This is a genomic window from Roseovarius aquimarinus (assembly GCF_043661195.1).
In the GTDB taxonomy this organism is placed as follows: Bacteria; Pseudomonadota; Alphaproteobacteria; order Rhodobacterales; family Rhodobacteraceae; genus Roseovarius; species Roseovarius aquimarinus.
Genome location: NZ_JBIHMM010000001.1, coordinates 949,182 through 1,004,009 on the forward strand (window position 1 = coordinate 949,182; position 54,828 = coordinate 1,004,009).

54 protein-coding genes and 1 tRNA gene (2 of these 55 running past the window's edge) are annotated in these 54,828 nt (G+C 67.2%); 19 read left to right on the forward strand and 36 right to left on the reverse strand.

The window, feature by feature from the left end:
* The 12 genes from nuoG to ACGRVM_RS04530 form a co-directional block, all read right to left on the reverse strand.
* Positions 1 to 668, reverse strand: partial view of an NADH-quinone oxidoreductase subunit NuoG gene (gene nuoG, locus ACGRVM_RS04475; RefSeq protein WP_377168277.1) — the 5' end (the start) only. Its footprint begins 1,345 nt before the window's first position; the window shows 668 of its 2,013 coding nt (coding positions 1–668); the start codon lies at positions 666 to 668; the stop codon falls past the left edge of the window.
* A gap of 5 nt (positions 669 to 673) precedes the next feature.
* On the reverse strand, positions 674 to 1,075 hold the full coding sequence (locus ACGRVM_RS04480) for a DUF5333 domain-containing protein (RefSeq protein ID WP_377168275.1): 402 nt from the start codon (positions 1,073 to 1,075) through the stop codon (positions 674 to 676).
* Between the two features lie 124 nt (positions 1,076 to 1,199).
* Entirely contained in the window at positions 1,200 to 1,541 is a 342-nt protein-coding gene (locus tag ACGRVM_RS04485; protein ID WP_377168273.1) for a hypothetical protein, read from the reverse strand.
* A 28-nt stretch (positions 1,542 to 1,569) separates the two neighbouring features.
* Entirely contained in the window at positions 1,570 to 2,877 is a 1,308-nt protein-coding gene (gene nuoF / locus ACGRVM_RS04490) for an NADH-quinone oxidoreductase subunit NuoF (RefSeq protein ID WP_377168271.1), read from the reverse strand.
* Positions 2,878 to 2,884: 7 nt separating this feature from the next.
* The gene (locus ACGRVM_RS04495; RefSeq protein ID WP_377168269.1) at positions 2,885 to 3,106 is read right to left on the reverse strand and encodes a DUF5337 domain-containing protein; all 222 of its coding nucleotides are present in this window, start codon (positions 3,104 to 3,106) and stop codon (positions 2,885 to 2,887) included.
* Between the two features lie 12 nt (positions 3,107 to 3,118).
* Complete coding sequence (locus ACGRVM_RS04500; RefSeq protein ID WP_377168267.1) at positions 3,119 to 4,024, reverse strand: endonuclease; 906 nt, start codon at positions 4,022 to 4,024, stop codon at positions 3,119 to 3,121.
* 39 nt (positions 4,025 to 4,063) lie between these two features.
* Positions 4,064 to 5,383, reverse strand: a complete 1,320-nt coding sequence (locus tag ACGRVM_RS04505; protein ID WP_377168265.1) for an NADH-quinone oxidoreductase subunit E — start codon at positions 5,381 to 5,383, stop codon at positions 4,064 to 4,066.
* Between the two features lie 70 nt (positions 5,384 to 5,453).
* On the reverse strand, positions 5,454 to 6,698 hold the full coding sequence (locus tag ACGRVM_RS04510) for an NADH-quinone oxidoreductase subunit D (protein ID WP_377168263.1): 1,245 nt from the start codon (positions 6,696 to 6,698) through the stop codon (positions 5,454 to 5,456).
* Entirely contained in the window at positions 6,695 to 7,312 is a 618-nt protein-coding gene (locus tag ACGRVM_RS04515; RefSeq protein ID WP_377168261.1) for an NADH-quinone oxidoreductase subunit C, read from the reverse strand. Before ACGRVM_RS04515 ends, ACGRVM_RS04510 begins: the two co-directional genes overlap by 4 nt.
* A 29-nt stretch (positions 7,313 to 7,341) precedes the next feature.
* Positions 7,342 to 7,968, reverse strand: a complete 627-nt coding sequence (locus ACGRVM_RS04520) for a NuoB/complex I 20 kDa subunit family protein (protein WP_377168259.1) — start codon at positions 7,966 to 7,968, stop codon at positions 7,342 to 7,344.
* Positions 7,959 to 8,324, reverse strand: a complete 366-nt coding sequence (locus ACGRVM_RS04525; protein WP_377168257.1) for an NADH-quinone oxidoreductase subunit A — start codon at positions 8,322 to 8,324, stop codon at positions 7,959 to 7,961. The genes ACGRVM_RS04520 and ACGRVM_RS04525 overlap by 10 nt, the downstream gene beginning before the upstream one ends.
* Positions 8,325 to 8,575: 251 nt before the next feature.
* On the reverse strand, positions 8,576 to 9,226 hold the full coding sequence (locus ACGRVM_RS04530) for a glutathione S-transferase family protein (RefSeq protein ID WP_377168255.1): 651 nt from the start codon (positions 9,224 to 9,226) through the stop codon (positions 8,576 to 8,578).
* Positions 9,227 to 9,508: 282 nt separating this feature from the next.
* Between ACGRVM_RS04530 and ACGRVM_RS04535 the strand changes: the two genes are divergently transcribed.
* Positions 9,509 to 10,129 (forward strand): OmpW/AlkL family protein, encoded by a 621-nt coding sequence (locus ACGRVM_RS04535; protein ID WP_377168253.1) that lies wholly within the window; start codon positions 9,509 to 9,511, stop codon positions 10,127 to 10,129.
* A gap of 12 nt (positions 10,130 to 10,141) precedes the next feature.
* Here the strand turns inward: ACGRVM_RS04535 and ACGRVM_RS04540 are convergent, their stop codons facing one another.
* On the reverse strand, positions 10,142 to 10,441 hold the full coding sequence (locus ACGRVM_RS04540; RefSeq protein WP_377168251.1) for a hypothetical protein: 300 nt from the start codon (positions 10,439 to 10,441) through the stop codon (positions 10,142 to 10,144).
* Positions 10,442 to 10,553: 112 nt separating this feature from the next.
* On the opposite strand from ACGRVM_RS04540, the gene ACGRVM_RS04545 reads away from it, so the two are divergent.
* Both ACGRVM_RS04545 and ACGRVM_RS04550 read left to right on the forward strand, forming a co-directional pair.
* On the forward strand, positions 10,554 to 11,027 hold the full coding sequence (locus ACGRVM_RS04545; protein ID WP_377168249.1) for a pyridoxamine 5'-phosphate oxidase family protein: 474 nt from the start codon (positions 10,554 to 10,556) through the stop codon (positions 11,025 to 11,027).
* A complete protein-coding gene (locus ACGRVM_RS04550) occupies positions 11,027 to 11,494 on the forward strand; it encodes a CreA family protein (protein ID WP_377168247.1) in 468 nt (155 codons plus the stop codon). Before ACGRVM_RS04545 ends, ACGRVM_RS04550 begins: the two co-directional genes overlap by 1 nt.
* On the opposite strand, the gene ACGRVM_RS04555 is transcribed toward ACGRVM_RS04550, so the two are convergent.
* Positions 11,491 to 12,699 (reverse strand): DegT/DnrJ/EryC1/StrS family aminotransferase, encoded by a 1,209-nt coding sequence (locus ACGRVM_RS04555; RefSeq protein ID WP_377168245.1) that lies wholly within the window; start codon positions 12,697 to 12,699, stop codon positions 11,491 to 11,493. The two genes, ACGRVM_RS04550 and ACGRVM_RS04555, sit on opposite strands and share 4 nt — an antisense overlap.
* Complete coding sequence (locus ACGRVM_RS04560; protein ID WP_377168243.1) at positions 12,696 to 13,358, reverse strand: HAD-IIIA family hydrolase; 663 nt, start codon at positions 13,356 to 13,358, stop codon at positions 12,696 to 12,698. Before ACGRVM_RS04560 ends, ACGRVM_RS04555 begins: the two co-directional genes overlap by 4 nt.
* A gap of 156 nt (positions 13,359 to 13,514) precedes the next feature.
* On the opposite strand from ACGRVM_RS04560, the gene glmU reads away from it, so the two are divergent.
* Both glmU and glmS read left to right on the forward strand, forming a co-directional pair.
* Positions 13,515 to 14,870 (forward strand): bifunctional UDP-N-acetylglucosamine diphosphorylase/glucosamine-1-phosphate N-acetyltransferase GlmU, encoded by a 1,356-nt coding sequence (glmU, locus tag ACGRVM_RS04565; RefSeq protein ID WP_377168241.1) that lies wholly within the window; start codon positions 13,515 to 13,517, stop codon positions 14,868 to 14,870.
* Positions 14,870 to 16,693: a glutamine--fructose-6-phosphate transaminase (isomerizing) gene (gene glmS, locus ACGRVM_RS04570; protein WP_377168239.1), complete on the forward strand. Its 1,824-nt coding sequence runs from the start codon at positions 14,870 to 14,872 to the stop codon at positions 16,691 to 16,693. Before glmU ends, glmS begins: the two co-directional genes overlap by 1 nt.
* Before the next feature lie 12 nt (positions 16,694 to 16,705).
* Here the strand turns inward: glmS and ACGRVM_RS04575 are convergent, their stop codons facing one another.
* Positions 16,706 to 17,185, reverse strand: coding sequence for a hypothetical protein (locus tag ACGRVM_RS04575; protein WP_377168237.1), 480 nt, complete (start codon positions 17,183 to 17,185; stop codon positions 16,706 to 16,708).
* A 114-nt stretch (positions 17,186 to 17,299) separates the two neighbouring features.
* Here ACGRVM_RS04575 and moaA point away from each other — a divergent pair, with 114 nt between their 5' ends.
* From moaA to ACGRVM_RS04590, 3 genes are read left to right on the forward strand one after another with little or no spacing between them, the layout of a single operon-like run.
* Positions 17,300 to 18,307, forward strand: a complete 1,008-nt coding sequence (gene moaA, locus ACGRVM_RS04580; RefSeq protein WP_377168235.1) for a GTP 3',8-cyclase MoaA — start codon at positions 17,300 to 17,302, stop codon at positions 18,305 to 18,307.
* A gap of 4 nt (positions 18,308 to 18,311) precedes the next feature.
* Positions 18,312 to 19,601: a 3-deoxy-D-manno-octulosonic acid transferase gene (locus ACGRVM_RS04585; protein ID WP_377168233.1), complete on the forward strand. Its 1,290-nt coding sequence runs from the start codon at positions 18,312 to 18,314 to the stop codon at positions 19,599 to 19,601.
* 30 nt (positions 19,602 to 19,631) lie between these two features.
* Entirely contained in the window at positions 19,632 to 20,672 is a 1,041-nt protein-coding gene (locus tag ACGRVM_RS04590; protein WP_377168231.1) for a glycosyltransferase family 4 protein, read from the forward strand.
* Here the strand turns inward: ACGRVM_RS04590 and ACGRVM_RS04595 are convergent.
* Positions 20,669 to 21,829 carry a M20 aminoacylase family protein gene (locus ACGRVM_RS04595; RefSeq protein WP_377168229.1) on the reverse strand — a complete coding sequence of 387 codons (1,161 nt, stop codon included), beginning with the start codon at positions 21,827 to 21,829 and terminating at the stop codon, positions 20,669 to 20,671. The two genes, ACGRVM_RS04590 and ACGRVM_RS04595, sit on opposite strands and share 4 nt — an antisense overlap.
* A gap of 66 nt (positions 21,830 to 21,895) precedes the next feature.
* Positions 21,896 to 23,461, reverse strand: coding sequence for a nickel ABC transporter ATP-binding protein NikE (gene nikE, locus ACGRVM_RS04600; RefSeq protein WP_377168227.1), 1,566 nt, complete (start codon positions 23,459 to 23,461; stop codon positions 21,896 to 21,898).
* Between the two features lie 201 nt (positions 23,462 to 23,662).
* Between nikE and ACGRVM_RS04605 the strand changes: the two genes are divergently transcribed.
* The 4 genes from ACGRVM_RS04605 (at position 23,663) to ACGRVM_RS04620 (ending at position 27,982) form a co-directional block, all read left to right on the forward strand.
* Entirely contained in the window at positions 23,663 to 25,372 is a 1,710-nt protein-coding gene (locus ACGRVM_RS04605; RefSeq protein ID WP_377168225.1) for a peptide ABC transporter substrate-binding protein, read from the forward strand.
* A gap of 95 nt (positions 25,373 to 25,467) precedes the next feature.
* Positions 25,468 to 26,496, forward strand: coding sequence for an ABC transporter permease (locus tag ACGRVM_RS04610; protein ID WP_377168223.1), 1,029 nt, complete (start codon positions 25,468 to 25,470; stop codon positions 26,494 to 26,496).
* The gene (locus tag ACGRVM_RS04615) at positions 26,489 to 27,349 is read left to right on the forward strand and encodes an ABC transporter permease (protein ID WP_377168221.1); all 861 of its coding nucleotides are present in this window, start codon (positions 26,489 to 26,491) and stop codon (positions 27,347 to 27,349) included. Before ACGRVM_RS04610 ends, ACGRVM_RS04615 begins: the two co-directional genes overlap by 8 nt.
* A 33-nt stretch (positions 27,350 to 27,382) precedes the next feature.
* On the forward strand, positions 27,383 to 27,982 hold the full coding sequence (locus ACGRVM_RS04620; protein ID WP_377168219.1) for a flavin reductase family protein: 600 nt from the start codon (positions 27,383 to 27,385) through the stop codon (positions 27,980 to 27,982).
* Here the strand turns inward: ACGRVM_RS04620 and ACGRVM_RS04625 are convergent.
* The 3 genes from ACGRVM_RS04625 to ACGRVM_RS04635 form a co-directional block, all read right to left on the reverse strand.
* The gene (locus ACGRVM_RS04625; RefSeq protein ID WP_377168217.1) at positions 27,953 to 29,413 is read right to left on the reverse strand and encodes a UdgX family uracil-DNA binding protein; all 1,461 of its coding nucleotides are present in this window, start codon (positions 29,411 to 29,413) and stop codon (positions 27,953 to 27,955) included. The two genes, ACGRVM_RS04620 and ACGRVM_RS04625, sit on opposite strands and share 30 nt — an antisense overlap.
* Positions 29,413 to 30,645, reverse strand: a complete 1,233-nt coding sequence (locus tag ACGRVM_RS04630; protein WP_377168215.1) for a putative DNA modification/repair radical SAM protein — start codon at positions 30,643 to 30,645, stop codon at positions 29,413 to 29,415. Before ACGRVM_RS04630 ends, ACGRVM_RS04625 begins: the two co-directional genes overlap by 1 nt.
* 99 nt (positions 30,646 to 30,744) lie before the next feature.
* Positions 30,745 to 32,022, reverse strand: a complete 1,278-nt coding sequence (locus tag ACGRVM_RS04635) for a 4-aminobutyrate--2-oxoglutarate transaminase (protein WP_377168213.1) — start codon at positions 32,020 to 32,022, stop codon at positions 30,745 to 30,747.
* A gap of 163 nt (positions 32,023 to 32,185) precedes the next feature.
* On the opposite strand from ACGRVM_RS04635, the gene ACGRVM_RS04640 reads away from it, so the two are divergent.
* Positions 32,186 to 32,749: a cupin domain-containing protein gene (locus tag ACGRVM_RS04640; protein ID WP_377168211.1), complete on the forward strand. Its 564-nt coding sequence runs from the start codon at positions 32,186 to 32,188 to the stop codon at positions 32,747 to 32,749.
* A gap of 57 nt (positions 32,750 to 32,806) precedes the next feature.
* Here ACGRVM_RS04640 and ACGRVM_RS04645 read toward each other — a convergent pair whose 3' ends face one another.
* The 7 genes from ACGRVM_RS04645 to proS all read right to left on the reverse strand — a co-directional run bounded on the left by ACGRVM_RS04645 (position 32,807) and on the right by proS (position 40,648).
* Complete coding sequence (locus ACGRVM_RS04645; protein WP_377168209.1) at positions 32,807 to 35,098, reverse strand: glycosyl hydrolase family 28-related protein; 2,292 nt, start codon at positions 35,096 to 35,098, stop codon at positions 32,807 to 32,809.
* A 150-nt stretch (positions 35,099 to 35,248) separates the two neighbouring features.
* Positions 35,249 to 35,656 (reverse strand): DUF4864 domain-containing protein, encoded by a 408-nt coding sequence (locus ACGRVM_RS04650; protein ID WP_377168207.1) that lies wholly within the window; start codon positions 35,654 to 35,656, stop codon positions 35,249 to 35,251.
* A gap of 63 nt (positions 35,657 to 35,719) precedes the next feature.
* Positions 35,720 to 36,703, reverse strand: a complete 984-nt coding sequence (locus tag ACGRVM_RS04655; protein WP_377168205.1) for an Ldh family oxidoreductase — start codon at positions 36,701 to 36,703, stop codon at positions 35,720 to 35,722.
* Between the two features lie 65 nt (positions 36,704 to 36,768).
* Positions 36,769 to 37,452, reverse strand: a complete 684-nt coding sequence (locus tag ACGRVM_RS04660; protein WP_377168203.1) for an ABC transporter ATP-binding protein — start codon at positions 37,450 to 37,452, stop codon at positions 36,769 to 36,771.
* Entirely contained in the window at positions 37,445 to 38,695 is a 1,251-nt protein-coding gene (locus ACGRVM_RS04665; protein WP_377169992.1) for a lipoprotein-releasing ABC transporter permease subunit, read from the reverse strand. Before ACGRVM_RS04665 ends, ACGRVM_RS04660 begins: the two co-directional genes overlap by 8 nt.
* 92 nt (positions 38,696 to 38,787) lie before the next feature.
* Positions 38,788 to 39,291: a DUF2937 family protein gene (locus tag ACGRVM_RS04670; RefSeq protein WP_377168201.1), complete on the reverse strand. Its 504-nt coding sequence runs from the start codon at positions 39,289 to 39,291 to the stop codon at positions 38,788 to 38,790.
* A gap of 1 nt (position 39,292) precedes the next feature.
* Entirely contained in the window at positions 39,293 to 40,648 is a 1,356-nt protein-coding gene (gene proS / locus ACGRVM_RS04675) for a proline--tRNA ligase (RefSeq protein ID WP_377168199.1), read from the reverse strand.
* A 161-nt stretch (positions 40,649 to 40,809) separates the two neighbouring features.
* Between proS and ACGRVM_RS04680 the strand changes: the two genes are divergently transcribed.
* From ACGRVM_RS04680 to ACGRVM_RS04695, 4 genes are all read left to right on the forward strand, one after another.
* Positions 40,810 to 41,877: an AI-2E family transporter gene (locus ACGRVM_RS04680; RefSeq protein WP_377168197.1), complete on the forward strand. Its 1,068-nt coding sequence runs from the start codon at positions 40,810 to 40,812 to the stop codon at positions 41,875 to 41,877.
* On the forward strand, positions 41,877 to 42,572 hold the full coding sequence (locus tag ACGRVM_RS04685; RefSeq protein WP_377168195.1) for a P-loop NTPase family protein: 696 nt from the start codon (positions 41,877 to 41,879) through the stop codon (positions 42,570 to 42,572). Before ACGRVM_RS04680 ends, ACGRVM_RS04685 begins: the two co-directional genes overlap by 1 nt.
* Positions 42,573 to 42,652: 80 nt before the next feature.
* A complete protein-coding gene (locus tag ACGRVM_RS04690) occupies positions 42,653 to 44,827 on the forward strand; it encodes an RNA degradosome polyphosphate kinase (protein WP_377168193.1) in 2,175 nt (724 codons plus the stop codon).
* Between the two features lie 84 nt (positions 44,828 to 44,911).
* Complete coding sequence (locus ACGRVM_RS04695; RefSeq protein ID WP_377168191.1) at positions 44,912 to 46,495, forward strand: Ppx/GppA family phosphatase; 1,584 nt, start codon at positions 44,912 to 44,914, stop codon at positions 46,493 to 46,495.
* Here ACGRVM_RS04695 and ACGRVM_RS04700 read toward each other — a convergent pair.
* From ACGRVM_RS04700 to ACGRVM_RS04715, 4 genes are all read right to left on the reverse strand, one after another.
* Complete coding sequence (locus tag ACGRVM_RS04700) at positions 46,492 to 46,854, reverse strand: hypothetical protein (protein ID WP_377168189.1); 363 nt, start codon at positions 46,852 to 46,854, stop codon at positions 46,492 to 46,494. The genes ACGRVM_RS04695 and ACGRVM_RS04700 overlap by 4 nt on opposite strands.
* 62 nt (positions 46,855 to 46,916) lie before the next feature.
* The gene (locus tag ACGRVM_RS04705; RefSeq protein WP_377168186.1) at positions 46,917 to 47,597 is read right to left on the reverse strand and encodes a TerB family tellurite resistance protein; all 681 of its coding nucleotides are present in this window, start codon (positions 47,595 to 47,597) and stop codon (positions 46,917 to 46,919) included.
* A 68-nt stretch (positions 47,598 to 47,665) separates the two neighbouring features.
* Complete coding sequence (locus ACGRVM_RS04710; protein WP_377168184.1) at positions 47,666 to 48,154, reverse strand: GNAT family N-acetyltransferase; 489 nt, start codon at positions 48,152 to 48,154, stop codon at positions 47,666 to 47,668.
* Positions 48,151 to 48,762: a VOC family protein gene (locus ACGRVM_RS04715; protein ID WP_377168182.1), complete on the reverse strand. Its 612-nt coding sequence runs from the start codon at positions 48,760 to 48,762 to the stop codon at positions 48,151 to 48,153. Before ACGRVM_RS04715 ends, ACGRVM_RS04710 begins: the two co-directional genes overlap by 4 nt.
* Positions 48,763 to 48,949: 187 nt before the next feature.
* Here ACGRVM_RS04715 and ACGRVM_RS04720 point away from each other — a divergent pair.
* A tRNA-Met gene (locus ACGRVM_RS04720) sits at positions 48,950 to 49,025 on the forward strand.
* A gap of 165 nt (positions 49,026 to 49,190) precedes the next feature.
* Here the strand turns inward: ACGRVM_RS04720 and scpA are convergent.
* Positions 49,191 to 51,323, reverse strand: coding sequence for a methylmalonyl-CoA mutase (gene scpA / locus ACGRVM_RS04725; protein ID WP_377168180.1), 2,133 nt, complete (start codon positions 51,321 to 51,323; stop codon positions 49,191 to 49,193).
* Positions 51,277 to 52,230 carry a hypothetical protein gene (locus ACGRVM_RS04730; protein ID WP_377168178.1) on the reverse strand — a complete coding sequence of 318 codons (954 nt, stop codon included), beginning with the start codon at positions 52,228 to 52,230 and terminating at the stop codon, positions 51,277 to 51,279. The genes scpA and ACGRVM_RS04730 overlap by 47 nt, the downstream gene beginning before the upstream one ends.
* A 176-nt stretch (positions 52,231 to 52,406) precedes the next feature.
* On the opposite strand from ACGRVM_RS04730, the gene ACGRVM_RS04735 reads away from it, so the two are divergent.
* Positions 52,407 to 52,868 carry a DUF4174 domain-containing protein gene (locus tag ACGRVM_RS04735; RefSeq protein ID WP_377168176.1) on the forward strand — a complete coding sequence of 154 codons (462 nt, stop codon included), beginning with the start codon at positions 52,407 to 52,409 and terminating at the stop codon, positions 52,866 to 52,868.
* Between the two features lie 28 nt (positions 52,869 to 52,896).
* Here ACGRVM_RS04735 and ACGRVM_RS04740 read toward each other — a convergent pair whose 3' ends face one another.
* Complete coding sequence (locus ACGRVM_RS04740) at positions 52,897 to 53,385, reverse strand: hypothetical protein (protein WP_377168174.1); 489 nt, start codon at positions 53,383 to 53,385, stop codon at positions 52,897 to 52,899.
* Positions 53,386 to 53,421: 36 nt separating this feature from the next.
* Positions 53,422 to 54,828, reverse strand: the 3' portion of a protein-coding gene (locus ACGRVM_RS04745; RefSeq protein WP_377168172.1) for an acetyl-CoA carboxylase biotin carboxylase subunit. The gene runs 594 nt beyond the window's last position; 1,407 of the gene's 2,001 nt are visible here — the last part of the coding sequence; its start codon lies beyond the right edge, outside the window; its stop codon occupies positions 53,422 to 53,424.

The following is a 54,828-nucleotide window of genomic DNA, read 5'->3' on the forward strand; positions in this document are numbered from 1 at the left end:
CGGGCGGTGAAGGCGTAGGGCTTGGAAACCAGCGCGCCGACGGGGCACAGATCGATGATGTTGCCCTGAAGATTGCTGTCCAGCGTCTCGCCCAGATAGGACGTGATCTCGGCATCCTCGCCCCGGCCCGTCTGGCCCATCTGGGAGATGCCCGCGACCTCGGTCGTGAAGCGTACGCAGCGGGTGCAGGAGATGCAGCGCGTCATATGCGTCTCGACCAGCGGGCCGAGATCGAGATCCTCGGTCGCGCGCTTGGGCTCGCGGTAGCGTGAGAAATCGACGCCGTAGGCCATCGCCTGATCCTGGAGATCACACTCGCCGCCCTGATCGCAGATCGGGCAATCGAGCGGGTGGTTGATGAGCAGGAACTCCATCACTCCCTCGCGGGCCTTCTTCACCATGGGCGAGTTGGTGCGCACCATCGGCGGCTCGCCGTCCTTGCCGGGGCGCAGATCGCGCACCTGCATGGCACAGCTCGCCGCCGGCTTGGGCGGACCGCCGACGACCTCCACAAGGCACATGCGGCAGTTGCCGGCGATCGAAAGGCGCTCGTGATAGCAAAAGCGCGGAATCTCCACGCCCGCCTCTTCACAGGCCTGAATGAGGGTCATCGCCCCATCCACCTCGATCTCGGTTCCGTCGATGTTCACTTTGCGAAGGTTCGTCATGGTGTTCACTTTGCTTTCAGGAATGAGCCGATGCGGCTGCGGTTCTTGATTTCTTCCTGCCCCAGACGGCACAGGCTCGCGGCGTCCAGATTGCTGGCGCCCTTGGATTTGAAATAGGCGTTGCGACGCTCGCGCATCTTGGCCTGCTCCGCGTCGCTGTTCACATAGGCGTCGATCTCGGCATCGGAGTAGCCGCGCTTGCGCGCCATGTCCTCGAGCTGGTTGGCATAGCTGCGCGCGGCCCAGAACTTGCCCGAGATATCGGCGCATTCGCGGCGAATCTTGTCGGCGGCGGCGACGGCCAAAAGGCCCGCGTTGATGTCTTTCTCGTCGGCCAGATCGGCGCGGGCAGCCGAGGCCCCTCCGGCAAGTCCGAGGGCGAGAGCGGTGGTCAACAGGATGCGCATGGCGATACTCCTTTCATGCGGATGGGGGCGCGTGCAACGGCACGTGCCTTCCCGCGTGATGTGAGGATCAGGGCGGCCGTTATGCAATAACATGCGCAGAGCGCCGCCGATATCGCCGCATAGCCTACCATAAGACGCAGCTTCCCCGCAGGACCAGACGCCCGTTGTCGATCACCGACGCGTTCGCATCGGGATCGTATCCGGGCTGCCAGTTCACCGTGCTGTCGCCGAAGGTTTCGACGCAATAGCGCGTGGCCTCGAACCGGCCCGCCTCGCGCGCGCCCTCGATGCCCTGCCCCGGATCGCGCACCGTGACGACGAAGGTCTCGCGCCGGTCTCCGACCTTCTTGAGATCCGCCGGATAGTAGTTGCCGTTGAAGCGCACACGCTCGCCCGGCTTGCCGCACGCCGACAGGACGAGCGCCGCGGCACAGACTGCGAGGATCACGGGTTTTGCGGTCATCATGCTACTCCACCTTCGGCGCCAGCGCCGCTCACTCCGCCGCCACGGGGGTCGTCGCGGGGCGCGAGGTCGTCCCGCGCTTGTGGCTGATGCGGTCCTCGATCTCGTCGCGGAAGTTGCGGATGAGGCCCTGGATCGGCCAGGCCGCCGCATCGCCGAGCGCGCAGATCGTGTGGCCCTCGACCTGCTTGGTCACGTCGAGCAGCATGTCGATCTCCTCGGGCTCGGCATCGCCGCGCACGAGGCGGTCCATCACGCGCATCATCCAGCCCGTGCCTTCGCGGCAGGGCGTGCACTGCCCGCAGCTTTCGTGCTTGTAGAATTTCGACAGCCGCCAGATCGCCTTGATGATGTCGGTGGACTGGTCCATCACGATGACCGCCGCCGTGCCGAGGCCGCTGCGCTGCTCGCGCAGATAGTCGAAATCCATGATCGCATCGCGCATGTGCTCGCCGCGGATGCAGGGCACGGACGAGCCGCCGGGGATCACCGCCTTGAGATTGTCCCAGCCGCCGCGAATGCCGCCGCAATGCGTCTCGATCAGCTCCTCGAAACTGATGCTCATCGCCTCTTCGACGACGCAGGGGTTGTTCACATGGCCCGAGATCGCGAAGAGCTTGGTGCCCGCGTTATTCTCGCGCCCGAAGCTCTTGAACCAGTCGGCGCCGCGCCTCAGGATCGTCGGGACGACAGCGATGCTCTCGACGTTGTTCACCGTGGTCGGGCAGCCGTAGAGACCCGCGCCCGCCGGGAAGGGCGGCTTCATCCGGGGCATGCCCTTCTTGCCCTCGAGCGATTCGAGCAGCGCGGTTTCCTCACCGCAGATATAGGCGCCGGCGCCGTGCACGAGGTAGATGTCGAAATCGAAGCCGGACTTGCAGGCGTTCCTGCCGACGAGGCCCGCGTCATAGGCTTCGTCGATGGCGACCTGAAGCGCCTCTTTCTCGCGGATATATTCGCCGCGGATGTAGATGTAGCACGCATGCGCCTGCATCGCGTAGCTGGCGATGAGACAGCCCTCGATCAGCGTGTGCGGATCGTGGCGCATGATCTCGCGGTCCTTGCAGGTGCCCGGCTCGGATTCGTCGGCATTGACCACGAGATAGGAGGGGCGGCCATCCGATTCCTTCGGCATGAAGGACCATTTGAGGCCCGTGGGGAAGCCCGCGCCGCCGCGCCCGCGCAGCCCGCTCGCCTTCATCTGCTCGACGATCCAGTCACGGCCGTTTTGCAGGATCTTGGCCGTGCCATCCCAATGGCCGCGTGCCTGCGCGCCTTTCAGCGTGCGGTCATGCATCCCGTAGAGGTTGGTGAAGATACGGTCCTGGTCTTTCAGCATTGCGCCGTTACCCCTGATTGTCCTGACGCGCGCGCCAGATATTGTAGATCATCCAGACGGCCCAGAGAAATCCTCCGAGGGCCATCAGATCGAACAAGGCCAGCTCGCGCTGGGTCAGTCCGAATTCGCTGCCGATCATGGTCGCAGCCACCCATAGAACGGCCGTGACCGCGATCACGATCGCGGCGCGGCGGCCTGCGCTGGCCTGATCGGCACCCTTCTCGCTCATACCCGCGCCATATCAGTAGACGCCGCCCTTGGAGGCACGCGCCGAGAATTCCGTCGTCCCGCCGCTGGCGAGGGTTTTGGCCTGCCCTCTCCAGTCGTCGCGGCTCGCCCGGCCCTTGAAGCCGGGCACATTGCCGTCCACCCAAGCCACTTCCGCATCGCTCCACTTGGCGATCTGGTCGTAGTGATAAAAGCCCATGTCGTTCAGCATCGTCTCGAGCTTGGGGCCGACGCCCTTGATCCATTTCAGATCGTCGGCGCCGCCCGCGCGCGGCGCGCTCAGCGTCTCGGGCTTCTCGCCCGCGCCGGTGGCGGCGGGCGTGTCCTTCGCCTTTGCCGCCGGTTTGGACTTGGCCGCCGGCTTCGCCTTGGCGGCGGGCTTGGGCTTGGGCGCGGGCTCGGCTTTGGCCGGCTTGCTCGCGGGGACCGAGGCCGCAGCGGCGGACGCGGACGCCGCCGGGGCCGCCGTCGCGGCCACGCCATCGGTGGGCGCCTTGGTGCTCGTGGGCGATGCTCCGCCGCTTTCGGCTTCGGGGCGGGCGCGGCGCGCTTCGGAGGCGACGGGATGGGCCTGCGGGGCGGGCTTCTCATCGGCCTCGTCCCCGACATAGGGCGGCGTCGCGGCGGCGGCGGAGGCCGCCGAGGCGTGCGGGCCGCCCGGCAGGGGCGCTGCAGGATCACCCGACACCAGGCTCGAATTGGGCTGTTGCGACGCCATCGGGCGTTGCGCGCCGCTGGTGCAGACGAGCTGCGGCAGAACGAAGCCGAGGATCAGGAAGGCGAGCACGCCGAAGAGCAGACCCCACAGAAGCGACCACTCCGCCGCGCCGATCAGCACGACGGCGAGCAGAAGGCCGAGGCCCACGGCGACATACCAGCAGGTGCTGGCGCATTTTCTGGCAGAATCGTCAGTCGTCATCGTCTCGTCCCCCTTGGCGTCGGGCGCGCACGTCTAGGATCAGTCGTAAACGTCGCCCTTCTTCACTCGGCTGGCGAAGGCGGTCTCACCGCCCGAGGCCAGCGTCTTGGCCTGTCCGGCCCAATCGTCGCGCGTGGCGCGACCCTTGAAGCCCTCGAGATGCTCGTCCACCCATGCGGTCTCGTCGGGTGTCCAAGCGGCGATTTGGTCGAAATGATAGAAGCCGAGGCTGTGCAGCAACTCTTCGAGCTTCGGCCCGACGCCCTTGATCATCTTGAGATCGTCGGCGCCGCCCGCGCGGGGCTTTTTCAGCGTCTCGGGCTTCTTGCCGGGCGCCGGTGCATCGGGTGTGCCCGCCCCCGCCTTGGCCTTGCCCTTGGCGGCGGGCTTGCCGTCCGGCGTGCCGGCCGTGTCGCCCTTGACCTGCGGCGCTTTCGAGGTCGCGCCCGAGGTCTTGGCCGTGCCGCCCTTCTTGCCTTTCGGCTCGCCCTTCGGCGCGTCCGCGACGGTGCCCTCGTCCGGCTTGGCCTTCGACTTGGCGGCATCGCCTTCCGCGGCTTTCTTGGGATCGATGCGCCCGGTCTCCTTCACGATGTCGAGCGGCGCATCCAGCACCTTGACGTTCGGCTTGGCGGGCTGGTGCATCGCGCCCTTGTCGCGCCACGGCGCCAGCAGAGGCACTTCGGTGCCGTCGATGCGCTTGACCGTGTCGCCCAGATCGGTCGCGAGCTGCGCCGAGGCGTTGTATTTCTTGTGCCCGCTGTCAAATTCCTTGAGCGAGGTGAGGCCGCTCGCCGGCTCGGAGGCGAAGCGCCCGTTCTGCGGACCCGGCACCGGCACCTTGCCGGCGGCCAGCTCGTCGATGATCTCGCCCAGCCGCGCGGCGGTCAGATCCTCGTAATAATCTTTGCCGATCTGGGCCATCGGCGCATTGGCGCAGGCGCCGAGGCACTCGACCTCTTCCCAGCTGAACTTGCCGTCCGCGCTCAGCGTATGGGGCTTGTCCGCGATCTTCTCGCGGCAGACGGCGACGAGATCCTCGGCGCCGCAGATCATGCAGGACGTGGTGCCGCAGACCTGAATATTCGCAACACTGCCAACGGGATGCAGCTGGAACATGAAGTAGAACGAGGCCACCTCGACCGCGCGCATATAGGCCATGCCCAGCATGTCGGCCACGCCCTCGATCGCGGGACGGGTCAGCCAGCCTTCCTGTTCCTGTGCACGCCACAGGAGCGGGATGATCGCCGAGGCCTGACGCCCGTCGGGATACTTGGTGATCTGCGCCTCGGCCCAGGCCTGGTTCTCGGGCGTGAAGGCGAAGCTCTCGGGCTGTTCGTGGTGGAGGCGGCGTAGCATCAGGCGCTCTTCTCTTTCAAACGTGTCGTGTCATGGGCGGCTGCGATCGCACCCGCAAGGCTCGGGGCGATCACCTGTCGATCTCCCCGAAGACCACGTCCATCGTGCCGATGATCGCGGCCACGTCGGCCAGTTGGTGGCCGCTGGCGAGATAGTCCATCGCCTGCAGATGGAGGTAACCCGGCGCCCGCAGCTTGGCGCGGTAGGGCCGGTTGGTGCCGTCCGAGACCATGTAGACGCCGAATTCGCCCTTGGGCGCCTCGACGGCGGCATAGACCTCGCCCTCGGGGACGTGGAAGCCCTCGGTATAGAGCTTGAAGTGATGGATGAGCGCCTCCATCGACGTCTTCATGTCGCTGCGCTTGGGTGGCGTGATCTTGCCGCGGGCGAGGATATCGCCGCGCCCTTCGGGCGCGCGCAGCTTCTCGATGGCCTGGAGAATGATACTGGTCGACTGGCGCATCTCCTCCATGCGGACGAGGTAGCGGTCGTAGCAATCGCCGTTGTTGCCCACGGGGATCTGGAAGTCGAACTCGTCATAGCACTCGTAGGGCTGCGCGCGGCGCAGATCCCACGCCATGCCCGAGCCGCGCACCATGACGCCGGAAAAGCCCCAGTCAAGCGCGTCCTTCTCGGTCACCTTGCCGATATCGGCATTGCGCTGCTTGAAGATGCGGTTCTCGGTCAGAAGCCCGTCGATATCGCCCAGAACCTTGGGGAAGTGCTTGGCCCATGCCTCGATGTCGTCCAGAAGATCGCCGGGCAGGTCCTGATGCACGCCGCCGGGCCGGAAATAGGCCGCATGGAGACGCGCGCCACAGGCCCGCTCGTAGAAGATCATCAGCTTCTCGCGCTCCTCGAACCCCCAGAGCGGCGGGGTCAGCGCGCCGACGTCCATCGCCTGCGTGGTCACGTTCAGCAGGTGGCTGAGGATGCGGCCGATCTCGGAATAAAGGACGCGGATGAGGCTCGCGCGGCGCGGCACCTCGATGCCGCAGAGCCGCTCGATGGCAAGGCACCAGGCATGCTCCTGGTTCATCGGCGCCACATAGTCGAGCCGGTCGAGATAGGGCAGGTTCTGAAGGTAGGTCCGGCTTTCCATCAGCTTCTCGGTGCCGCGATGCAACAGGCCGATATGCGGATCGCACCGCTCGACGATCTCGCCGTCGAGCTCGAGCACGAGGCGCAGAACGCCATGCGCCGCAGGGTGTTGCGGGCCGAAGTTGATGTTGAAATTGCGAATCTGCTGCTCGCCCGACTCGAAGTCGCGCGATCCGTCATCGTAGGTGTTGGTGCGGATATCGCCGTCCATCATTTCGCCCCCTCTTTCTTCTCGGTCTTCTCGTCTCCGGGCAGGACGTATTCCGCCCCTTCCCATGGCGACATGAAGTCGAACTGGCGGTATTCCTGAACGAGGCTCACCGGCTCGTAGACGACGCGCTTCTGGTTCTCGTCATAGCGCACCTCGGTATAGCCCGTGGTCGGGAAATCCTTGCGCAGCGGATGCCCGCGAAAGCCGTAATCGGTAAGGATGCGGCGCAGGTCCGGATGGCCCGAGAAGAGGATGCCGAACATGTCGAACACCTCGCGCTCGAACCAGTTGGCCGAGGGGTGGATATCGGTGATCGAGGGCACCATGTCGTCCATCCGCGTCGCCACGCGCAGCCGGATGCGCTGGTTCTGATACATGCTGAGGAAGTGATAGACCACGTCGAACCGCTTGGCGCGCGCGGGATAGTCCACGGCGGTGATATCGACCAGCGTCGAGAAGCGGCAGGTGCTGTCGGTCTTGAGGAACTCGACCAGCCCCTTGATGCTGCTCAGGGCCACGTCCACGGTCAGCTCGCCGCGATCGACGGACCAGCCGAGAACGCAATCCTTGCGCTTCATCTCGATATGGCTACCCAGTTCCTTGAGGGCTTCGGTCATGTCTTTCCCCTTGAGGTCGTAGCGCCGGCTCAGCGGACGATGGTGCCGGTGCGGCGGATCTTGCGCTGAAGCTGGAGGATGCCGTAGAGCAGCGCCTCGGCGGTCGGCGGGCAACCCGGCACATAGATGTCGACGGGCACAATCCGGTCGCAGCCGCGGACCACCGAGTAGCTGTAATGGTAGTAGCCGCCGCCATTGGCGCAACTGCCCATCGAGATGACGTAGCGCGGCTCGGGCATCTGGTCATAGACCTTGCGCAGGGCGGGCGCCATCTTGTTGGTCAGCGTGCCGGCGACGATCATCACATCCGACTGGCGCGGGGAGGCGCGGGGCGCGACCCCGAAGCGCTCGGCATCGTAGCGCGGCATGGAGGTGTGCATCATCTCGACGGCGCAGCAGGCAAGGCCGAAAGTCATCCAGTGGAGCGAGCCGGTGCGCGCCCAGTTGATGAGATCCTCGGAGGCGGTCAGCAGATAGCCCTTGTCCTGAAGCTCGCGGTTGAGGTCCTGCACGGCAGTGCCGGTGGTGTAGCCCTCGGCATGCGCCTCGAGCGGCGCCTCGGCGGAGGGGCCGCTCTTGACGCGGGGCGACTGGTAGCCCTGCCCCTGCGTTTCGGTGACGAATGCCTTGTCCTGGGTCTGGTCCTTCACTCCCATTCCAGGGCTCCTTTCTTCCATTCATAGGCGAAGCCGATCGTGAGCACGCCGAGGAACACCATCATCGACCAGAAGGCCGTCATCGAGATGTCCTGGAACGCCACGGCCCAGGGAAAGAGCATCGCGATTTCCAGATCGAAGATGATGAAGAGGATCGAGACGAGGTAGAACCGCACGTCGAATTTCATGCGCGCGTCGTCGAAGGCGTTGAAGCCGCACTCGTAGGCACTGACCTTTTCCGGGTCCGGATTGCGGCCCGCGAGGATCAGGGATGCGAGGATCAGGATGCCCCCGAGGCCGATGGCGATGGCCAGAAAGATCAAAATGGGAAGGTATTCCCTCAACATCTCTTCCAAGAGCGGCTCCTTTCTGCGGGCCCGCACGGCGAGCGGGCGCCAAAGTGGCGTGTCAGGCTTTGGCCCGGTTTACTCCCGCCCCCGATGGGGGTCAACGGGTCGCGGCCAGATTAGGGCGCATCGCCGCAGGTGGAGTGTGGTCGCAGGCCTCCCGACGTCCTCGGCGTGGCTCCCGTGCAGGCCACGACCTATGGCGCTGCGCGAAATTTCAAGGTTTGTGAGCGACGCCTCGAGGCCTTCCCGAGCGGATTTCACTCGTAAAACTCCCGCTCGAACATGCGGCTGGCGCTCGGCCCGGGCAGCGCGTCGAGATAGCTTTGCCGCTCGGTGATCCGCGCGAACCAGGCGCGAAGCTCGGGGTAGTCGTCGGTGCGCGCGAAATGGCGGGCCATGTAGACCGCCTGCCCCACGCAGATATCGGCCGCCGAATAGCCGCCGGTCAGCAGATAGTCGCGGTTCTCGACCGGCGTGCTCAGACGCGCCTCGATGGCGGCATAGCATTGCTCGATCCGTGCCGTCTCTACCCGCTTCGTCGCCGCGCTCGCCTCATCGCCCAGCACGATATGCTGGAGCACGAGACTCGAGACATGCTGGGTGAGCGTCTCGGCGAAATGCACCCAGACGAGCCACGCCATGCGGTCCATCGCCCCTTCGAGCCGGCCCATGCCCCGCTCGGGGAAGCGCTCGCAAAGATAGATCACCATCGCGCCGCTCTCGAACATCCGCTCTCCCTCGATCTCGAGCGCGGGCACGCGTCCGGCGGGCGAGCGCGTGAGGAATTCCTCCGTCCCGAGCGAGCCGTCGAAGGGCATCTCGACCAGACGGTGCTCCACCTCGAGCTCGTTGAGCAGCCACAGCACCCGCATGGAGCGGCTTTGGGGCACATGATAAAGCGTGATCATCGATAAATCCTCGTCCGTTATCTCGGCCAGAGCGGGGCAGACGCCCGAGCCTAGCCTTTCGCTTGCCGGATCATAACCCCGCGCGGCCGGATCGGATGCACCCCGCCCCCGGCTTTTTCTCGCCTGGAACATCCACGGCACAATCACTTGGTAAGCGCGGCGGCAGCCATGCGCCCTGCGCATAGCCGCCATTCACATTTTCGCGAGGCGTGTTGACTTGCATCAAACCGGCCATTGCGCAGCGAGGCTAAGAGGAGACCGGAACTTGCAAGGAGAAGAGCCATGACATCCCGGACCACCATCGCCGCAGCCGCTGCCGCCGCGCTCATGGGCACGCTCGCCGCGCCCGCCATCGCCCAGTCCAAGGGCGACATGACCGTCGGTATCGGCGTGCACAACGTCAACCCGCAGGGCAGCTCGACCACAGCCGCCGGCGAAATCAGCGTAGGCGACAACACCCGCCCGACCCTGACATTCGAATATTTCGTCGCCGACAAGATCGGCATCGAGGTGCTGGCCGCATGGCCCTTCGAGCATGACATCAGCCTCGCCGGCGCCGGCAAGATCGGCAAAACGAAGCATCTGCCCCCGGTCATCTCGGTTCAGTATCACTTCGTGAACAACAGCACCGTGACGCCCTTCGTCGGCCTCGGCCTCAACTACACGACCTTCTTCGACGACGTGGCGACCGGCGCGCTGGCCGGAGCGCGCCTCGATCTCGACGACAGCTGGGGCCTCGCAGCCCATGCCGGTCTCGACTTCAAGGTGTCCGAGCGCAGCTCCCTGCGGCTCGACATGCGCTACATGGATATCGGCACGGATGTGAAGGTGAACGGCGCCAAGATCGGCAAGGTGGATATCGATCCGCTCGTCATCGGCGCGGCCTACGTCTACAAGTTCTGACAGCGGGCGGGGTCAGCCCCGCCCTTCGACATGCGCGACCGCGCCGAAGCGGTCGATGTAATAGACGACCGCTGCGCGCCCTTCCGGCGCGCAGCGCACCACCAGCCAGAGTGCATCGGCCGTGGCGAGACGCGCGGTGCAATCCGTCGCCTCCGCCCCCTCGCCCTCTTCCTCGACATATTGCAGCGCGATGCGCGTGATCACCTCGGTCTCGTCCGAGCGCAGCGCCGCCTTGCGCCCCATCGACAGCCCGATCACCACCGTCGCCGCGACAAGGCCGACGAGCGGCAGGAATATCGCCCAGCGCGGCATGTCACTCCTTTCGCGCAAATGGCGTCGCGCTTCGTATCCCGGCGGGGAACTGCGCGCGCCCGTTCCTCGTTAAGGCCGCGACACCGATCACCGCAACGAAAAGGGGACCGACATGACCGACCAAGACCTCAAGAGCACTTTCTGGGACCGCATCACCGACGTCAATGTCGGCATGCTTTCGGCGGACGGGACCGATCCGCGCCCGATGGCCCACCATGCCCGCCGCGACGACGGCGCGCTGTGGTTCCTCACGCCCGCCCAGACCGATATCGGTGAGGATGCTGCCGCTGGCAAATCCGCCCGCTACGAAGTGGTCGGCGGCGACGCCAATCTCTACGCCGTGGTGGACGGCACGCTCAGCATCGAATCGGATCGCGCCAAGCTCGACGAGATCTGGTCGCCGATGGACGCCGCGTGGTTCGAGGACGGCAAGGACGACCCGGACGTGCGACTTGTGCGATTCACGCCGAAATCCGCGGAAATCTGGGCCAATGACGGCAGCGCCAAGGCCTTCTACGAGATAGCGAAGTCGGCGATGACCGACGATGTCGCCAACCCCGGCGGCCACGGCAAGATCAGCTTCTGATGGGCCGTATCGCGCACATCGCGGGGGTCGCCTTTCTGGCGGCCCCCTTCGCATGTCCAGCGGGTGCCGAGGAGATCGGCAAGATCGGGGTGGACTGGGCCGGAAACGACATCGTGATCGAGGCCATCGCCGATCCCGAGGTCGAGGGCGTCACCTGCCATCTGGCCTATTTCGAGCGCGGCATCATCGACAGGCTCGCCAATGGCAACTGGTTCGAGGATCCGTCGAACAGCGCCATCGAATGCCAGCGCACCGGCCCTGTCACGCTGGGCGATATCGACCGCAGCCGGGATGGCGAGGACGTCTTCCGCGCCAGCCGCTCGATCGTCTTCAAGACATTGCGGGTCAAGCGCATCTATGACGAGGCAAACCGGGCGCTCGTCTATGTCGCGCATGGGCGCGAGTTGACGCAAGGCTCGGCCAAGGTATCGATTTCGACCGTCCCGCTGATCGACGGCGAAGGCTAGCGCGCCGCCTGCCCCAGACCTTGCCACACGGCTCCCACCTCGGCACGGATGATGCGCGCGATGAGGGCGCAATCCGCCTCGGAGAAGGTGAGCGGAAGGCGCATGTCGAGGATCGAGGCGAGGATGCGGTCGCTTTTCGGCAAAGGCGCGCTCGGCGCATAATGCCAACTGTCGTAGCGGCTCGTGAAGCCTTCGGGCTCGGCCCCGCCGAACCACTTGAGCACGACGCCCCGCCCCGCGCACCGCGCGATCACATCGCGGATCGCGGAGGTGGGCCAATCGCCGAGCAGAAACTGGATCGAGGAGCCGACGAAGCGCTCCTCCTCGGGCCGCTCGATCACCGTGAGGCCGGGCGTGCCGCGCAGTCCCGCCTCGACGACGCGGTAGCGCGCGGTCCATGCAGCGCATTGCGCGTCCAGCTTGCGAAGCTGCGGGCGCAGGATCGCGGCGCGCAGATTGTCCATGCGCCCCGAAATGTTGGGCGTAAGATATTTCGCGCGCTCGAACGCCGCCTCGGGCGGGCGCGTGCCGTGCCGGCCGTAGAGCATGTAGGAGCCCGAAAGCAGGATCGCGCGGGCCGCGATATCGTCGTCATCGGTGACGAGGAACCCGCCCTCGCCCGCGTTCATGTGCTTGTAGGTCTGCACCGAATAGCACCCGATCAGCCCGTCGCGCCCCGACATCTGGCCCCGCCACGCGGCGCCCATCGTATGCGCGCAATCCTCGATCACGGTCACGCCCGCCGCATCGCAGATCGCCATGAGCCGGTCCATGTCCGCCAGATGGCCGCGCATATGGCTCAGCATCAGAACGCGCGCTTCGCCCGCCTTCGCCTCGAGATCGTCGAGATCGATGGTCAGCGCCTCGGTCACGCCCACGAAAACCGGCTGCGCGCCGACGCCCGCGATGGCCCCCGGGACGGGCGCGAGCGTGAAGGCATTGGTCAGCACCTTGTCGCCCGGCCCGATCCCGACCGCGCGCAGCGCCGCGCCCATCGCATAGCCGCCCGACGCGACGGCCAGCGCGTATTTCGCACCGGTATAGGCCGCGAACTCACGCTCAAGCGCCGAGACCTCGCCATCCTCGGTGTTGTAGCGATGCAGCCGCCCCGAGCGCATCACGTCGATGGCGGCCTCTATTGCGTCCTCGGGAATCGGCTCCTGCTGGGTGAAGCTGCCGGTAAAGATTTCGGCGCCATCGCTCATGCCAGCAGCCGTCCCGCTATGCCGTGCAACTCACCGTATTCGTCCATGAGCGCATCGGGCTCGAGCGCGGCCATGTCCGCGCCGTTCGGCCCGAACGTGACAAGGACCGAGGGCACGCCCGCCGCGCGGGCGGTCTTATGATCGGTGATCGTGTCGCCCACCATCAGCGCGCGGGCCGGATCGCCCCCCGCACGGCGCGCGGCCTCGCGCAGCGGCTCGGGATCGGGCTTGCGCACCGGCATCGTGTCGGCACCGATCAGCGCGCCGAACATGTCGTAAACGCCCATCCGTTTCAGCAGATGCCGCGCGAGATATTCGGGCTTGTTCGTGCAGACGGCCACCTTGTAGCCCGACGTCGCCAGCGCCGCGACCGCGTCGAGCGCGCCGGGGTAGAAGAAGGTATGCGTGTCGATCTCGGCCTCGTAGGCGTCGAGAAGGACCGGATAATAGCGATCCACCAGAGCCGCATCCGCAGGCCGCCCGAGCCGGGTGAGGCCCAGCGTCAGCATCGCGCGCCCGCCGGTCAGCGCGGTGCCCGCATCCGCTTCGGTGAGCTGATCGCCCAATCCCATATGCCGAAAGCAGGCATTCGCGGCGGCGATCAGATCGCCGCTCGTGTCGGCCAGCGTTCCGTCGAGATCGAAAATGATGCTGCGCATCCTTGCCCCTTCCTTCTGTCGGCGGTCAGGCGTCTTTCCGCCCGGCATTGTCACAATCGGCAACCTAGATTGATCGTCGTTCTCTTGCACCCGCGCATGAGGCAGATAAAACGGCGCGGCAGGTGATACAAAGAAAATATTCGAGGGACCCCATCCATGAGCATCGCCCTGATCGTGCTGGCCGCCGGAAAGGGCACGCGCATGAAGTCGGACCTGCCGAAGGTGCTGCACCCCATTGCGGGCGCGCCGATGCTGATCCACGCGCTCCGCGCGGGCGCCGCGCTCGAGCCGGCGCGCGTCGCCGTCGTCACCGGCCACGGCGCCGAGGCGGTCGAGGCGGCGGCGCTCGAGCATGACGAAGAGATCGCCTGCGTGCGGCAGGTCGAACAGCTCGGCACTGCCCATGCCGTCGCCCAGGCGCGCGGCGCGCTGGCCGATCATGCGGGCGACGCGCTGGTCCTTTACGGCGACACGCCCTTCATCCGCCCCGAGACGCTGGAGCGCATGGTCGCCGCGCGCCAAAGCCATGACGTGGTCGTGCTGGGCTTCGAGGCCGCCGATCCGGGCCGCTACGGCCGTCTCGTGATGACGGGAGAGGATCTGGACAAGATCGTCGAATTCAAGGATGCGACGCCTGAAGAGCAGGCCATAACCTTTTGTAATTCCGGCGTCATCGCGGCGGACGGCGACACGCTCTTCGATCTCATCGACGCCGTGGGCAACGACAACGCGGCGCGGGAGTACTATCTCACCGACATCATCGGCATCGCCCGCTCCCGCGGCCTCTCGGCCACCGCCATCGCCTGCGACGAGGCCGAGACGCTGGGCGTCAATTCGCGCGCCGAGCTGGCCGCCGCCGAGGCGCTCTTTCAGGCGCGGATGCGCGCCGATGCCTTCGAGGAGGGCGTGATGCTCCAGGCGCCCGAAACGGTGCATTTCGCCTTCGATACGGTGATCGGCCCCGATACGCTGGTCGAGCCGAACGTGGTCTTCGGGCCGGGCGTGACGGTGGAGAACGGCGCGCATATCCGCGCCTTCAGCCATCTCGAGGGCTGCCATGTCGCCTCAGGCGCGGTCGTCGGGCCCTATGCGCGGCTGCGCCCCGGCACGGAACTCGGCGAAGACGTGCGCGTCGGCAATTTCGTCGAGATCAAGAACGCGGTGCTCGAGACCGGAGCCAAGGTGAATCACCTTACCTATATCGGCGACGCCGATCTGGGCGAGGCGTGCAATATCGGCGCGGGAACGGTGACCTGCAATTACGACGGCGTGATGAAGCACCGCACCACCATCGGCGCGGGCGCGTTCATCGGCTCGGGCACGATGCTCGTGGCGCCCGTCACGGTCGGCGACGGCGCGCTGATCGGCTCGGGCTCGGTCATCACGCAGGACGTCCCGGCGGAGGCGCTGGCGCTCGCCCGCGCGCGGCAGGAAACGAAGCCGGGCCATGCCAAGCGGCTCTTCGACATGCTGCGGAGAAAGAAATCGAACATGAACAAGGGCTCTCATTAATGTGCGGAATCGTCGGTATCCTGGGCAAGCACGAAGCGGCCCCCACCCTCGTCGAGGCGCTCAAGCGGCTCGAATATCGCGGCTATGACAGCGCGGGCATCGCCACGGTCAACGACGGCACGCTCGACCGGCGCCGCGCGGTGGGCAAGCTGGTCAACCTCAGCGATCTTCTGGTGCACGAGCCGCTGGCGGGCAAATCGGGCATCGGCCACACCCGCTGGGCCACGCATGGCGCGCCGACGCTGGGCAACACCCACCCGCACCGCGCGGGCCGCGTCGCCGTCGTGCATAACGGCATCATCGAGAATTACCGCGAGCTGCGCGCCGAGCTGGCCAAGGCCGGCATCGCGTATCAGACCGAAACCGATACCGAGACCGTCGCGCTTCTGGCCCAGCATCACCTCGATCAGGGCGCGACGCCCGAGGAGGCCGTGCGCTGCACGCTCGGGCGGCTCGAAGGCGCCTACGCGCTCGCGTTCCTCTTCGACGGCGAGCCCGATCTGATGATCGGCGCGCGCAAGGGCAGCCCGCTGGCCATCGGCCATGGCGAGGGCGAGGTCTTTCTCGGCTCGGACGCGATCGCGCTGGCGCCCATGACGGACCGGATCACCTATCTCGAGGAGGGCGATTGCGCCGTGCTCACGCGCAGCTCGATCCGCATCACCGACGCTGAAGGCCAGCCGGTGGAGCGGCAGGCCCGCACCATCCGTATCGACGCGACCCGCGTCGACAAGGCCGGTCACAAGCATTTCATGTCGAAAGAAATCGCCGAGCAGCCGACCGTGGTGAGCGAAACGCTGGCCGCCTACATCGCGAATGACGCGGGCGGCATCAACCTGCCGGGCGACGGCTTTGATTTCACCAAAGTGAACCGCATCGTCATGGCCTCCTGCGGCACTGCCTACTATGCCTGCCTCACCGCGAAATACTGGTTCGAGCAGCTCGCCGAGCTGCCCGTCGAGGTCGATTTCGCCTCCGAATTCCGCTATCGCACCCCGCCTGTGACAGATGGAACCGCCGCGATCTTCGTCAGCCAATCGGGCGAGACGGCTGACACGCTGGCCGCGCTGCGCTATTGCGCGGGCCGCGCGAGCGCGATCCTGTCGGTCACCAACGTCCCCGAAAGCTCGATCGCCCGCGAGAGCGATCTGAACCTGCCCATCTTCGCGGGCGCCGAGATCGGAGTCGCCTCCACCAAGGCCTTCACCTGCCAGCTGACGGTCCTCCTTCTGCTCGCGCTCAAGGCCGCCCATGCGCGCGGCAAGATGAGCGACGACACCTTGCGCGCGAAGCTCGCGGCGCTACGCGGCCTGCCCGCGATCATGAATCAGGCCATGGCCATCGAGGACGGTGTGCGCGGCATCGCGCAGCGTCTCGCCAAATCCCGCGACGCGCTCTTCCTGGGGCGCGGCGTGATGTTCCCCCTCGCCCTCGAAGGCGCTCTGAAACTAAAGGAAATCAGCTATATACATGCCGAAGCTTATGCCTCGGGCGAGCTGAAGCATGGCCCCATCGCGCTCATCGATGAGGCGATGCCGGTCGTCGTCATGGCGCCGAAGGATGCGCTGTTCGACAAGACCGTCTCGAACATGCAGGAGGTGATGGCGCGCGGCGGCAAGGTGATTCTCGTGACTGATGCGGCGGGCGCCGAGGAGGCGTCCGAAGGGGTCTGGCACACGATCATCCTGCCCGATATCGACAACGAGATCGCGCCGATCCTCTATGCGCTGCCGGTCCAGTATCTCGCCTATCACACGGCCGTCGCCAAGGGCACGGATGTGGACCAGCCGCGCAACCTCGCCAAGTCGGTGACGGTCGAATAGCGCCGAGGCGCGTCAGTCGAGCGCGAAGACCCGCAATTCGGGCAGCCCGGTCAGGGGCGCCTCGAGCACGCGGATCGCGGCGAGCGAGATGCGGCTCCCGGCCCCCGCCTCGGCGTCGAGCGGGATGAGATCGAGCTTCACCGACTTGCCGTTCGCGGCGTAGCTCACGCGCCCCGCGCGGCGCGTCTCGACGAGCGGCGTCTTGAGCCAGAAGCCCGGCTCGCCGGGCGCGCCGAGGCTGGCGATGGTCGTGCCGAGATCGCGACCGTCCGCGCTTGGCGCGGCGGCGGCGGCCTTGTCGGCCGCGCTGGTCGTGTCGAACTCCTCGGCGGTGCGGGCACTGGCGGGCGGGCGCACCGCCGCGCCTGCCTCAGGCGCGGGCGCGGGCTTAGCCACCGGCTCGGGCTTGGGCTTGGCCGGGCGCAGCCACTCGGGCGCAGCGGCGCATCCGGCCAGCAGGGCGAGGGCTGCGAGGGGCGGAAGGTGTCTCATGCGCGGCAGCCTATGCCGCGCCGCGCGCCCGTTCAATCCCTGCCCGTGTGCGGGTGGCGGAGCGGCGCCATATCGCACTTGCCCCGCTGCGCCCCGCAGCATACCTTGAGCCGCATGACAGCACCTCTCATCGACCCGTTTCTTCGCAAGATCGACTATCTGCGCGTCTCCGTGACGGATCGCTGCGATTTCCGCTGCGTCTATTGCATGTCCGAGAACATGACGTTCCTGCCGAAGAAGGAGCTTCTGACGCTGGAGGAGCTCGATCGGATGTGCAGCACCTTCATCGGCATGGGCGTGCAGAAGCTGCGCATAACCGGTGGCGAGCCGCTGGTGCGGCGGGGCATCATGACCTTCTTCGACGCCATGTCGCGCCATCTCGAAAGCGGCGCGCTGCGCGAGCTCACTCTGACCACCAACGGCTCGCAGCTCGAGCGCTTCGCGGACGATCTTCATGCCGCGGGTGTGCGGCGCATCAACATCTCGCTCGATACGGCGGATGAGAAGAAATTCGCGGACATCACCCGCTGGGGCCGCCTGCCGCAGGTGCTGCGCGGGATCGACGCGGCGCAGCGCGCGGGGATGCGGGTCAAGATCAACGCGGTCGCGCTCAAGGGCTTCAACGAGGACGAGCTTTTCAGCCTGACCGAGTGGTGCGCGAGCCGCGACATGGACCTGACATGGATCGAGGTCATGCCGATGGGCGATATCGGCAACGAGGACCGGCTGGACCAATATTGGCCGCTCAAGGACCTGCGCGCCCGTCTGGCCGAGCGCTACACCGTGACGGACCTGCCCGAGCGGACGGGCGGCCCCGCCCGGTACGTGCGGCTGGAAGAGACGGGACAGAAGATCGGCTTCATCACGCCGCTCACGCATAATTTCTGCGAAAGCTGCAACCGCGTGCGGCTCACCTGCACCGGGCAGCTCTACATGTGCCTAGGGCAGGAGGACATGGCCGATCTGCGCCCTGCGCTGCGCAACCATCCGTCGGATACCGCCCCGCTCGAGGAGGCGATCCGCGCGGCCATCGCGCGCAAGCCCAAGGGCCATGATTTCGACTATTCCCGCCAGACCGTCGAGGGGCAAATGCCCCGCCACATGAGCCACACGGGCGGCTGAGAGCATGCCCCGCGCGTCCGGTCCGGCCACGCCGCTCCTGCGGGCCTATTCGCTCGGCACGCGCCTGCTGATGCCCCTCGCCTTCCGACGCAGCGCGCGCAAGCTGGCGGAGCACGGCATGGAGGCGCCCCGCATCGCCGAGCGGATGGGCCATGCCAGCCTGCCCCGCCCCGCCGGCACGCTCGTCTGGTTTCACGGCGCGAGCGTCGGCGAGAGCCTCTCGGTGCTGCGCCTCATCGAGACGCTGGGCGCCGCGCGGCCCGATCTCGACTTTGTCATCACCTCCGGGACGGCGACATCCGCGCGCATCCTGGCGCAGCGCATGCCGCCGCGCTGCCGCCATCAGTTCGCCCCGCTCGACAGCCCCGCCGCCGCGGCGCGCTTTCTCGATCACTGGCGCCCCGATGCGGGCGTTTTCATCGAGAGCGAGCTTTGGCCGAACCTTCTGCAAGCCGCCGCCGCGCGCGATATCCCGCTGGCCCTCCTCAACGCGCGGATCTCGGATCGCTCGGCGCGCGGCTGGACACGGATCGCGCGCACGGCGCGGTATCTGCTGAGCCTCTTCGCGATGGTGCATTGCCAGGATACGCGCACCGCCCAGCATCTGCGGGCGCTCGGCTGCGGCATCGCGGAGGCGGGCGCCAATCTCAAGGCGATGGCGGGCGCGCTGCCATATGACGATGCCGCGCTCGAGGCGCTCGAGAGCGATCTGGGCGGACGGCCCCTCTGGGTGATGGCCTCGACCCATCCCGGCGAGGAGGAAATCGCCCTCCGCGCCCATGCGGCCGTTCTCGAGCGGCTGCCGGACGCGCTCATGGTGCTCGTGCCGCGCCACCCCGAGCGCGCGGACGAGATCGCGCGCATGATCGACGCGCACGGATTGGGCCACACGCAGCGCAGCCGGGGCGCTGGGATCGGCGTCGCGCCCGTCTATCTCGCCGACACGCTGGGCGAGATGGGGCTCTGGTATCGGCTGGCGCCGCTGGTCTGCGTGGGCGGCAGTTTCGTTCCGGTGGGCGGGCACAATCCGTTCGAGGTGGCCCATGGCGGCGCGGCGGTGCTCCACGGCCCGCTCTACGCCAATTTCGCGGCCGGATACGCCAGCATGGACGACGCGGGCGCCGCGCGCGAGGTGGCGGATGCGGAGGCGCTCGGGCGGGCCCTCGGCGATCTTCTGGCCACGCCGCAGGACCTCAGCGCAATGCGGCGGAATGCGCGCGCCTTCGCCGCCGAACAGCAAGGCAGCCTCGAGGATCTGGCCACGGCCCTTTGCGCGGCGCTGGACCTGCGGTAGGACGACAGCAGCCTTTTACCGGAGCGCACCGTGACCGAGCTGATCGTCACCAATTTCAACCGCAATTTCACGGGCGTCTCCGCCACGGCGGCGGGCGTGATCCGCGCGCAGGTGCCGCGCTACGATCTGGCGCTGGCGGGCCGGCCCCTGCCCGGCTGCCCCACCCCCATCAGCGTCTCGGAGGCGCGCCGCCTCACCCGCCGCGCGCCCGAGGGCCGCGATGTCGCGATCTGGCATGTGCGCCGCAATACCGAAATGCGCGCCGCGCTCTGGGCGCGCGATGTGCTGCGCCTGCCGATCCGCATCGTCTTTACCTCCGCCGCGCAGCGCCGGCATTCGGCCCTGCCGCGCTGGCTCATCTCGCGCATGGACGCGGTGATCGCCACGACCGAGGCGGCGGCGGGGTTCGTTCCGCATGTGCGCGCCGTCGTCCCGCACGGCGTCGATTGCGCCGTCTTCACCCCCGCCGAAGACCGCGCCGCGGCGTGGCGCGCAACGGGCTATCCCGGTGCGCGGGGCATCGCCACGATCGGGCGCATCCGCCCCGAGAAGGGCACCGACCGCTTTGTCGAGGCGATGCTGCGCCTGCTGCCGAACAAGCCGGATGTCACCGCGCTCGTGCTGGGCCGCGCGGGGCGCGGCGACGGCGCGTTTCTCGATGGGTTGAAGGCGCGGATAGCCGATGCGGGGCTCGGCGGGCGCATCCTATTTCCGGGCGAGATCGCACCCGATGCGCTGCCCGCGCTGATGCGCGGCCTCTCGGCGGTGGTGCAGATGCCGGTCTATGAAGGCTACGGCATGGCCCCGCTCGAAGGGATGGCGAGCGGTGTGCCCTTCGTTGCGACCGATGCGGGCTATTACCGCGATTTCAGCGACGATGCCCGCGCGGGCCTGATCGTCGCAGGCCCCGCCGAGGCGGCGGAGGCGCTCGACGCGCTTCTGGGCGATCCCGCGCGCCACGCCGCGATGGGCGATGCCGCGCGCCGCGCCGCAGAGACGCGCTTCAGCATCGAGGGCGAGGCGGACGGGATCGGCGCGGTCTATGACATGATCTGGCGCGGCGCGCGTTAGGCGGGCATGCGCCGCTCGACGATACCGGCCCACCAGCTGCACCCGGCGGGAATGATCTCGTCGTTGAAATCGTAATCCGAATTATGCACCGCCGCCGTCGGCCCGTTGCCGACAAGGATATAGGCGCCCGGGCGCTCCTCGAGCATGTAGGCGAAATCCTCGCCCCCCATGACCAGCGGCGCCTCGGCGCAATCGCCCGTGATCTCGCGCGCCACCTCCGCGGCGAAATCGGTCTGGGCGGGGTGATTGACCATCACCGGATAGCCCGCGCGGAAATCGAGCGCGACCTCGCCGCCCATCGCGCCGCCGAGATGGGCGCAGATCTCCCGGATGCGCGTTTCGGCAAGGGCGCGCATCTCGGGATTGAGGCTGCGCACCGTGCCTTTCACATGCACCGAGCCGGGAATGACGTTGAGCGCCTTGGTGGACGACTCGATCGAGGTGACCGAGACGACGAGCTGCTCGGTCGGATCGGCGTTGCGGCTGGCCACGGTCTGGAGCATCGTGACGAGCTGCGCCGACATGACGATTGGATCGACCCCCTCATGCGGCTTGGCGGCGTGGCTGCCGCGCCCGGTCAGCGTGATCTCGAACTCGTCCGTCGACGCGAAGAAGCCGCCGGGCCGGATCGCGAAGCTGCCAGCGGGCACGCCGGGCCAATTGTGCATGCCGTAGACTTCCTGAATGCCGAACCGCTCCATCAGCCCGTCCTCGCACATCACGGCGGCGCCGCCGCCGCCCTCTTCGGCGGGCTGGAAGATGACGATGGCCGTGCCGTCGAAATTGCGCGTCTCGGCCAGATATTGCGCGGCGCCGAGCAGCATGGCCGTATGCCCGTCATGCCCGCAGGCATGCATCGCGCCCGGCACGGTGCTGGCGTAAGGCGCGCCGGTCGTCTCGACGATCGGAAGCGCGTCCATATCGGCGCGCAGCCCCACAACCTTGCCCGAAGCACTCGCGCGGCCCTTGATGACACCCACGACGCCCGTGCGGCCCAGCCCGGTCACCACCTCGTCGCAGCCGAAATCGCGCAGCTTCTGTTCGACCAGCGCGCTGGTGCGATGCGTGTCGAACATGAGTTCGGGATGCGCATGGATGTCGCGGCGCCATGCGGTGATTTCGGCATGGGTCTCGGCGAAACGGTTCGTGATGGGCATGGGTGTCTCCTTGCGCGGGCAGGCAGCCGCGCAAGGATGAACCGCAAGGCGGGCGCCGTAAAGAGGCTAAACGCGCTCGGGCGGCGCGACATGGGCGCCCAGCAGCGCGGCGCTCGCCGGATGGCTTGGTGCCGCGAGCAGCGCGCGCGTCGGCGCCTCCTCGACGATGCGGCCCGCCTCCATCACGGCGATGCGATGCGCCGCCGCGCGGGCCACACGGATATCATGCGTGATCATCAAGAGCGCGAGGCCCCGCGTGGCCTGAAGGCGCCGCAAAAGCGCGAGGATCCCCGCCGCCTGCACGCTGTCGAGCGCCGAAAGCCCCTCGTCCACCACCAGGATATCCGGCCCGAGCGCCAGCGCCCGCGCGATCGCCGCCCGCTGGCGCTGCCCGCCCGAAACCTCGCGCGGCAGGCGGTCCATCAGATCGGCGGGAAGGCCCACCTGCGCAAAAAGCTCCGCGATCACATCGCGCCCCGCCGCGCGGCCATAGTTGCGCAAGGGATCGCCCACCTGACGGCCGAGGCTCCGGCGCGGATCGAGCGAGGTTACGGGGTCCTGAAACACCATCTGGATGCGGGCGCGCAGCGCGCGCATCTGCCGCCCGCCGGCTCGCGCCATATCGACGCCGTCCAGCAGAACACGGCCTTCGGCGGCGCGCTCGAGCCCCAGCGCCGCGCGTGCCAGCGTCGATTTGCCACTGCCCGACGCGCCCACCAGCGCGAGGGTCTCGCCACGGCCCAGCACCAAATCGGTCCCGGAAACCGCCAGCGGCCCCGCGCCGTAACGCACGCTCAGCCCGTCGATGCGTAAAAGGGGCGCGGCCTTTCCGGGTCCATCCGGCGCGGTGTCGAGCGCCGTGGCCGCGATCAACGCGCGTGTCGCCGGATGGCGCGGCGCATCGAGGATATCGCGCACGGCGCCCTCCTCGACGATGCGCCCCGCCTCCATCACCGCGGCCCGCCCCCCGAGGCGCCGCACCACGTCCATGTCATGCGTGACGCAGATCAGCGCCATGCCCGTCTCGCGCCGCAACTCGTCCAGCAGATCGAGAATGCCGGCCCGCAGCGGCGCATCGAGCGCGCTCACCGGCTCGTCCGCGATCAGGAGGCGCGGGGACGCGGCCAGCGCGGCCGCAATCGACGCGCGCTGTCGCATCCCGCCCGAGAGTTGGTGCGGATAGGCATCGAAGGCGGCAGCCGCGTCGGGAAACCCTATGCGGCCAAGCAGGTCCAGTACCCGCGCCCGCGCCGCGCGCGCGTCCAGCCCAAGATGGAGGCGCATCGGCTCGGTGATCTGCGCGCCGATGCGCATCACCGGATCGAGGGCCGTCGCGGGATCCTGAAAGACCATGCCGATCTCGCGCCCGCAAAGCGCCCTCAAGTCGCGCGGCGGTAGGGAGAGCAGGTCCACCGGCCCGCCCGCGCCGCCATGCCAGAGCGCGCGGCCAGCAATGTCGGCCTTAGGCAAGAGGCCGAGGAGCGATGAGACGAGCGCCGTCTTGCCCGCGCCCGATGCGCCGATCAGGCTCAGCGACTCGCCCGGCCCGAGGCGGATGCTCGCGCCGTCCACCGCACGCGCAACCGCGCCGCGATGGAGAACCGAAAGATCGCTGAGGTCGAGAAGTGACACCCGTGTCCTTTCCTTGCCGCCGAGATTTTCCCTTTGCCGCGCACCCGGCAGCAACCATTCGCGTCATACGCGCAAGCCCTCTCGATTTTCCACTATCTTTCGAGAAAATCCCGTATCCGCCCTGTTCCCCTCCGATCTAATGATAGTAAACATTTGATTAGGCGGTGCGATCCGCGTCGCTACTTGGGGAAGGATGACGCGATGATCGCGAAGCTTGCCGCATCGGTAGGCCTGGTTTTCTGCGCGGCCACGCTCGGCGCCGCCGGCATGGCGGAGGCTGAGGAGCGCGGCAGGGACGGCATGGTGCGGCTGCTGTACTGGCAGGCGCCATCGACGCTCAACCCCTATCTTTCCGGCGGCATCAAGGATGTGGAGGCCGCTTCGCTCATGCTCGAGCCGCTGGCGCGTCTGTCGCCCGAAGGCGAGATGATCCCCTGGCTCGCCGCCGAAATCCCGAGCTACGAGAATGGCGGCGTCTCCGAAGACATGCGCAGTATCCGCTGGGAGTTGAAGCCGGGCCTCGTGTGGTCGGACGGCAGCCCCGTCACCTCCGCCGATATCGCCTTCACGCATGCCTATTGCACCGCGCCCGGCAGCGGATGCGCGCAGGCCGCGAAATTCCGCGATATCGACCGGATCGAGACCCCGGACGCGGCGACGGCGATCCTCCATTTCACCGAGGCCAAGCCCTATCCCTATGCCGCTTTCGTCGGCCCGCAGACGCCGATCCTGCAGGCCGCGCAATTCGCCGATTGCATGGGCCCGAAAGCGCCCGGGTGCACCGCGCAGAATTTCGCGCCCATCGGCACGGGGCCCTTCAAGGTCACAGAGTTCCGCCCCGGCGATGCGGCGCGCCTCGTCGCCAACGACGCCTTCCGCGCCCCGGGCCAGCCCGCCTTCGCCGAGGTGCTGCTGAAAGGCGGGGGCGATGCGATGGCGGCCGGGCGCGCCGTGCTCGAGACGGGCGAGTTCGACTACGCCTGGAACCTTCAGCTTTCGCCCGAAATCCTGGGACGCATGGAAGCGAGCGGGCGCGGTCAGGTCGTCGCCGCCTTTTCGACGCTGGTCGAGCGGCTGGCCTTCAACCTGCGCGAGCCCGAGGCCGCTCCGAGCGATGCCGCGCCCGCCCCCAATGCCGCGCTCGCCGATGTTTCGGTGCGGCGCGCGCTGACCCTCGCGCTCGACCGGGGTCTCATGGCCGAGATCGGCTACGGCAAGACGGGCCGCGTCGCCTGCAACATCCTTCCCGGCCCGCCGCTCTATGCGTCCGATGCGAACGAAGGCTGCGCACAGCAGGATATCGAAGGTGCGCGCGCGCTCCTCGACGGCTCGGGCTGGATCGACGCGGATGGCGACGGCGTGCGCGAGCGCGGCGATACGGAGCTCGAATTCGTGTTCCAGACCTCGACCAATGCGGTGCGGCAGGATTTTCAGGCGCTCGCCAAGGAATGGTGGGGCCAGATCGGCGCGAAGACCGAGCTGCGCGCCGTCGATGCCTCGGTCTTCTTCGGCAATGATGCGGCCAGCCCCGACACGCTCCAGAAGTTCAACGCCGATATCCAGATGTATGCCGGCGCCTCTGACAGCCCCGATCCAGAGGCCTATCTGTCCGGCTGGTCCTGCGACAGCGCCCCCACCGCCGAAAACGGCTGGAGCGGGCAGAACGTCGGCGCGTGGTGCGATCCGGCCTATGACGCGCTGCTCGAGCGGCTGAGCGGCACGGCGGGCGCGATGGATCGCGCGGCGCTGGCGCGCACGCTGAACGACATGCTGGTGCAGCAATATGTGGTCGTGCCGCTGGTCGATCGCGGGCGCGTCTCGGCCCATGCCAATTCGCTGGGGGGCGTGCGCATCAACGCCTGGGACAGCGAGCTGTGGAACATCGCCGAATGGCACCGCCTGCCCGAGTGAGAGCCGCATTGCGCCCCCGGCGCCGCACGGCCTAGTCTGACGGTCAAGGCCGCCCTTGCGGCGGCGCTCACCTACGCCCGAGGCCCGCGACCAACATGCGATCCCGCACCCTCGCCCGCATCGCCATCGCCCTGCCGACGCTACTCGTGATCTGGGCGGCGATCTTCGCGCTGCTCGAGGCGGCGCCGGGCGATCCCATGGCCGAGCTGCCCGCGACGATCCCCGCCGAGGTGCGGGAGGCCATGCGCGAGGCGCTGGGGCTGGGCCAAGCGGCGCCCCTGCGCTTCGCCCTCTGGCTCGAGCAGATGCTCCTGATCGAGCCGGCGGTCGCGATCGACGCCCTGCTCGGCACCAGCCTCGCCGCAGGCGAGGCGCGCATCCTAAGCTGGCAGACGCGTGGGCCGGTGATGGCGTTGATCGCGCAGCGCCTGCCGCAGACATTGGCGGTCATGGGCGGCGCCTACCTGATCGGAACGCTCGCCGCGATCTGGCTGGGGGTCGCATCGGCCCGCCGGCGCCGCGGCGCGCTCGACCGGGCGGGCGCCGTGGTGGCTTCCCTGGGCTATGCGCTGCCGCCCTTCTTCACGGCGGCGGTGCTCATCTATGTCTTCGGCATCTCGCTCGGTTGGACGCCCACGGTCTACGACACGACGCTCGATGTGACGGATTGGGCGAGCTTCGGCGCGCAGATGCGGCAGATGATCCTGCCCATCGCGGTGCTGAGCCTTCAGACGACCGCGCAGATCACACGCTACATGCGCGCGGCGATGCTGGACACGCTCGAGCGCGATCACATCCGCGCTGCCCGCGCCCACGGCCTGCCCGAGCGGCGCGTGATCTGGCACCGCGCGCTCCGCAATTCGCTCGTGCCGGTCGTGCCGGTCATCGCGCTCGGCGCGCCGCAGATCTTCGCCGGCGCGATCATCACCGAAGCGATCTTCGGCGTGAACGGCGTCGGACAGCTTCTGGTCACCTCCCTGCGCCAGGCCGATCTGCCGACGGTGCAGACCATCGCCGCCCTCGCCGCGCTCGCCATCGTTCTGGCCAACCTCGCCTCGGACATCGTGCTGGGCTGGATCGACCCGCGCCTCGCCGCCCCGGAGACGGCGCCGCGCAATGCGTGATCGGGGCACATACGCGGGCGGGGGCCTGATGGGCGCCATCGTGCTTTTCGTGCTGGCGGGGCCGCTCCTCTGGCCGCTCGGCCCAAGCGAGATGGACCTCGCCGCCCGCAATGCAGGCGCGAGCCTCGCGCATCCGCTCGGAACCGATCAGCTCGGGCGCGACATGCTGGCCCGGCTCATGGCGGGCGGGCGGCTATCGCTGGCGACGGGATTTGCGGCGATGGCGGTGGCGCTGTTGGTCGGCGCGGGCGTCGGCATCGCGGCGGGCCTGTCGCGCAGGCTCGACGCGCCGCTCATGCGGCTCACGGACCTCTTCCTGTCGCTGCCGGTCCTGCCGCTATTGCTCATAGCGGCCACGCTCTTTCGCGCGCCGCTCGCCGCGCGGTTCGGCGCTGAGGCGGGGCTCTTCATCCTCGTCGCCGGGTTGATCGGGCTGACCTCCTGGATGGCGCCCGCGCGCATCCTGCGCGGCGAGGTGCGCGGCCTGTCGCAAAGCGACATGATCCGCGCGGCGCGCAGCACCGGCACGCGCCTGCCGCAGATGATCGGGCGGCATATCCTGCCCGCCATCGCGGGCAGTCTCGGCGTCGCGGCCGCGCTCGGCGTCGCGTCGGCGATCTTGATGGAGAGCGCGCTCAGCTTTCTCGGCCTCGGTTTTCCCTCCGATATCGCAAGCTGGGGCCGCCTTCTGCATGAGGGCACGCCGCATCTCGGCAGCCATCCGGGCCGCGCGCTCTGGCCCGGCGCGCTCATCAGCGCGGTGGCGCTGGCGGCGACGCTGATGGGGGACGGGCTGCGCGATATGGCCAGCGGCGGGCGGCGCGCGGCTCGACAAGCGCGGCACATGGTCTAAGGTCCGCGCAACGCAACCCCCGAGGAGACAGGCATGCATTACGGCAGCGAGCGGCCCGAGATACTCAAGCACAACCCGCTGAAGGCGATCATCACCCCCCGCCCCATCGGCTGGATCGGAACGCTCGATCCCGGAGGGCTGCCGAACCTCGCCCCCTACTCCTTCTTCAACGCCATCGGCTCGGACCCCGATATGGTCATGTTCTCGAGCGAGGGGGCCAAGCATTCCGCCATGTATGCGCGCGAGCAGGGCGAGTTCACTTTCTCGCTCGCCACCGAAGCGCTGAAGGACGAGATGAACAAAAGCTCCGCGCCCGAGCCTTCGGGCGTCAGCGAGTTCGAGACGGCGGGGCTGGAGCAGGGCCGCCCGCAGATTATCCGCACGCCCTTCGTTGCGGCGAGCCCCGCAGCACTCGAATGCGTGACGCTCGACGTGATCCAGTTGCGCGACCGGCACGGCACGTTGCTCGACCGCTACATGGTGCTGGGTGAGGTGGTGCAGACGCATATCCGCGAGGAATTCATCGTGAACGGGCGGTTCGACACGGTGGGTGCGCGGCCCATCGCAAGGATGGGCTACCGCGACTACACGACCGTCACCGCCTCATGGGAGCTGGGCCGCCCCAGTGATTGAGGCGCCCGCGATGGCGGCGGCCTGCGCCAGATCGCTGCGGAAATCGGCCGTGGCGCGGGCGCGCGCCGCGTCGTCCTGAAGGCGCAGAAGGTAGGACGGGTGCAGCGTCAGCAGAACGTCATGGCCCGCAAGCCCCCGCTCGATCCGCCCGCGCCGCGCCGTGATACCCGCGCCCGAGCCGGTGAGCGCGAGCGCCGCCGTCGCCCCCATCGCAAGGATGAGCCGGGGCTGCGTTCGCGCGATCTCGGCATCGAGCCACCATTTGCAGCGCTCGACCTCGCCCGCATCGGGGCGCTGGTGGATGCGCCGCCGCCCGCGCGGGATATGCTTGAAATGCTTGACCGCGTTGGTCAGATACGCCGCGCCGCGATCGAGGCCCGCCTCTTCGGCGACGCGGGTGAAGAGCTGCCCCGCAGGTCCGACGAAGGGCCGCCCGGCCAAATCCTCCTGATCGCCCGGCTGCTCGCCCACGATCATCAGACGCGCGCGTTCGGGCCCCTCGCCGCACACGGCTTGCGTCGCATTGCAATGAAGCGGGCAGCGCGTGCAGGCGCGAATTTCGGCTTCGAGCCCCGCGCCGGTATCGACCCACGCGGATTTATGCGCGGCAAGCTGCGCCTGCGCACGGGCGGCGCGGATCGGTGGCAGCGTCGGCGCGGCCTCGGCCATCGCGCGGGCGCGGGCCGGGGCACTGTTGATCAGCTCAGGGATCGCCGCCGCCTCGGGCAGGTTTTTCCAATATTTGCGCGGCATTTCCGACGTCATCGCGCTGATCTTGAGCCGCGCCGGGTTGAAGATGTTGCGAAAATAGGTGAGCCAAAGCTCCTCGCTCGCATCCTCGGGCAGTTTCGGCGCGGGCTGCCCCGGCTCGAGCCGCACCGATGCGCCGTCATAGACGGCCGTCACATCGGGCGTGACGATCCGCCAGTCCATATCGGCGAAACGGTCGCGGAAAAAGGCGGTGTTCATCTCGAGCGTGTAATGCGTCGGCTCGAACCAGGCGGCGAAGCTGCGGCGATTTGAACGCGCATCTCCGATTTCCCGAAAACGCACGAAGGCGCGCATCTTGTGGCGGCAGCGATGCACCGCCTTTTCCATGGCGCGCAGCTTGGCAAGCTCGGGATCGGCGCGGTCTGACATGAGATGCGGCGCGCCCCGCAGCCGCCAGAGGAAGGCGTAGAGCCGCGCAAATCGCTGCGGATCGCTGTGGAAACATACCGAATTCGCCATCGCGACGAAGCTGCGCGGCACGGTGATCGCCTCGCCGCCCCTAGGGGCCTGAGCCTCGCCGCCGAAAAGATCGGGCGCATCCCCCTGCCCTTCGGCGTTCCAGAGCACATCCCGCGGCGGCACGCCCTCGGCCAGAAGGCCGCGCGCCGCATCGCGCCATATCCCGGCGGCCCCGATCAGCGGCACCGTGACCTGCCGCATCAGAAAAGGCTCATCTGCTCGGGCGGGGGCGCGAAACGCGCGCGCAGACCGGCGCTGTCGGTCAGGGCCCCCGGCGTCCAGCCGCCCGCCGTCACGAAGGCCCCCGCCTTCTTCATCGACGCGCCCATGCGCGCGATATCCTCGTAGCGAAGATGGCGATAGCGCCGCGTCGTCAGGATCCGGTTCACCGTCTTGACGCCGAAGCCCGGCACACGCAGCAGCAATTCGCGGCTGGCGCGGTTCACGTCGAGCGGGAAAAGCCCGCGATGCTGAAGCGCCCAGGCGAGCTTGGGGTCAATGGCGAGATCGAGGTTGCCGTCCGGCGTGACCGACGTGATCTCGTCCACATCGAACCCGTAGAAGCGCAGGAGCCAGTCGGCCTGATAGAGGCGATGCTCGCGCTGAAGGGGCGGGCTGATGAGCGGCAGCTTGGCGGAGCTGTCGGGGATGGGCGAGAAGGCGGAATAGTAGACGCGGCGCAGGCCGTACCCCGAATAAAGCCGAGTGGATTGCCCGAGAATGGTCGCATCGGTCGAGCCGTCGGCACCGATGATCACTTGCGTCGATTGCCCGGCGGGCGCGAATTTCGGCGGGCGCTTTCCGGTGTGGCTGCGATCCTTTGCCGCCTCGCGCCGCTGGCGCACATCGGCCATGGCGCGGCGGATCTGGCCGGGGTTCTTCTCGGGCGCATAGGTTTGGACCGCGGCATCGGTCGGCAGCTCGACATTGATCGAGAGGCGATCCGACAGAAGACCCGCTTCGGCGATCAGCTCGGGCGCGGCGTCGGGGATGGTCTTGAGATGGATGTAGCCCTTGAAATGCTCCTCATGACGCAGCTTGCGGGCGATCTGCACCATGTCGGACATGGTCGCATCGGGCGAGCGGATGACACCCGAAGACAGGAACAGCCCTTCGATATAGTTGCGGCGATAGAACTCAACGGTCAGCTTGACGACCTCATCGACGGAAAACCGCGCGCGCGGCACGTTCGAGGACACGCGGTTGATGCAATAGCTGCAATCATAGATGCAGAAATTGGTCATCAGGATCTTGAGCAGGCTGATGCAGCGCCCATCGGGCGCATAGCTGTGGCAGATCCCGGCGCCCGTGTTCGAGCCGAGCCCGCCGCCCCGCGCATTGCGCTTGGTGCCGCCGGACGACGCGCAGGAGGCGTCGTATTTGGCGGCGTCCGACAGGATCGCGAGCTTTTCGTCGAGGGTTTGGCGAGTCATGCGTTCTTTATATGTTCTCCCCGCCTCTCCGGCAAGTGCGGCAAAACGAAAGGGGCGCGCCTGTGGCACGCCCCCCGCATCTTTTCGGATGAATTCCGCTCAGGCCGCGCGGGCCGCCGCAATCGATTCCTCGAGAATGTCCATCGCCTCGGCAAAGACCTCGTCCTGGATGGTGATCGGCGCGAGAAAGCGGATCACGTTGCCATAGACGCCGCAGGTCAGCAGGATCAGGCCGCGCTTGAGCGCTTCCATACGGATGCGGTTCGTCATGTCGGGATTGGGCGCGCTGCCATCGGGCAGGTTGAACTCCGCCGCGACCATGAAGCCGGGGCCGCGCACATCCACCATCTCGGGCGTGGTCGAGCGGATCGACTCAAGGCGCTGCTTGAGCCGGGAGCCGAGCTCGTTCGCGCGGTTGCAGAGGTCTTCCTCCTCGATCACATCGAGCACGGCGTTCGACGCCGCGATGCCGAGCGGGTTGCCGCCATAGGTGCCGCCCAGACCGCCCGGATGCGCCGCATCCATGATCTCGGCGCGGCCCGTGAGCGCGGCCAGCGGCAGACCGCCCGCAAGGCCCTTGGCCATCGTGGTGATGTCCGCGGCGATGCCGTAGCCTTCCATTGCGAAGAGATTGCCGGTGCGCGCGAAGCCGGTCTGCACCTCGTCCGCGATCATGACGATGCCATGCTCGTCGCAGAGCTTGCGCAGACCGCGCATCAGCTCGGCGGGCGCCGGGTAGAAGCCGCCCTCGCCCTGCACCGGCTCGATGATGATGGCCGCGACGCGCTCGGGGTCGAGATCGGCCTTGAAGAGCTTCTGGATCGACGCCATCGCGTCCTCGGTCGAGACACCATGCAGGTCGATCGGGAACGGGATGTGAAAGACGTCAGGCATCATCGCGCCGAAGCCCTTCTTGTAGGGCGCAACCTTGCCGGTCAGCGACATGCCCATGAAGGTCCGGCCGTGGAAGGCGCCGCCGAAGGCGATCACGGCCGAGCGGCCGGTATGGATGCGCGCGACCTTGATCGCGTTCTCGACGGCCTCGGCGCCGGTCGTGACGAAGACGGTCTTCTTCTCGAAGTCGCCCGGCACCTTCTCGTTCAGACGCTCGGCGAGGCGAATGTAGCTCTCGTAGGGGAGCACCTGATGGCAGGTATGCGTGAACTTCGCGGCCTGGTCGGCCACGGCCTGCATGACCTTGGGGTGGCAATGGCCGGTATTGACCACGGCGATGCCGGCGGCGAAATCGATGTAGCGGTTGCCCTCGACATCCCAGACTTCGGCGTTCTTGGCATTGTCGGCATAGACCTGGGTCATCATGCCCACGCCCTGCGAAATGGCGCCGGTGCGGCGTTTTGCGATATCGGCGTTCAACATGACGCATCCTTTCGAGAAAATGTGACGGATCCGATGCGGATTCGCGCAATCGGGCTCGGCCCTGTGGATACGCCGTTTTCGCACCGCTCAAAAGTCTGTTTCTTGTGCGAAGCAAGTCATTGATTTATATGTCAGCAATGTAAAACTGTTCAGGACAGCAAACATGGCGGACCCGCGCGGCGATCTGGAACTCGGCCCGAGGCTCAAGGCGGTGCGCGCGCAAGCGGGGCTGTCGCAGCGGGCGCTGGCGAAAAAGACGGGCGTGCCCAACTCGACCATCTCCTTGATCGAGGCGGGCAAGATGAACCCTTCGGTGTCGGCGCTCAAACGCATTCTCGAAGGTATCCCAATCGCGCTGTCGGAATTCTTCGCCTATCAGCCCGAGGCCGAGCGCAAGGTCTTCTACGCCGCCGAGGAGTTGACCGAGATCGGCAAGAACGGCGTCTCGCTGCGCCAGATCGGCACCACGCTCTATGGCCGCGCGATGATGATCCTCTCCGAGACCTACGAGATCGGCGCCGATACCGGGCGCACCATGATCGGCCACGAGGCCGAGGAAGGCGGCATCGTCGTCAAGGGCCGCGTCGAGGTGACGGTGGGCGATCAGCGCAAGGTATTGGGGCCGGGCGACGCCTATTATTTCGACAGCCGCAATCCCCACCGCTTCCGCCAGGTCGGCCCCGAGCCTTGCCAGATCATCAGCGCCTGCACCCCACCGACGTTCTGATGGAAAAAAGGGCAGGCCCGCGGGCCTGCCCTTGTCGCTCACCGCATCGGCGCGGTCTCAGAACGGATCGTCGATCCGCATCGTCAGCGTCACGGTTCCGCGCACCGGCTGGCCGAATTGCAGGCGCACCCAGTTGCTCTCGGGCCCCTGCTTGGCCTCGTAATAGGGCGCGACATGGACGATCGCGCCGCTCGCGTTGCGCAAGGGACCGGCGGGGATGACCGATGTCACCGTCTGCGCGAAGGCGCCGAAGGGCAGGCTCTCGCCCGCTTCGATCGTCCATGTCGCCTGCGCCGATGGCTGCTCGAACTCGACGAGAAGCGGGCTGGAGACCGGATGCTCGATATTGCCGAAGGTGTTGTCGGCGAAGGCGATGTTCTTGATCCGGTTGTAGTCGAGATCGGCGAAGGTCGTGTCGATCCGCTCGATCCGCTCGATGGGATCGTCGATGATGCGGAAGGAGTTGCCGCTCACATTCACTCCATTGAGGAAATGGCCCGCGCCATGCGGCTTGACCACCAGGAAGGTGAACCAGGGCGCGACGTTGCCGGCCAGGAACACGTTGTCGACCATGTTGAGCGCGCTGAAGGAGAATTCGCTCGAGAATGCGGGCGCGCTGTCATGCTCGTTGCTCCATTCGATGAAGCAATTGTCGACATAGTTCGAATTCACCGTGGTGCGGCAATTCGTGCGCGTCAGGATGAGGCCTGCGGTGCGCGTGCCGTCGTTCGATTCGTCGCCCTGAAACCAGTGATTGCCCGAGACGATGTTGCTCGATCCCGCCAGAAGCGCGAAATGGCGAAAGCGCACCACGCGGTTGTCGCGCAGCTTGACGTCGTTGGCATTGGCGTTGATCGCGATGGCCTTGCGATCCGCGACAAGCGCGTCGCCTTCGTCCGACAGGAACTGACAGCGATCCACGATCATGCCCTGATCGCCGACCGCGAGGCTCGAAATGCCGCGATCCTTGGGCCGTGTGAAGAAACAGTCGCGGAAGTGAAACCCGGTGCCCGCTTGGGGCAGCATCACGCAACTGCAATCTCCGCCCGCCTGAAACTCGATATTCGACAGGCTGAACTTGCTGAGCTTCTCGAACCCGCTGAAATCGAGCATGTATTTGAAGCGCCGGAAGGTGAAGACCTGCGTGCCCGCCGCGTCGTAGAGCTGCTGGCTCAGCCGCACGGTCTGCGCCGCCACATCGACGCCCGAGACATAGACCTCGCGCCCCACGCCATTGCCTTCGACGACCGCCCCGACCGGGATGCTTGCCACATTGACCACGCCGGTCAGGCGCAGACTGTCGCTGGGCGAATAGGTCGCGCGCGACGTGATTACCTCGTCCATCCACGCCGCGCGGTCGAGCGCCGAGAATTGTCCGTTCTTGATGAGGCGGCGCTGGGAATAGCTCTTCTTGTCGGGCACGGCGGCGGCCATGTCGATCGGACCCGACAGCGAGATGATGCGCCCCTGCATGTCGAGCGACTCGTGCCCCACATTGTTCAGAAGCGCCTGAAATGCCTTGCGGAACCCCTCTTCCTCGTCGCCGAAGGCGTCGATATAGGCCGGCAGGTTGTAGTTGCGGGTGAGCGACAGGATATGCTCGCGCGCCATCGTGACCGTCCCGTCGAAGCGCACCGAGGATTGCATCGTCACGCTGCCGCCCAGCCGGTAGGTGCCGTCCGGCACAAGAACGTCGCGCCCCGCGGCGGCGGCATCGGCGGCCTCGAAGGCGGGGGCGTCGTCATGCACGCCGTCGCCGAGCGCGCCGAAATCGCGCACATCGACGACGTCGATCAGATCGCGCAGGAAGATCGAGGTGACGTCCTCGATCACCAGATCGTCGATGCGCACGATGCCGCCGTTGCCGCCGGTCAGATCGAGGCCGAAATGGCCGTAGGCGGCCTCCGGCCCCCATGCCATGTCGACGCCGGGCCTCTGGCCGGTGCCGACGATGGCGCTGACTTCGGTCACGCGCCCGTATTGCGCGAGGGCCTTGCCGGGGCCGATTGCGGTGACGCCGGTCAGTTCTGCACCGCCCGCGCGGCTCGGGCGCCCGGCGATGCGCACCGTCGGCAGGTTGCCCGAGAGGGCCTTGATGCGCGCGGTGATCCGCAGATAGCAGCCCGGCAGGATCGGCGTCTGGCCCGTGAAGCGCAGCCGCTGAACCGCCTGCGCCTTCTGCAGCTCGAGCGCGGGGCCGAAATCCTGATCGGCGGGCACGAAGGCCGCGCCCGGCGCGTTCAGATAGGTGTCCGAGCCCGGCGTGCCGTCCCCGCTCGACCAGACGCCCAGGCCGTCCGCAAAGCTGGGCGGCATGAAGACGATGCCCTCGGTAACTGCCTTGTTCATGATGCTAATCCCTTCCGCATCCGGGATGCCGCGCGGGCGCGCGGCGGCGGATGTCACTATTGAGGCCAAGCCGGGCGCGCCCGGTCGGCTCAGGGGATTAGCGAGCAGAGGTTAACGGCCTCTGGGGGCACCGTGACGATGGCGCGGCGTTCAGGCGGTGCCCTCGGTGGCGCGCCGGATCGTCACACCGTTGATCTTCCAGCCGTTTTCGCCTTCCTGCATCTGATATTCGAGGATGTGCAGCGCGCCTTCCAGATCGCGCACCATCACGTCCTGATAAAGACGCCCGCCCCGCTCCTCGAGTGCGAGAAAACGCAGATTGTCCGGGCGCCAGACCATCGGATAGCCGCCCTTGACCATCGCGCCGAAATTGCGCGCATTGCCGAACATGCCCTGGATCGTGGGGCTGGCATAGGTGAATGCCGTGTCGAAATCATCGGCCTCGAACGCCTCGATCTGCGCTTCGATGACGGCGCGGATCGGCTCTTCCTGTGCACGGGCGGGCGGGGCCAGAGCGAGTGCGGCGGCGGCGCAGAGCGCCATGAGAAAATGCTTCATGATCGTACCTCCCTATGAAAGGCACGATACGCCGCCAGTCACATCAGGCAAATCACACGCGCGTCAGGCCTGCCCGGCCAGCGCCCGAAGCTGCGACCAGAGCGCGTCCGGCACCTCGACGCTCGTCGCCTCCCGGCGGCCCTGCCCCGGCATGCGCGCACCCTCGTTGGCGGCAACGCCCTCGGCCACGCGGGCCAGGCGCGCGGCGAAATGCTCTGACATGCCCGGATCGATCAGCAGGTAGAACTGGCCCAGATCATGGGGCGCGCCCTCGGGCGCTTTCAGCGGCTTGACGTCCTGACTGGCGAGCCCGCCGGTCAGACCCGCCGCCAGCAGCTCCGCCATGAGCCCGAAACCCCACCCCTTGTAGCCGCCCATGCTGACGAGCGAGCCGCCGAGCGCGGCCTCGGGGTCGGTCGTGGGGTTGCCATCCTTGTCGACGGCCCAGCCCTCGGGGATCGCCTCGCCCGCCGCCTTGGCCATCGTGATCTTGCCGAGCGCGACGGTCGTGGTCGACTGGTCGAACTGCATGGCGATACCGCCCTCCCCGTCCGGCACCGAGAAGGCGATCGGGTTGGTGCCGATGACGCGCGTGCTGCCGCCCGGCGGCGCGACGATGGGCGTCGCATTCGTGAGGCCCAGCCCGATCAGCCCGGCGCGCGCGATCTGCCCGGTGAAATAGCCGAGCGATGTGCAGGTATGCGCATGGCAGACGGCCAGCGAGGCGGTGCCGTTCTCGCGGCAGGCCGCGATGGCTTCGGGCAACGCTTTCTCGAAGGCCGCCTGCGCGAAGCCGAAACGCGCATCGACGCGGACCGAGCCGGGGCGCGGGCGCGTGACGCCCGGCACCGCCCCACCCTTGACCCGCCCGGTCTCGAGCTGCTGGCAATAGCTTTCGAGGTAATAGAGCCCGCAGATCCGGTTGCCTGTCGCCTCCGCTTCGCGGATGGCATCGGCCACGCTGGCGGCGATCCACTCTTCGGCGCCGTGGCGCATGAGGGCGGTCTTGGAGAGGGCTTCGATTTCGCGGGTCTCGATGACGGGCATGGCAGGCTCCTTGGATTGTGCCGCCTTTTGCGCCGCCAGCCTGCCCGCGTCAATCGCGCAGACGCCTAGCCGGGCACGAGGCGTCCATGCTCGAGCCTGAGGACACGGTCCATCCGCGCCGCAAGCTCCAGATTATGCGTCGCGATCAGCGCCGAGAGACCCGTCTCGCGCACCAGCCCCAGAAGCGCGGCGAAGACCTGATCCGAGGTCGCGGGATCGAGGTTCCCGGTCGGCTCGTCCGCCAGAAGAAGGCGCGGCTTGTTCGCCAGCGCCCGGCAGAAGGCGACGCGCTGCTGCTCGCCGCCCGACATGGCGGAGGGGCGATGCGACGCGCGCGCGCCGATGCCGACATGATCGAGCAATTCCTGCGCGCGGGCATTCGCCTCGGCGCGCGGAACACCGTCGGCAAGTTGCGGCAGGACGATGTTTTCGAGCGCCGAAAACTCCGGCAGCAGGTGATGGAACTGGTAGACGAAGCCCACGTCGCGCCGCCGCGCGATGGTGCGCCGCCGGTCGCCGAGGCCGGTCATTACCTCGCCGCCGATCGACACCTCGCCCGCATCGGCCGTGTCGAGAAGGCCTGCGATATGCAGCAGCGTCGACTTGCCCGCGCCCGACGGCGCGACCAGCGCCGCGATCTCGCCGCGCGCCAGATCGAGATCGGCGCCCCGCAGCACCGCGATTTCAGCCTCCGTGCCGCGGTTGTAGATCTTCTCGATGCCCTTGAGGCGCAGCACGGGATCACTCATAGCGCAATGCCTCCACCGGGTTCATCCGCGCGGCGCGGCGCGCGGGAAAGATGGTCACGATGAACGACAGCGACAGCGACAGCGCGACCGCCGACATCACGTCCTCGAATTGCAGCTTGGCCGGCAGGTAATAGATGCCGCGCACCGACGGATCCCAGATCTCGCCCCCCATCGCCCAATTCACGAAGGCGAAGAGCGGATCGATATAGATGGCGAAGAGGCAGCCGAGGATCACGCCCATCGCCGTGCCGATGATCCCCGTGAAGGCCCCGCAGATGAAGAAGACCCGCAGCACCGCGCCCTCGGTCAGGCCCATCGTGCGCAGGATGCCGATATCGCGGCCCTTGTTCTTGACCAGCATGATGAGACCGCTCGTGATGTTCATCGCCGCGATCAGCACGAGAATCGACAGGATGATGAACATCACGTTGTCCTCAACCTCGAGCGCGCGCAGGAACCCGCCCGACTGGTCCTTCCACGTCCAGAGGAGCGCGCGCTCGCCCGCCGCCTGCATCAGCGGCACGGCCAGATCGCCCACATTCTCCGGGTCCTCGACCATCACCTCGAGCTCGTCCGCCGCGCCCTCGCGGTTGAAGTAGGATTGCGCCTCCTCGAAAGGCATGTAGACGCGCGTGCGGTCGATGTCCCAGCGCCCGGCGGTGAAGATATATGCCACGTGATAGGCATTGACGCGCGGCGTGGTGCCGAAGGCGGTCTTGACCCCGCCCGGCGAGATGATCTTGACCCGGTCGCCCACGCCCACGCCCAATTCGCGCGCCACGCCCGAGCCGATGGCGATCCCCTCGCCGAAGCGCTCGATATCGCCCTGCCCCGTTTCGGGATCGGCGATGCGCGGAATGCCCTTCAGATCCTCGAGGCTGATGCCGAAAACCTCGACGCCCGCGTTCCGGTCGCGCGCGTTGGCCATGACCTGACCCTTGACGAGGGGCGCCACGCGCGTCACGCCCGGCACCGCGCGCACGCGCTCGGCCATGGCGGGGTACTCCTCGATCATCCGGTCTATCCGGCCCGAGACCGCATCGACCTCGCCCGCGTCATAGACGGTGACATGCGCGTTCGAGCCGAGGATCGTATCGACGAATTCCGCGCGGAAGCCCGCGCGGACAGCCAGTGTCGCGATGAGTGCCAGCACCGCGAGCGTGATGCCGATCAGCGAAATCCATGTCATCACGCTCACGCCGCCCTCGGCGCGTTTGGCGCGCAGATAGCGCCACGCGATCATCCATTCATAGGGGGCGAAAGGGGCGGTCTTGCCAGCCAATGGACGTCCTCCGGGTCAAATCCGCCGCAACTTGCGCCGGGGGCCGCACCGCGTCAAGCCGCGCGGGCCCGGCGCCGGCGAAAGGGCGCGCGCAACAGCGCGAGAAACGCGCCGCTGACCGCCATGCCCGCCGCGAACCCCGTGCCAGCGAAGATGCCGCCCGCCGGCGTGAGCGGCAATGCCGGCTCGAATGCCTCCCATGCCGCCCCGGCGATTTCGGGATCGGCGAAACTGCGCATCCGGTAGGCACGGGTGAACGGCCCCGCATCCCGGAGCACCCTCAGATCGGCCGAAAGGCGCTCGTGCCGGACGATCACACGGCCCATCGTCTCGGCCCGCTTGGCTCCCATCGCGCTTCCCTCGGCCAGATCTTCCAGCGCGGCGGCGCGGCCCAGGCCCAGCGCGGCGGCATCGGCATCGAACTCGGCCACGAAGCGGCTCAGCTCGTCCACCGCGCCGCCCAATCGCTGCACGTATTGCTGCGAGAACTCCGGAAACTGCGACAGCCCCGCCGCTCCGGCGATCCCGCCCGCCAGCGTCAGGGCCCGCCCCAGCATGTCAGAGCGGCGAGGTCACGCGGTGATCCGCATAGATCTGCGCCAGACGCTCGAGCGCCGCCTCGGGCGGCATCTCCTCGCTCTCGCCGGTGCGGCGGCTGGTCAGCTCGACCACGCCGTTCTTGAGGCCGCGCGGCCCGACCGTGATGCGCCACGGCAAACCGATGAGGTCCATCGTCGCGAACTTGCCGCCCGCCCGCTCGTCGCGGTCGTCGTAAAGCGGATCGAGGCCCAGCGCGACCATGCCCTGATAGAGCGCGTCGCAGGCCGCATCCGCCTCGGCATCGCCCTGCTTGAGGTTCACGATCCCGGCGTGGAAGGGCGTCACGCCCTCGGGCCAGATGATGCCCTTGTCGTCATGGCTCGCCTCGATGATCGCGCCGACGAGGCGGCTCACGCCGATGCCGTGGCTGCCCATATGGACCGGCACGGATCTGCCGTCCGGCCCCTGCACATTGGCGCCCATGGCGTCGGAATACTTGGTGCCGAAATAGAAGATCTGCCCCACTTCGATCCCGCGCGCGGTGCGGCGGCGTTCCTCGGGGATGGCATTGAAGAGCGCCTCGTCATGCGTCTCGTCGGTGCGCGCATAGCGGCTGGTGAATTCCTCGAGCACCGCGCGGCAGGCCTCGTGGCTGTCGTAATCCACCTCGCGATCGCCGAATTTCAGATCGGTGATCTCGCTGTCATAGAAAACCTCGCTCTCGCCGGTCTCGGCCAGCACGAGGAATTCATGCGTGTCATCGCCGCCGATCGGCCCCGAATCCGCGCGCATCGGGATCGCCTGAAGGCCCATCCGTTCGTAGGTGCGCAAGTAGCTGACCAGATGGCGGTTGTAGGAATGCAGCGCATCCTCGCGCGTCAGATCGAAGTTGTAGCCGTCCTTCATGTAGAACTCGCGGCCGCGCATCACGCCGAAGCGCGGACGGATCTCGTCGCGGAACTTCCACTGGATGTGATAGAGCGTCAGCGGCAGGTCCTTGTAGCTGCCCACATGGCTGCGGAAGATGTCGGTGACCATCTCCTCGTTGGTCGGCCCGTAGAGCAGATCGCGCCCCTGCCGATCCTTGATCCTCAGCATTTCCGGCCCGTAAGCATCATAGCGCCCGCTTTCGGTCCAGAGGTCCGCCGATTGCAGCGTCGGCATCAGCATCGGGATATGGCCCGCGCGCACCTGCTCCTCGTGCACGATGTTCTCGAGCTTGCGCAGCACCTTGAAGCCCATCGGCAGCCAGGAATAGATCCCCGCCCCGGCCTGCTTGATCATGCCCGCGCGCAGCATCAGGCGGTGCGAGACGATTTGCGCCTCGGAAGGCGTCTCTTTCAGAACGGGCAGGAAATAGCGGGACAGGCGCATGAAGGGTCCTCTCGGAGGGTGCAATGATCTTGCCCCCGTTTACGGCCCAGCGCGCGCGCGGGCAAGCGCAGCCTGCGGCCCCTGCCCGGGCCGGGCGCAATCACGCCCTTGAAAGCGCCCGCCGCTTGGGCGACATAGAGACGGTATCCAGAAAGGACATCATGGCCCTGCCCGTCGCGACGCAGCTGAAATACTGGGGGATCGCCGCGGCGGTCTTCTTTGTCGTGCTTTGGGCGCTCGGAGACGTGATCCTGCCCTTCCTGATCGGCGCCGCCGTCGCCTATTTCCTCGATCCGCTGGCCGACCGCCTCGAAAGCGTCGGCCTCAGCCGTGCGCTGTCGGTCGCGGTCATCACGGTTCTCGGCATCCTGATCTTCGTGGCGACCGTCCTCGTGGTGGTCCCGACGCTCAGCAATCAGGCCACCGCCCTCGTCGAAAGCGCGCCGGAGCTCTCGCGCAAGCTTCAGGAATTCGTGACGCGGCATTTCCCCGAGCTGGCGGATGCCGACAGCGCATTGCGCCAGTCGCTCACCGCCATCGGCGACACGATCAAGGAGCGCGGCGGCCAGATGCTCGAGACGCTCCTCGGCTCGGTCTCCTCGCTCATCAGCATCGCCGTGCTCTTCGTCGTGGTTCCGGTCGTGGCCGTCTACCTGCTTTATGACTGGGACCGCATGGTGGCGCGCATCGACGATCTGCTCCCGCGAGAGCATGCGCCGGTGATCCGCTACCTCGCGAGCGAGATCGACAAGACGATGTCGGGCTTCATCCGCGGCATGGGGACGGTCTGCCTGATCCTCGGCACCTATTACGCGGTGGCGCTGATGCTGGCGGGGCTGCAATTCGGCCTCGTGGTCGGATTCGCGGCGGGCCTTCTGACCTTCATTCCCTATGTCGGCGCGCTGGTGGGCGGCGTGCTCGCCATCGGCCTCGCGCTCTTCCAATTCTGGGGCGACTGGATTCAGATCGGACTCGTGGCAGCGATCTTCGTGCTGGGCCAGACGATCGAGGGCAATGTCCTGACGCCCAAGCTCGTCGGCAGCTCCATCGGCCTGCACCCCGTGTGGCTCATCTTCGCGCTGTCGGTCTTCGGCGCGCTCTTCGGCTTCGTCGGCATGCTGATCGCGGTCCCGGTGGCCGCGGCGATCGGCGTTCTCGCGCGGTTCGCGATCGGCCAGTACAAACACAGCCAGCTTTACCGCGGATCCGTGGACCAAGACGGGCCCTGATGGCGCGCCGTCCCGTCGCCCCACCCCGGCAGCTCAGTCTGGATCTCGTCTCGATGCCCGCACAGGGACGAGACGATTTCTACGTCTCCTCCGCCAACGCCACCGCCGTCGCCCTGATCGAGGGGTGGCAGGACTGGCCCGCGCGCAAGCTGGCGCTGAACGGCCCTCCCGGCTCGGGCAAGACGCATCTCGTGCATGTCTGGCGCGATCTGTGCGGCGCGCGGATCCTGCCGGCGCGGGAGCTTCCCGGCGCCGATATCCCCGCGCTTGCGGCGGGCCATGTCGCCATCGAGGGCGCCGACACCATCGCCGGGGACCGCGCCGCCGAGGAAGCGTTCTTCCATCTGCACAACCTCGCGCTGGCCGAGGGCAATTCGCTCCTCATCACCGCGCGCGCGGCGCCCAATCACTGGCCGCTCGTCCTGCCCGATCTGGCCAGCCGCATGCAGGCAACCCCCACCTGCACGCTCAAGGAGCCCGATGACGAGCTTCTTGCCGCCGTCCTCATGAAGCAGATGGGCGACCGGCAGATCCTGCCCACGCCCGGAACGATCCCCTACCTCGTGCGCCGCATGCCGCGCGCCTTCGGCGATGCCGGCCGCGTGGTCGAAGCGATCGACCGGCTCGCGCTCGAGCGCCGCCGCCCCGTCACCCGCGCCCTCGCCGCCGAGGCGCTGGACAAACTCGGGCTCTGAGACCAGACTCGGGGCAAATCGGCACGGGCGCCGGGCACATCGTCACATTCCCGTCATATCAGGACGTTATCTCGCAGATCATGAGCATCGCCGACTTTCTTTCCTCCCCCTTCCCGCCCGCGCAGGACCTTCCCGATCTCGATCCCACGGGGCCGGGCCGCTTCTATAACCGAGAGCTCAGCTGGCTCGGCTTCAACTGGCGTGTGCTGGAAGAGGCGCAGAACCCGCGCGTGCCCCTGCTCGAGCGGCTGCGCTTCCTGTCGATCTCGGCCACAAACCTCGACGAGTTCTACAACGTGCGCGTCGCGGGCCTGCGCGAACTGGCCCGCGCCGGGAACACCACGCCCGCCGCCGACGGGCTGACGCCCGCCGAACAGCTCGTGCTCATCAACGAGAATGCCCGCCGCCTACTCGGCGCGCAGCAGCTTTGCTTCCAGCAGCTCCGCGACGAGCTCGCGGGCGAGAACATCACCATCATGCGGCCCGAGAACCTGACCGAGGCCGATCGTACCTATCTCGACGATGTTTTCCTGAACAAGGTGTTTCCGGTCTTGTCGCCCCTCGCGATCGACCCCGCGCATCCCTTTCCGTTCATTCCCAATCTCGGCTATTCGCTTGCGCTGAACCTCATCCGCACGCGCGACAAACGCCCGCTTCAGGCGCTTCTGCCGATCCCTCAGCAGATCGACCGCTTCGTGTCGCTGCCCGCCGAGGACGGCGCGCATCGGTTCCTGCCGCTCGAGGAAGTGCTGCTGCTGCATCTGCACTCGCTTTTCCCGGGCTACAAATACAAGGGGCATTGCGCCTTCCGCGTTCTGCGCGACAGCGATCTCGAAGTCGAGGAAGAGGCCGAGGATCTCGTGCGCGAGTTCGAGGTCGCGCTCAAGCGGCGCCGCAGGGGTGAAGTGGTGCGCATGAACATCTCGGTCGGCGCGCCCGAGGCGCTGCAACAGCTCGTCATGGAGGAATTGCACGTCACCCGCGACGAGGTTGTGGACGTGGATGGCATGATCGGCCTTGCCGACCTCAAGGAGCTGGTGCTCGATGCGCGGCCCGATCTGCTCTGGCCCAGCTTCTCGCCCCGCGTGCCCGAGCGTGTGCAGGATTTCGACGGCGACATGTTCGCCGCGATCCGCCAGAAGGACATGCTGCTGCACCATCCCTACGAGACGTTCGACATGGTCGTGCGCTTCCTGGCGCAGGCGGCGAACGATCCCGACGTCGTGGCGATCAAGCAAACGCTCTACCGCACATCGAACCTCTCGCCCATCGTCGAGGCGCTTTGCGAAGCCGCCGAGAACGGCAAGTCCGTCACTGCACTCGTCGAGCTCAAGGCGCGTTTCGACGAGGCCGCGAACATCCGGCAGTCCCGCCGCCTCGAGCGCGCGGGCGCGCATGTGGTCTACGGCTTTCTCGATCTCAAGACCCACGCCAAGATCAGCACCGTCGTGCGCCGCGAGGGCGACAATCTCGTCACCTACACGCATTACGGGACCGGCAATTACCACCCGATCACGGCGCGGATCTATACCGATCTGTCCTTCTTCACCTGCAACACCGCGCTCGGGCGCGATGCGACCAAGGTGTTCAACTACCTTTCGGGCTACGCCCAGCCCGACCACCTCGAGAATCTCGCCATCTCGCCCATCACGCTCAAGCCGCGCCTGCTCGAGATGATCGAAGCCGAAATCGAGCACGCGAAAGCCGGGCGCCCAGCCGAGATATGGGCCAAGATGAACGCGCTGATCGAGCCGGGCATCATCGACGCGCTCTATGCCGCAAGCCAGGCGGGCGTGCGCATCAGCCTCGTCGTGCGCGGCATCTGCGGGCTGAGGCCGGGCGTGAAGGGCCTCAGCGACAATATCCGCGTGAAATCCATCGTGGGCCGCTTTCTCGAACACAGCCGCATCGTGTGTTTCGGCAACGGCTTCGGCCTGCCGCACAAGAAGGCGCGCGTCTTCATCTCCTCCGCCGACTGGATGGGGCGCAGCATGAACCGCCGGGTGGAGACCCTGATCGAGATCGACAACCCGACCGTGAAAGCGCAGATCACCAGCCAGGTCATGGCCGCTAACATGGCCGACACGGCGCAAAGCTGGGTCATGGATCCAAGCGGCGCGTTCTTGCGCGCGGCCCCGGCCGAGGGAGAATTCGCGTTCAACTGCCACCGCTTCTTCATGGAGAACCCGTCGCTGTCGGGTCGCGGCTCGGCCGGCGCGGCGGATGTGCCGCAGCTCACGCACGCCGAAGATTGATGCGTCTTCGCGCGCGCCTTGACGTTGACGCGGCCGCCCTCATTGGCACATAACGCCCCTACCGAAACAAGAGCCGGTGACCCGATGAGCGCAACCGAACCCCAAGGCGACGGCACAGAGCGCAGCGACAACCGGACCGGAACCTTCACCCCGTTCGGACGCGCGATCTTCGACAAGCCTTCTGCCCGCGCGCTCAGCCGCGTCGGCGTCGTCGATGTGGGGTCGAACTCGGTCCGGATGGTCGTCTTCGACGGGGCGGCGCGCAGCCCGGCCTATTTCTTCAACGAAAAGATCATGTGCGGCCTCGGCGCGGGCATGTCGGAAACAGGACGCCTCAATCCCGATGGCCGCCGCCGCGCCCTCGAGGCGCTGCGCCGCTTTGCGCATCTCGCCCGCGCGATGGAGACCGGACCGCTCACCTGCGCCGCCACCGCCGCCGTGCGCGAGGCGATCGACGGCGAGGATTTCCGCCGCGAGGTCGAGGAAGAGACCGGCCTCACGCTCTGGGTCATCGACGGGCGCGAGGAAGCGCGGCTCTCGGCGCAGGGCGTGCTGCTGGGCTGGCCCGGCGCCTACGGCCTCGTATGCGATATCGGCGGCTCCTCTATGGAACTGGCCGAGATCCGGGGCGGCGAGGTCGGGCGGCGCGTCACCTCACAGCTCGGCCCGCTCAAGCTGCGCGACATGAAGGGCGGACGCCGCGCGCGCCGCAAATACATCTCCGAGACCGTGGAGGCGATGACGAAGGAACTCGGCGAGCAGAAGAACCGCCTCTTTCTTGTCGGCGGCTCGTGGCGCGCCATCGCACGGATCGACATGGAGCGGCGCAACTACCCGCTCCACGTCCTGCACGAATACCGCATGCGCGCCGCATCCGTGCGCGATACGCTGTCCTACATCCAGTCCTCCGGCGATCTCGATGCCCTGGCCAAGCGCGCGGGCGTCTCGGTAGCGCGCATGGCCCTTGTCCCGCAAGCCGCCGAGGTGCTGCGCGAGGTGGTGCGCATCTTCAAGCCGCATGACATCGCCGTGTCGAGCTACGGCATCCGCGAGGGCATGCTCTACGAGCAGATGCCCCAGCAATTGCGCGACCGCGATCCGCTGATCGAGGCCTGCCGGTTCAGCGAATCGAAGGATGCGCGCGTGCCGGGCTTCGGCAAGGTGCTCTACCATTTCATCATGCCGCTCTTTCCCAAGGCCAAGCCCGAGCGCGTGCGCCTCATCAAGGCGGCCTGTCTTCTGCATGACGTCAACTGGCGCGCTCACCCCGACTACCGGGCCGACATCTGCTTCGACACCGCGACGCGCGCCAATCTGGGCGGACTCAAGCATGCCGAGCGCGTCTTTCTGGGTCTCGCCCTTCTGCACCGGTATTCGAACTCCACGGGCCACACCCGCTTCGAAGACGTCAGCCGCCTCATCGACGAGCCCTTGCGCCGCGACGCGGAGACCCTCGGCAAAGCGATGCGCTTCGGCGCGATGCTCTGGCTTCAGCGCGAGGCCGATCCGGGCGCCTTGCGCCTCTATCCCAAGAAGAAACTGCTGGAGCTGAGCCTCGCGCCCGAGGCGCTTCCGCTCTTCGGGGAAGTGGCGAAGGCCCGGTTCGAATCGCTCGCCTCGTCGCTCGGATGCAGCACCATCGTCACCGACATGCCGAGCGACGCCTAGATTTCGATCTCGCCCTCGGGCATCGGGGCATCTTCCAGCGGCCCCTCTGGCGCATCCTTCGGCAGAGGCTCCTTTCGGCGGATGATGATATCGCCGTTCGGAAGCTGCTCGGGCGCCTCGTAGACGCTCAGATCCTCGACATCCTTGAGGATCTCGGCGAGGGCCGGCCCCATCTCCTCGGCAAAACCGCGCAGCTGCGGGCCGAATTTCTCGGCCATCTGCCGCAATTCCTCGAGCGCGGGTTCGGTCTGCTGCATCAGCCCCTCGAAGAGCATGCGTGCGCCCTCCTCGATCAGCGACGCGCCCTCGTCGGGCGCCTCGGCCTCCTGCGCGGAGGCGGGCAAGGCAAGAAGGGCCATGAGGGCAAGGGAGGCGAAGCTCTGTCTCATGACCTTCAATATAGCATTCCGCGCGCCTGTTTTCAGCCCCGTTCGGCGCGGATCCGCTCCCATGCGCGGTTCACATCCACCATGCGCTTCTCGGCAAGGCGCATCGCCTCGACGGGCACGCCCCGCGCGACCATCCGGTCAGGGTGCGAGGCGCGCACCATCTCACGGTAGCGCGTGCGAAGCGTGTCCATGTCGTCCTCGGGCGAGGCCCCCAGCACGGTGTAGGGATCGGGCGCCGCATCGGGTACGAAACGGCAGCGCATCTGCTCGAACTCCCGCTCGGGCAGATCGAAGATCTCGGCCACCCGCTCGAGAAAGCTGTTCTCGTCCGGGTGATATTCGCCATCCGCCATCGCGATGTGGAAAAGCCCTTCGAGAAGATCGCTCAGCGCGCCGGTCTGATCGCCGAACATCGCCTTGATGCGCCGCGCGTATTCCTCGAAGCCGGCCACGTCCTGCCGCGCGAGGTTGAAGACCCGCGCCGCGCCGGCCTCGTCGCCGCGCGCGATCTGGAACACCTCGCGGAAGGCCGACACCTCGCCGCGCGTCACCTGCCCGTCGGCCTTGGCCATCTTGGCCCCCAGCGCGATGACGGCGATGGCGAAGGCCACGCGCCGCTCGGGCGGTGTGCGCAGGCGCTCGAACACGGTGCTCAGCCCCTCGCCATTCGCGAGGGCCGACACGGCCTCGGTGATGCGGCTCCAGAGCGACATCATGCGATCCTACTGCCTTTGCCCGTCAGTGTCAGTGCGGAGCCGCCCGGCGGCGTCGAAAAATCCCGTCACAGGATCTTCTGCATCAGCACGAGATCCATCCAGCGCCCGAACTTGCGCCCGACCTGCGGCAGGCGGCCCGTCTCGACATAACCGAGCGCCCGGTGAAAGGCGATGCCGCGCGCATTCTCTCCGGTGACGCCCGCGACCATGACGTGAATGCCCCGCCCCCGCGCATGATCCTCGAGCGCGGCCATGAGCGCGCGCCCGGCGCCGCGCCCCTGCGCTTCGGGGGCGAGCACGACGGTATGCTCGGCCGAATGCGCGTATCCCGGCCCCTTGCGGAACTGGAACCACGTGGCGAGGCCGATCACATCTCCCGCCTCCTCGGCCACGAGGAACGCGCGGCCCTCCTCTGCGCAGGCCGCCATATCGGCCGCCAGCATCGCCTCGGTTTTCTCGACCGTGGTGAATGTCATCGAGGTTTCGCGGATCTGCGGGTTCCAGAAAGCCATCAGCCGCCCGATATCGCCGGGCGCCGCCGCGCGCACGATCATCCCAGAAACCGGCAGCCGCCGGGCGTGTCGAACTCGGCCCGAAGCGCCGTGCTTCCGGTCTCGAAGACGACGCGCCGATCCGTCAGATGGCCCGCAAGCCGCTCCTCGAGCGCCTGCGCATCGGGGTGCGTGACGATCAGACGCCGCAGCGAGATGCCGTGATCGGGCAAACTGTCGCCCGGATGCGTGCCCGCCTCCCACTGGATGATGGCCGGGTGACACCCCTCGAAGGGCAGCTTGCCGTCCTCCGGCACCGCCATGCGCCATGCAAGATCGCCGCGAGAGAGCGCGACTTCGGGCCCGATATCCGGCAGAGCCGCCCGCGCCGCCGCCAGATCGTCGGTGCGGCAGATCCAGTTGCCGAGGCGCGGCGCGCCGGAGCGGCTGTCGAGGTCGAACCAGCGCGGATGCGCGGGCCGAGGCGCATCCGGATCGACCGCGATCACCTCGAGATAGAGCCCGCCCGCAAGGCCCAGCAGGCGGTTATGCGTTCCAAAATGCGGATGCTGTCCTCCTGGCCCCGCCCGCGTTCCCAGCGCGTCTTCCAGCCACGCGTCCCCCTCTTCCAAAGTCGCGGCGGTGATGGCGAGATGATCGAGTTCAAGCAAGCAATCGGCTCCTGTGGTGGGCGCGTTCGGCTCCGGACCATAAACGCCCCTCCGGGCGAAGTTCAATCCCGCTTGCCGCGCCTTTCGAAGGCCGGTGCGCGCGGCTGGACCGATCCTGAAATTTGGCACGGGAAAGGGCGATTTCCGCCTTGACGGGCGCGCGGCTCTGCCTTAGCCACGCGCCATCGGCGTGGTAGCTCAGGGGTTAGAGCGAACGACTCATAATCGTTAGGTCGGTGGTTCAAATCCACCTCACGCCACCAAACACATCTTGCAGCGCGATGTGGTGATTTCTCGAAAAACAGACGTCAAAAGGCCATCGACCCTGCGCCCGCGGGCGATACACTGCGTTGCGTATCCTCTTCCAATGCGGCAACGCATGACGCGGCAGGGTCTGCCCCGCCGCGCCATTCCGCCGGCTCAAGAGGTCAGGCGCGCGCTTCGCGGATCATCTTCAGGATATCCTGCGCCGCATCGGGAATGTTGGTGCCCGGCCCGAAGATCGCCTTGACCCCCGCCTTCTTAAGAAATTCGTAATCGGCTTGGGGAATCACGCCGCCGCAGATCACGAGGATATCGCCCGCGCCCTGCGCGCGCAGCGCCTCGATCAGCTTGGGCGCGAGATGCTTATGCCCCGCCGCCTGGCTGCTGATTCCGACCACATGCACATCGTTGTCGATGGCGTCCTGCGCCGCCTCCTCGGGCGTCTGGAACAGCGGGCCCACATCGACGTCGAAGCCGATATCGGCGAAGGCCGTCGCGATCACCTTCGCGCCCCGGTCATGGCCGTCCTGACCCATCTTGACCACCAGCATGCGGGGGCGGCGGCCCTCCTCCTCGGCGAAGGCCTCGACCGATTTCTGGATCGCGGCAAAGCCCTCGTCGCCCTCATAGGCGGCGCCGTAGACGCCGGCCAGCGTCTTCACCTCGGCGCGGTGGCGTCCGAATACCTTTTCCATGCTCATCGAGATCTCTCCTACGGTAGCGCGGGCGCGCGCGGCCTCGACCGCCGCCTCCAAGAGGTTGCCGCCGTCACGGGCGCGGCGTTCGAGCTCGGCCAGCGCGGCATCGCAGGCCGACTGGTCGCGGCTGGCGCGGATCCGCTCGAGGCCCTTGATCTGGCTGTCGCGCACCTTGGTATTGTCGATGTCGAGCAGATCGATCGGGTCCTCCTTGTCGCGGCGATATTTGTTGACGCCCACGATCACCTCGGTGCCGCGGTCGATCATCGCCTGCCGCTTGGCCGCCGATTCCTCGATCCGCAGCTTGGGCATGCCCGAGGCCACGGCCTTGGTCATGCCGCCCATCTCCTCGACCTCCTCCATCAGCGCCCAGGCCTTCTCGGCCAGCTCCGCGGTGAGGCTCTCGACATAGTAGCTCCCGGCCAGCGGATCGACGACCGCGCTCACCCCTGTCTCCTCCTGCAGGATCAGCTGGGTATTGCGCGCGATGCGGGCGCTGAACTCGGTCGGGAGCGCCATAGCCTCGTCGAGCGCATTGGTATGGAGCGATTGCGTGCCGCCCAGAACCGCGCTCATCGCCTCGTAGGCGGTGCGGATCACGTTGTTGTAGGGGTCCTGCTCCTGCAGGCTGACGCCGCTCGTCTGGCAATGGGTGCGCAGCATCTTGGAGCGATCGTTCTTGGCGCCGAACTCGGTCATGATGCGGTGCCACAAAAGGCGCGCGGCCCGCAGCTTGGCCGCTTCCATGAAGAAATTCATGCCGATCGCAAAGAAGAAGCTGAGCCGCCCGGCGAACTTGTCGACATCCATGCCCGCCTCGATCGCCGCGCGCACGTATTCGCGCCCGTCGGCCAGCGTATAGGCCAGCTCCTGCACGAGGTTCGCGCCCGCCTCCTGCATGTGATAGCCGGAAATCGAGATCGAGTTGAATTTCGGCATGTTCTCGGAGGTGTATTCGATGATGTCCGAAATGATCCGCATGCTGGGCTGGGGCGGATAGACATAGGTATTCCGCACCATGAACTCCTTGAGAATGTCGTTTTGAATGGTGCCGGACAGCACCGACTTGTCGTGCCCCTGTTCCTCACCCGCGACGATAAAACTGGCGAGGATCGGGATCACCGCGCCGTTCATCGTCATGCTGACGCTCACCTGATCGAGCGGGATCTGGTCGAAGAGGATCTTCATGTCCTCGACCGAGTCGATGGCGACGCCCGCCTTGCCCACATCGCCCTCGACGCGCGGATGATCGCTGTCATAGCCGCGATGCGTCGCCAGATCGAAGGCGACCGAGACGCCCTGCTGCCCCGCCGCGAGGTTGCGCCGGTAGAAGGCATTCGATTCCTCGGCCGTCGAGAACCCCGCATATTGCCGGATCGTCCAGCGACGGCCGGCATACATCGTCGCCTTGACGCCGCGCGTGAAGGGGGCGGCGCCGGGAATGCCGCCCATATGCTCGAGCCCCTCCGTATCCTCCGCCGTATAAAGCGGCTTCACGTCGATTCCCTCGATCGTATGCCAGGTGAGGTCCTCCACGGACCTGCCCTTCAGCTCAGCCTCGGCCAGCTTGCGCCAATCGTCTCGCACCTTCTTGGTCATGGGGTCGTCCTCTTGTCTGGTCCGGGCCGGCGGGTCTCGTGCCCGCCTCGGGTTTGCCCGGCTCTTCCATCAATGTCGCCAAGCCGCCCGCTCCCGCGCGCAGCCAAAAGAGATCGTCGGCATAAGCCTCGCTCAGCGCGGCGCGCTCTTCGCGCGAGAAGGGCTGCCATCGGCCCTCCCCCTGCGGCAGGGCGCGCGGATCGCCGCCCCGCTCGTGCAGAAGGCGCCTGAGCATGGCGAGGTCCGGTGCCCGGTTCAGCCATTCGCGGGCATGCGCAAGCGGCGCGTCGCCCTGCCCCGTCATCGCCGTGAGCCGCGCTTCGGGGCGCGCGGCGAAGCTCTCGTGCGGCATCACCATCACCTCGGCCGAGGGAACGGCGCAGGCCAGATCGGTGATCACGTCGCGCCAGCCGCGCGGCGATGTCGCGATGCGCGCCAGATGCGCGGACCTCGGCAAGCGCGCGCCGCGCGCCACCGCATAGGCGATACACGAGGGCCACCAAGCATCCTGCGCGCGGATAGACAGAACCACCCGGCTGACGCGCCCGCCGAAGGCCGCATCGTAGCGCGCCATGCGCTCGCCCATCGCGGCATAGAGCCTGCCGTCCCGCAACGTGCCGCGCGGCGAGCCGATCATGTTTTCGTCCGATACGATGAGCTGCCGGATGCCCGCCGCCTCCGCGTCGTGCAGCGCGAGCGCGATCCGCCCCGCCGCCCGTGCCACCTGCTTCGATGCGCCCGGAAGGCCGGGCCGGGGCAGCACCCCTTCCATCAGACCGTCCCGCGTGCGCGGCGGCCCCCAGACGCCGATCCCCATCGCGGCGAGGCGCGCGCCGTTCTTGCGCAGGTAGTGCTGAAAGCTGGTCGAGGCTGTGCGATGCGCCCCGAGATGCAGGATGATCTCCATGAAATGGCCCGTCCTTGAGAGCGGCGCCGCGCCGGAATGGGCGGCGTCCGGATAGGCCTTCGGTGCTAGGGGCGAATGCTGAGCATGCGATTAACGCGAAAATTTGCGCCAAAGGTGTCATTTTGCGCATCGCAATCGGCGCATCGCCGCTTATATCATAGCCGACAGGAGAGCCGATGAAACCGATATTACCCTTTGTTATCGCTGGCCTATTGGCCGCTCCGCTGGCCGCACAGGACAGCGCCGACACCGCGTCGATCCCCGCCCCCGACAGCATCGTCATCGAGGGCAACGATGTGGATTTGAAACAATTCAAGTGGGAAAAAAGGCCCCTCGTGGTCTTCGCCGACAGTCCGAGCGATCCGCAATTCATCCGCCAGATGGAGCTTCTGACGAACGAATTGCCCGCCCTGATCGAGCGCGACGTGGTCATCCTCACCGATACCGACCCCGAGGCGCAGAGCGCGCTGCGCAAGCAGTTGCGCCCGCGCGGCTTCATGCTCGCGCTCGTGGTCAAGGACGGCACGATATACCTGCGCAAACCCGTGCCGTGGGACGTGCGCGAGATCAGCCGCACCATCGACAAGCTGCCCATGCGCGAGCAGGAGATCGAGGAGCGGCGCGGACTGCCCGACTGACCGCGGGATCTGGTCAAGGCGCGCGGCATCATTCGGCCCCCATCGCGGCGATGACGAGGCCGGCATCGCCATCCATGAGCGCGAGCATCCCGGCCTCGCGCCCCACCATCAGAACCGCGCGCGGCGCACGAAGTGCGGCGGCGAATGCGGCGCTCGTCTCGGCGCTCATGCAGGGCCGCGCCTCGAGCCCGGCAAGGCGCATGCGCATGCCGGATGCCCTGTCGACCTCGATCAACGCGGCTATGGCGGCCTCCGGGCTGAGGCGGATATCGTCGATCGCGACGGCGCCTTGCGTGCGGAGCACCATCGCCGCCTCGCGCGCATCTGCCGCCACGCGCATGCGGGACGCGATGCGCGTATCGACCAGCCGGAAGAGCCCCGCGGCACAATCCCGGCCTGCCGAAAAGGCGAGCGTCTCGCCGATGGGCGCCCAGCCTTCCAGCACCTCCCGCATCTCGGCCTCGCTGCTGCGCTTGCACGCCGCAAGCGTCAGCGCGGCGAGGCACCAGATCAGCATGAGCCGGGAATATGGCGCGACACGCGGCATGATGCGTCAGTCGAACTCCATGATGACTTCATCCACGGCGAGGCTGTCCCCGGGACCCGCATTGATGACCGACACGGTGCCGCGCCGCTCGGCGCGCAGGATGTTCTCCATCTTCATCGCCTCGATCGTGCAGAGCGCCTGCCCCTCCTGCACCTCGTCGCCCACCTCGACATTCATCTTCACAACGAGGCCCGGCATCGGGCAGAGCAGCATCTTGGACCTGTCGGGCGGCTGCTTCTCGGGCATCATTGCCGCCAATTCGGCCTGACGCGGAGTGCGCACGTGCACCTTCAGATCCGCGCCCCGGCACCGGATGCGGAAGCCGCCCGAAATCTTGCCGACCTTGAGCAGCAGCGGCGCGCCCTCCACGTCGATCCGCGCGAGCGCATCGCCCGGCGTCCAGTCGCTGGTGATCTCGACGCTCGCGCCATCCGCGAAATGCACCGTGGCGCCGCCCGGACGCGCGGCGACGCGCAGATCGAAGCTCTGGCCCTGAAGCGCGACGTTCCAATCATCGCCCACCTTGCGCTCGTGATTGTCCATCCGGCCCGAGATGCGCGTGCGGCGGATCTCTGCGACACGGTGCATCGCGGCGCAGGAGGCCGCCACGCGCCGCAACATCTCGTCGCCCAGCACCGCCCCCTCGAAGCCCTCGGGATATTCCTCGGCGATAAAGGCCGTCGTGATATCGCCCGACACGAACTTGGGGTGATCCATGACCGCACTGAGGAAGGGCAGGTTATGCCCGATCCCCTCGACCTCGAACGCGTCGAGCGCCACGCGCATGCCCTCGATCGCGGCCATGCGGTCCGGACCCCAGGTGCAGAGCTTGGCGATCATGGGGTCGTAGTACATCGAAATCTCGCCGCCCTCGTAGACGCCGGTATCGTTGCGCACCGTCGCGCCCTCGACCGCCAGTTCGGCGGGCGGGCGATAGCGTGTCAGCCGTCCGATGGAGGGCAGGAAGTTGCGATAGGGATCCTCGGCATAAAGGCGGCACTCCATCGCCCAGCCGTTCAGCTTGACGTCGTCCTGGCCGATGCTCAGCGCCTCGCCATTGGCCACGCGGATCATCTGCTCGACAAGATCGACGCCGGTGATGAGCTCGGTCACTGGATGCTCGACCTGAAGGCGCGTGTTCATCTCGAGGAAGTAGAAATTCCGTTCGCCATCGACGATGAATTCGACCGTGCCCGCGCTGGTGTAGTCCACCGCCTGCGCCAGCGCGACGGCCTGTTTGCCCATCGCGGCGCGCGTCTCCTCGTCCAGAAACGGGCTCGGCGCCTCCTCGATGACCTTCTGGTTCCGGCGCTGGATCGAGCATTCCCGCTCGCCCAGATAGATGCCGTTGCCATGCCCATCGCACAGCACCTGAATCTCGATATGGCGCGGCTGGGTCACGAATTTCTCGAT

Bases quoted from the DNA above. Each gene is read 5' to 3' on its own strand.
- ACGRVM_RS04695 (WP_377168191.1), top strand. From the start codon at position 44,912: ATGAGCGCAACCGAACCCCAAGGCGACGGCACAGAGCGCAGCGACAAC.
- glmU (WP_377168241.1), top strand. From the start codon at position 13,515: ATGAGCATCGCCCTGATCGTGCTGGCCGCCGGAAAGGGCACGCGCATG.
- ACGRVM_RS04685 (WP_377168195.1), top strand. From the start codon at position 41,877: ATGGCGCGCCGTCCCGTCGCCCCACCCCGGCAGCTCAGTCTGGATCTC.
- ACGRVM_RS04680 (WP_377168197.1), top strand. From the start codon at position 40,810: ATGGCCCTGCCCGTCGCGACGCAGCTGAAATACTGGGGGATCGCCGCG.
- ACGRVM_RS04690 (WP_377168193.1), top strand. From the start codon at position 42,653: ATGAGCATCGCCGACTTTCTTTCCTCCCCCTTCCCGCCCGCGCAGGAC.
- ACGRVM_RS04665 (WP_377169992.1), bottom strand. From the start codon at position 38,695: ATGATCGCGTGGCGCTATCTGCGCGCCAAACGCGCCGAGGGCGGCGTG.
- ACGRVM_RS04630 (WP_377168215.1), bottom strand. From the start codon at position 30,645: ATGACTCGCCAAACCCTCGACGAAAAGCTCGCGATCCTGTCGGACGCC.
- ACGRVM_RS04735 (WP_377168176.1), top strand. From the start codon at position 52,407: ATGAAACCGATATTACCCTTTGTTATCGCTGGCCTATTGGCCGCTCCG.
- ACGRVM_RS04495 (WP_377168269.1), bottom strand. From the start codon at position 3,106: ATGAGCGAGAAGGGTGCCGATCAGGCCAGCGCAGGCCGCCGCGCCGCG.
- ACGRVM_RS04625 (WP_377168217.1), bottom strand. From the start codon at position 29,413: ATGCGGCAGGTCACGGTGCCGCTGATCGGGGCCGCCGGGATATGGCGC.
- ACGRVM_RS04555 (WP_377168245.1), bottom strand. From the start codon at position 12,699: ATGAGCGATGGCGCCGAAATCTTTACCGGCAGCTTCACCCAGCAGGAG.
- nuoF (WP_377168271.1), bottom strand. From the start codon at position 2,877: ATGCTGAAAGACCAGGACCGTATCTTCACCAACCTCTACGGGATGCAT.
- ACGRVM_RS04550 (WP_377168247.1), top strand. From the start codon at position 11,027: ATGGGCCGTATCGCGCACATCGCGGGGGTCGCCTTTCTGGCGGCCCCC.
- ACGRVM_RS04605 (WP_377168225.1), top strand. From the start codon at position 23,663: ATGATCGCGAAGCTTGCCGCATCGGTAGGCCTGGTTTTCTGCGCGGCC.
- ACGRVM_RS04650 (WP_377168207.1), bottom strand. From the start codon at position 35,656: ATGAAGCATTTTCTCATGGCGCTCTGCGCCGCCGCCGCACTCGCTCTG.
- ACGRVM_RS04540 (WP_377168251.1), bottom strand. From the start codon at position 10,441: ATGCCGCGCTGGGCGATATTCCTGCCGCTCGTCGGCCTTGTCGCGGCG.
- ACGRVM_RS04705 (WP_377168186.1), bottom strand. From the start codon at position 47,597: ATGTCGCTCTGGAGCCGCATCACCGAGGCCGTGTCGGCCCTCGCGAAT.
- ACGRVM_RS04530 (WP_377168255.1), bottom strand. From the start codon at position 9,226: ATGATCACGCTTTATCATGTGCCCCAAAGCCGCTCCATGCGGGTGCTG.
- ACGRVM_RS04480 (WP_377168275.1), bottom strand. From the start codon at position 1,075: ATGCGCATCCTGTTGACCACCGCTCTCGCCCTCGGACTTGCCGGAGGG.
- ACGRVM_RS04535 (WP_377168253.1), top strand. From the start codon at position 9,509: ATGACATCCCGGACCACCATCGCCGCAGCCGCTGCCGCCGCGCTCATG.
- scpA (WP_377168180.1), bottom strand. From the start codon at position 51,323: ATGACCAAGAAGGTGCGAGACGATTGGCGCAAGCTGGCCGAGGCTGAG.
- ACGRVM_RS04510 (WP_377168263.1), bottom strand. From the start codon at position 6,698: ATGATGGACGGCGATATCCGCACCAACACCTACGATGACGGATCGCGC.
- ACGRVM_RS04655 (WP_377168205.1), bottom strand. From the start codon at position 36,703: ATGCCCGTCATCGAGACCCGCGAAATCGAAGCCCTCTCCAAGACCGCC.
- ACGRVM_RS04710 (WP_377168184.1), bottom strand. From the start codon at position 48,154: ATGATCGTGCGCGCGGCGGCGCCCGGCGATATCGGGCGGCTGATGGCT.
- ACGRVM_RS04635 (WP_377168213.1), bottom strand. From the start codon at position 32,022: ATGTTGAACGCCGATATCGCAAAACGCCGCACCGGCGCCATTTCGCAG.
- ACGRVM_RS04740 (WP_377168174.1), bottom strand. From the start codon at position 53,385: ATGCTGATCTGGTGCCTCGCCGCGCTGACGCTTGCGGCGTGCAAGCGC.
- ACGRVM_RS04595 (WP_377168229.1), bottom strand. From the start codon at position 21,829: ATGCCCATCACGAACCGTTTCGCCGAGACCCATGCCGAAATCACCGCA.
- ACGRVM_RS04610 (WP_377168223.1), top strand. From the start codon at position 25,468: ATGCGATCCCGCACCCTCGCCCGCATCGCCATCGCCCTGCCGACGCTA.
- ACGRVM_RS04575 (WP_377168237.1), bottom strand. From the start codon at position 17,185: ATGAGACACCTTCCGCCCCTCGCAGCCCTCGCCCTGCTGGCCGGATGC.
- ACGRVM_RS04500 (WP_377168267.1), bottom strand. From the start codon at position 4,024: ATGACGACTGACGATTCTGCCAGAAAATGCGCCAGCACCTGCTGGTAT.
- ACGRVM_RS04640 (WP_377168211.1), top strand. From the start codon at position 32,186: ATGGCGGACCCGCGCGGCGATCTGGAACTCGGCCCGAGGCTCAAGGCG.
- ACGRVM_RS04645 (WP_377168209.1), bottom strand. From the start codon at position 35,098: ATGAACAAGGCAGTTACCGAGGGCATCGTCTTCATGCCGCCCAGCTTT.
- ACGRVM_RS04560 (WP_377168243.1), bottom strand. From the start codon at position 13,358: ATGCGCAGCATCATTTTCGATCTCGACGGAACGCTGGCCGACACGAGC.
- ACGRVM_RS04485 (WP_377168273.1), bottom strand. From the start codon at position 1,541: ATGATGACCGCAAAACCCGTGATCCTCGCAGTCTGTGCCGCGGCGCTC.
- ACGRVM_RS04585 (WP_377168233.1), top strand. From the start codon at position 18,312: ATGCCCCGCGCGTCCGGTCCGGCCACGCCGCTCCTGCGGGCCTATTCG.
- ACGRVM_RS04700 (WP_377168189.1), bottom strand. From the start codon at position 46,854: ATGGCCCTTCTTGCCTTGCCCGCCTCCGCGCAGGAGGCCGAGGCGCCC.
- ACGRVM_RS04545 (WP_377168249.1), top strand. From the start codon at position 10,554: ATGACCGACCAAGACCTCAAGAGCACTTTCTGGGACCGCATCACCGAC.
- ACGRVM_RS04515 (WP_377168261.1), bottom strand. From the start codon at position 7,312: ATGACCGAAGCCCTCAAGGAACTGGGTAGCCATATCGAGATGAAGCGC.
- glmS (WP_377168239.1), top strand. From the start codon at position 14,870: ATGTGCGGAATCGTCGGTATCCTGGGCAAGCACGAAGCGGCCCCCACC.
- ACGRVM_RS04505 (WP_377168265.1), bottom strand. From the start codon at position 5,383: ATGCTACGCCGCCTCCACCACGAACAGCCCGAGAGCTTCGCCTTCACG.
- ACGRVM_RS04520 (WP_377168259.1), bottom strand. From the start codon at position 7,968: ATGGGAGTGAAGGACCAGACCCAGGACAAGGCATTCGTCACCGAAACG.
- ACGRVM_RS04730 (WP_377168178.1), bottom strand. From the start codon at position 52,230: ATGGAGATCATCCTGCATCTCGGGGCGCATCGCACAGCCTCGACCAGC.
- ACGRVM_RS04660 (WP_377168203.1), bottom strand. From the start codon at position 37,452: ATGAGTGATCCCGTGCTGCGCCTCAAGGGCATCGAGAAGATCTACAAC.
- ACGRVM_RS04615 (WP_377168221.1), top strand. From the start codon at position 26,489: ATGCGTGATCGGGGCACATACGCGGGCGGGGGCCTGATGGGCGCCATC.
- proS (WP_377168199.1), bottom strand. From the start codon at position 40,648: ATGCGCCTGTCCCGCTATTTCCTGCCCGTTCTGAAAGAGACGCCTTCC.
- moaA (WP_377168235.1), top strand. From the start codon at position 17,300: ATGACAGCACCTCTCATCGACCCGTTTCTTCGCAAGATCGACTATCTG.
- ACGRVM_RS04620 (WP_377168219.1), top strand. From the start codon at position 27,383: ATGCATTACGGCAGCGAGCGGCCCGAGATACTCAAGCACAACCCGCTG.
- ACGRVM_RS04670 (WP_377168201.1), bottom strand. From the start codon at position 39,291: ATGCTGGGGCGGGCCCTGACGCTGGCGGGCGGGATCGCCGGAGCGGCG.